At 68.3% G+C, this 56709-nt stretch carries 54 protein-coding genes and 2 pseudogenes (2 of these 56 only partly in view); 34 read left to right on the top strand and 22 right to left on the bottom strand.

Annotation, left to right across the window (positions count from 1 at the left end):
* On the top strand, positions 1 to 1182 hold the 3' portion of the coding sequence (locus AWB94_RS10890) for a helix-turn-helix domain-containing protein (RefSeq protein ID WP_109762728.1). Its footprint begins 99 nt before the window's first position; the window shows 1182 of its 1281 coding nt (coding positions 100-1281); its start codon lies off the left edge, out of view; it ends in the stop codon at positions 1180 to 1182.
* Positions 1183 to 1189: 7 nt separating this feature from the next.
* Here the strand turns inward: AWB94_RS10890 and AWB94_RS10885 are convergent.
* A pseudogene (locus tag AWB94_RS10885) lies at positions 1190 to 1968 on the bottom strand (serine hydrolase).
* A gap of 38 nt (positions 1969 to 2006) precedes the next feature.
* Positions 2007 to 2768: a 4,5-DOPA-extradiol-dioxygenase gene (gene ygiD / locus AWB94_RS10880; protein ID WP_024451799.1), complete on the bottom strand. Its 762-nt coding sequence runs from the start codon at positions 2766 to 2768 to the stop codon at positions 2007 to 2009.
* Positions 2769 to 2918: 150 nt separating this feature from the next.
* Here ygiD and AWB94_RS10875 point away from each other — a divergent pair, with 150 nt between their 5' ends.
* On the top strand, positions 2919 to 4259 hold the full coding sequence (locus AWB94_RS10875) for an FAD-dependent oxidoreductase (RefSeq protein ID WP_062660458.1): 1341 nt from the start codon (positions 2919 to 2921) through the stop codon (positions 4257 to 4259).
* Here the strand turns inward: AWB94_RS10875 and AWB94_RS10870 are convergent.
* Together AWB94_RS10870 and AWB94_RS10865 are read right to left on the bottom strand one after the other, a co-directional pair.
* Positions 4256 to 4903, bottom strand: coding sequence for a polysaccharide deacetylase family protein (locus tag AWB94_RS10870; protein WP_062660457.1), 648 nt, complete (start codon positions 4901 to 4903; stop codon positions 4256 to 4258). The genes AWB94_RS10875 and AWB94_RS10870 overlap by 4 nt on opposite strands.
* Complete coding sequence (locus tag AWB94_RS10865; RefSeq protein WP_062660496.1) at positions 4900 to 5562, bottom strand: TetR/AcrR family transcriptional regulator; 663 nt, start codon at positions 5560 to 5562, stop codon at positions 4900 to 4902. Before AWB94_RS10865 ends, AWB94_RS10870 begins: the two co-directional genes overlap by 4 nt.
* Positions 5563 to 5625: 63 nt before the next feature.
* On the opposite strand from AWB94_RS10865, the gene AWB94_RS10860 reads away from it, so the two are divergent.
* Genes AWB94_RS10860 through AWB94_RS10845 form a run of 4 tightly spaced genes read left to right on the top strand, consistent with a single transcriptional unit; the run spans position 5626 to position 8413 of the window.
* Positions 5626 to 6279: a hypothetical protein gene (locus AWB94_RS10860; RefSeq protein ID WP_062660456.1), complete on the top strand. Its 654-nt coding sequence runs from the start codon at positions 5626 to 5628 to the stop codon at positions 6277 to 6279.
* Positions 6280 to 6324: 45 nt separating this feature from the next.
* Positions 6325 to 7176: an alpha/beta hydrolase gene (locus AWB94_RS10855; protein ID WP_051561568.1), complete on the top strand. Its 852-nt coding sequence runs from the start codon at positions 6325 to 6327 to the stop codon at positions 7174 to 7176.
* A gap of 11 nt (positions 7177 to 7187) precedes the next feature.
* Positions 7188 to 8051, top strand: coding sequence for a fumarylacetoacetate hydrolase family protein (locus tag AWB94_RS10850; RefSeq protein WP_036399386.1), 864 nt, complete (start codon positions 7188 to 7190; stop codon positions 8049 to 8051).
* 32 nt (positions 8052 to 8083) lie between these two features.
* Complete coding sequence (locus AWB94_RS10845) at positions 8084 to 8413, top strand: DoxX family protein (protein WP_165576337.1); 330 nt, start codon at positions 8084 to 8086, stop codon at positions 8411 to 8413.
* Positions 8414 to 8479: 66 nt separating this feature from the next.
* Here the strand turns inward: AWB94_RS10845 and AWB94_RS10840 are convergent, their stop codons facing one another.
* On the bottom strand, positions 8480 to 9103 hold the full coding sequence (locus AWB94_RS10840) for a TetR/AcrR family transcriptional regulator (protein WP_062660495.1): 624 nt from the start codon (positions 9101 to 9103) through the stop codon (positions 8480 to 8482).
* Positions 9104 to 9213: 110 nt separating this feature from the next.
* Here AWB94_RS10840 and AWB94_RS10835 point away from each other — a divergent pair, with 110 nt between their 5' ends.
* From AWB94_RS10835 to AWB94_RS10825, 3 genes are read left to right on the top strand one after another with little or no spacing between them, the layout of a single operon-like run.
* Positions 9214 to 10044, top strand: a complete 831-nt coding sequence (locus AWB94_RS10835; RefSeq protein WP_062660455.1) for an alpha/beta fold hydrolase — start codon at positions 9214 to 9216, stop codon at positions 10042 to 10044.
* Positions 10041 to 10943 (top strand): alpha/beta fold hydrolase, encoded by a 903-nt coding sequence (locus AWB94_RS10830; RefSeq protein ID WP_024451809.1) that lies wholly within the window; start codon positions 10041 to 10043, stop codon positions 10941 to 10943. The genes AWB94_RS10835 and AWB94_RS10830 overlap by 4 nt, the downstream gene beginning before the upstream one ends.
* Positions 10940 to 12541 carry an FAD-dependent monooxygenase gene (locus tag AWB94_RS10825; RefSeq protein ID WP_062660454.1) on the top strand — a complete coding sequence of 534 codons (1602 nt, stop codon included), beginning with the start codon at positions 10940 to 10942 and terminating at the stop codon, positions 12539 to 12541. The genes AWB94_RS10830 and AWB94_RS10825 overlap by 4 nt, the downstream gene beginning before the upstream one ends.
* Before the next feature lie 98 nt (positions 12542 to 12639).
* On the opposite strand, the gene AWB94_RS10820 is transcribed toward AWB94_RS10825, so the two are convergent.
* Positions 12640 to 14073 (bottom strand): amidohydrolase family protein, encoded by a 1434-nt coding sequence (locus AWB94_RS10820; RefSeq protein WP_084395566.1) that lies wholly within the window; start codon positions 14071 to 14073, stop codon positions 12640 to 12642.
* Positions 14074 to 14211: 138 nt separating this feature from the next.
* The gene (locus AWB94_RS10815; protein WP_024451812.1) at positions 14212 to 14973 is read right to left on the bottom strand and encodes an alpha/beta hydrolase family protein; all 762 of its coding nucleotides are present in this window, start codon (positions 14971 to 14973) and stop codon (positions 14212 to 14214) included.
* 46 nt (positions 14974 to 15019) lie between these two features.
* Here AWB94_RS10815 and AWB94_RS10810 point away from each other — a divergent pair, with 46 nt between their 5' ends.
* A complete protein-coding gene (locus AWB94_RS10810; RefSeq protein WP_024451813.1) occupies positions 15020 to 15907 on the top strand; it encodes a mycobacterial-type methylenetetrahydrofolate reductase in 888 nt (295 codons plus the stop codon).
* 3 nt (positions 15908 to 15910) lie between these two features.
* Here AWB94_RS10810 and AWB94_RS10805 read toward each other — a convergent pair whose 3' ends face one another.
* Entirely contained in the window at positions 15911 to 16402 is a 492-nt protein-coding gene (locus tag AWB94_RS10805) for a hypothetical protein (RefSeq protein WP_062660453.1), read from the bottom strand.
* Positions 16403 to 16488: 86 nt separating this feature from the next.
* Between AWB94_RS10805 and hrpA the strand changes: the two genes are divergently transcribed.
* Complete coding sequence (gene hrpA, locus AWB94_RS10800) at positions 16489 to 20427, top strand: ATP-dependent RNA helicase HrpA (protein WP_109762726.1); 3939 nt, start codon at positions 16489 to 16491, stop codon at positions 20425 to 20427.
* A 10-nt stretch (positions 20428 to 20437) separates the two neighbouring features.
* On the opposite strand, the gene AWB94_RS10795 is transcribed toward hrpA, so the two are convergent.
* Complete coding sequence (locus tag AWB94_RS10795) at positions 20438 to 20881, bottom strand: DUF4383 domain-containing protein (protein ID WP_062660452.1); 444 nt, start codon at positions 20879 to 20881, stop codon at positions 20438 to 20440.
* 86 nt (positions 20882 to 20967) lie between these two features.
* Here AWB94_RS10795 and AWB94_RS10790 point away from each other — a divergent pair, with 86 nt between their 5' ends.
* On the top strand, positions 20968 to 22059 hold the full coding sequence (locus AWB94_RS10790; RefSeq protein WP_062660451.1) for an FAD-dependent oxidoreductase: 1092 nt from the start codon (positions 20968 to 20970) through the stop codon (positions 22057 to 22059).
* A gap of 3 nt (positions 22060 to 22062) precedes the next feature.
* Here the strand turns inward: AWB94_RS10790 and AWB94_RS10785 are convergent, their stop codons facing one another.
* From AWB94_RS10785 to AWB94_RS10760, 6 genes are read right to left on the bottom strand one after another with little or no spacing between them, the layout of a single operon-like run.
* On the bottom strand, positions 22063 to 22833 hold the full coding sequence (locus AWB94_RS10785; protein WP_062660450.1) for a DeoR/GlpR family DNA-binding transcription regulator: 771 nt from the start codon (positions 22831 to 22833) through the stop codon (positions 22063 to 22065).
* Positions 22834 to 22837: 4 nt separating this feature from the next.
* Positions 22838 to 23848 carry a 4-hydroxythreonine-4-phosphate dehydrogenase PdxA gene (gene pdxA / locus AWB94_RS35775; protein WP_062660449.1) on the bottom strand — a complete coding sequence of 337 codons (1011 nt, stop codon included), beginning with the start codon at positions 23846 to 23848 and terminating at the stop codon, positions 22838 to 22840.
* A complete protein-coding gene (locus AWB94_RS35770; RefSeq protein ID WP_165605442.1) occupies positions 23845 to 24954 on the bottom strand; it encodes a four-carbon acid sugar kinase family protein in 1110 nt (369 codons plus the stop codon). The genes pdxA and AWB94_RS35770 overlap by 4 nt, the downstream gene beginning before the upstream one ends.
* Positions 24951 to 25640 (bottom strand): SDR family NAD(P)-dependent oxidoreductase, encoded by a 690-nt coding sequence (locus AWB94_RS10770; RefSeq protein ID WP_062660447.1) that lies wholly within the window; start codon positions 25638 to 25640, stop codon positions 24951 to 24953. Before AWB94_RS10770 ends, AWB94_RS35770 begins: the two co-directional genes overlap by 4 nt.
* The gene (locus AWB94_RS10765; RefSeq protein WP_234811689.1) at positions 25625 to 26809 is read right to left on the bottom strand and encodes a sialidase family protein; all 1185 of its coding nucleotides are present in this window, start codon (positions 26807 to 26809) and stop codon (positions 25625 to 25627) included. Before AWB94_RS10765 ends, AWB94_RS10770 begins: the two co-directional genes overlap by 16 nt.
* A gap of 2 nt (positions 26810 to 26811) precedes the next feature.
* Positions 26812 to 28392, bottom strand: coding sequence for an ABC transporter substrate-binding protein (locus AWB94_RS10760; protein ID WP_024451823.1), 1581 nt, complete (start codon positions 28390 to 28392; stop codon positions 26812 to 26814).
* Between the two features lie 223 nt (positions 28393 to 28615).
* Between AWB94_RS10760 and AWB94_RS10755 the strand changes: the two genes are divergently transcribed.
* From AWB94_RS10755 to AWB94_RS10720, 8 genes are read left to right on the top strand one after another with little or no spacing between them, the layout of a single operon-like run.
* On the top strand, positions 28616 to 29551 hold the full coding sequence (locus AWB94_RS10755; RefSeq protein WP_024451824.1) for an ABC transporter permease: 936 nt from the start codon (positions 28616 to 28618) through the stop codon (positions 29549 to 29551).
* Positions 29548 to 30501, top strand: a complete 954-nt coding sequence (locus AWB94_RS10750) for an ABC transporter permease (RefSeq protein WP_062660445.1) — start codon at positions 29548 to 29550, stop codon at positions 30499 to 30501. Before AWB94_RS10755 ends, AWB94_RS10750 begins: the two co-directional genes overlap by 4 nt.
* 1 nt (position 30502) lies before the next feature.
* Positions 30503 to 31315, top strand: a complete 813-nt coding sequence (locus tag AWB94_RS10745; RefSeq protein WP_024451826.1) for an ABC transporter ATP-binding protein — start codon at positions 30503 to 30505, stop codon at positions 31313 to 31315.
* Positions 31312 to 32139, top strand: a complete 828-nt coding sequence (locus tag AWB94_RS10740) for an ATP-binding cassette domain-containing protein (protein ID WP_062660444.1) — start codon at positions 31312 to 31314, stop codon at positions 32137 to 32139. The genes AWB94_RS10745 and AWB94_RS10740 overlap by 4 nt, the downstream gene beginning before the upstream one ends.
* Positions 32139 to 33095, top strand: a complete 957-nt coding sequence (locus AWB94_RS10735; RefSeq protein ID WP_234811688.1) for an aldo/keto reductase — start codon at positions 32139 to 32141, stop codon at positions 33093 to 33095. The genes AWB94_RS10740 and AWB94_RS10735 overlap by 1 nt, the downstream gene beginning before the upstream one ends.
* A gap of 7 nt (positions 33096 to 33102) precedes the next feature.
* A complete protein-coding gene (locus AWB94_RS10730) occupies positions 33103 to 33867 on the top strand; it encodes an HpcH/HpaI aldolase family protein (RefSeq protein WP_036399411.1) in 765 nt (254 codons plus the stop codon).
* 46 nt (positions 33868 to 33913) lie between these two features.
* Positions 33914 to 34354: a PPOX class F420-dependent oxidoreductase gene (locus AWB94_RS10725; protein WP_036399413.1), complete on the top strand. Its 441-nt coding sequence runs from the start codon at positions 33914 to 33916 to the stop codon at positions 34352 to 34354.
* A gap of 29 nt (positions 34355 to 34383) precedes the next feature.
* A complete protein-coding gene (locus tag AWB94_RS10720) occupies positions 34384 to 34803 on the top strand; it encodes an SRPBCC family protein (protein ID WP_024451831.1) in 420 nt (139 codons plus the stop codon).
* A 35-nt stretch (positions 34804 to 34838) separates the two neighbouring features.
* Here the strand turns inward: AWB94_RS10720 and lipE are convergent, their stop codons facing one another.
* From lipE to AWB94_RS10700, 4 genes are all read right to left on the bottom strand, one after another.
* Positions 34839 to 36086, bottom strand: a complete 1248-nt coding sequence (gene lipE, locus AWB94_RS10715; protein ID WP_062660443.1) for a lipase LipE — start codon at positions 36084 to 36086, stop codon at positions 34839 to 34841.
* The gene (locus tag AWB94_RS10710) at positions 36083 to 36559 is read right to left on the bottom strand and encodes a peroxynitrite isomerase (RefSeq protein ID WP_062660442.1); all 477 of its coding nucleotides are present in this window, start codon (positions 36557 to 36559) and stop codon (positions 36083 to 36085) included. The genes lipE and AWB94_RS10710 overlap by 4 nt, the downstream gene beginning before the upstream one ends.
* Positions 36560 to 36680: 121 nt before the next feature.
* Positions 36681 to 38063 carry an aspartate aminotransferase family protein gene (locus tag AWB94_RS10705; RefSeq protein WP_062660441.1) on the bottom strand — a complete coding sequence of 461 codons (1383 nt, stop codon included), beginning with the start codon at positions 38061 to 38063 and terminating at the stop codon, positions 36681 to 36683.
* Positions 38064 to 38092: 29 nt separating this feature from the next.
* Positions 38093 to 39583, bottom strand: a complete 1491-nt coding sequence (locus tag AWB94_RS10700) for a CoA-acylating methylmalonate-semialdehyde dehydrogenase (RefSeq protein WP_062660440.1) — start codon at positions 39581 to 39583, stop codon at positions 38093 to 38095.
* Between the two features lie 107 nt (positions 39584 to 39690).
* Here AWB94_RS10700 and AWB94_RS10695 point away from each other — a divergent pair, with 107 nt between their 5' ends.
* The 4 genes from AWB94_RS10695 to AWB94_RS10685 all read left to right on the top strand — a co-directional run bounded on the left by AWB94_RS10695 (position 39691) and on the right by AWB94_RS10685 (position 42859).
* Positions 39691 to 41322: a PucR family transcriptional regulator gene (locus AWB94_RS10695; RefSeq protein WP_062660439.1), complete on the top strand. Its 1632-nt coding sequence runs from the start codon at positions 39691 to 39693 to the stop codon at positions 41320 to 41322.
* A gap of 78 nt (positions 41323 to 41400) precedes the next feature.
* Positions 41401 to 42210 carry a dienelactone hydrolase family protein gene (locus tag AWB94_RS10690; protein ID WP_062660438.1) on the top strand — a complete coding sequence of 270 codons (810 nt, stop codon included), beginning with the start codon at positions 41401 to 41403 and terminating at the stop codon, positions 42208 to 42210.
* A 174-nt stretch (positions 42211 to 42384) separates the two neighbouring features.
* Positions 42385 to 42537 carry a hypothetical protein gene (locus tag AWB94_RS35095; RefSeq protein ID WP_165605441.1) on the top strand — a complete coding sequence of 51 codons (153 nt, stop codon included), beginning with the start codon at positions 42385 to 42387 and terminating at the stop codon, positions 42535 to 42537.
* Between the two features lie 19 nt (positions 42538 to 42556).
* On the top strand, positions 42557 to 42859 hold the full coding sequence (locus AWB94_RS10685) for a hypothetical protein (RefSeq protein WP_409366006.1): 303 nt from the start codon (positions 42557 to 42559) through the stop codon (positions 42857 to 42859).
* An 8-nt stretch (positions 42860 to 42867) separates the two neighbouring features.
* Here AWB94_RS10685 and AWB94_RS10680 read toward each other — a convergent pair whose 3' ends face one another.
* Positions 42868 to 44031, bottom strand: coding sequence for a GGDEF domain-containing protein (locus tag AWB94_RS10680; RefSeq protein WP_062660436.1), 1164 nt, complete (start codon positions 44029 to 44031; stop codon positions 42868 to 42870).
* Between the two features lie 70 nt (positions 44032 to 44101).
* Here AWB94_RS10680 and AWB94_RS35765 point away from each other — a divergent pair.
* The 6 genes and pseudogenes from AWB94_RS35765 to AWB94_RS10655 form a co-directional block, all read left to right on the top strand.
* Positions 44102 to 44215, top strand: a pseudogene (locus AWB94_RS35765) (SDR family NAD(P)-dependent oxidoreductase); the annotation flags it as partial.
* Positions 44216 to 44452: 237 nt separating this feature from the next.
* Positions 44453 to 44932, top strand: a complete 480-nt coding sequence (locus AWB94_RS10675) for a GtrA family protein (RefSeq protein ID WP_062660434.1) — start codon at positions 44453 to 44455, stop codon at positions 44930 to 44932.
* Between the two features lie 83 nt (positions 44933 to 45015).
* Positions 45016 to 45498, top strand: coding sequence for a hypothetical protein (locus tag AWB94_RS10670; protein ID WP_234811687.1), 483 nt, complete (start codon positions 45016 to 45018; stop codon positions 45496 to 45498).
* Positions 45488 to 46069 (top strand): DUF6529 family protein, encoded by a 582-nt coding sequence (locus AWB94_RS10665; RefSeq protein WP_109762724.1) that lies wholly within the window; start codon positions 45488 to 45490, stop codon positions 46067 to 46069. The genes AWB94_RS10670 and AWB94_RS10665 overlap by 11 nt, the downstream gene beginning before the upstream one ends.
* A gap of 17 nt (positions 46070 to 46086) precedes the next feature.
* Positions 46087 to 46536, top strand: coding sequence for a Rieske (2Fe-2S) protein (locus AWB94_RS10660; RefSeq protein WP_062660432.1), 450 nt, complete (start codon positions 46087 to 46089; stop codon positions 46534 to 46536).
* 44 nt (positions 46537 to 46580) lie between these two features.
* Positions 46581 to 46976 (top strand): hypothetical protein, encoded by a 396-nt coding sequence (locus AWB94_RS10655; protein ID WP_062660431.1) that lies wholly within the window; start codon positions 46581 to 46583, stop codon positions 46974 to 46976.
* On the opposite strand, the gene AWB94_RS10650 is transcribed toward AWB94_RS10655, so the two are convergent.
* Together AWB94_RS10650 and AWB94_RS10645 are read right to left on the bottom strand one after the other, a co-directional pair.
* Positions 46973 to 48232, bottom strand: a complete 1260-nt coding sequence (locus AWB94_RS10650; protein WP_409366005.1) for a L,D-transpeptidase — start codon at positions 48230 to 48232, stop codon at positions 46973 to 46975. The two genes, AWB94_RS10655 and AWB94_RS10650, sit on opposite strands and share 4 nt — an antisense overlap.
* 112 nt (positions 48233 to 48344) lie before the next feature.
* Positions 48345 to 49004 (bottom strand): O-methyltransferase, encoded by a 660-nt coding sequence (locus AWB94_RS10645; RefSeq protein ID WP_062660429.1) that lies wholly within the window; start codon positions 49002 to 49004, stop codon positions 48345 to 48347.
* 210 nt (positions 49005 to 49214) lie between these two features.
* On the opposite strand from AWB94_RS10645, the gene AWB94_RS10640 reads away from it, so the two are divergent.
* From AWB94_RS10640 to car (AWB94_RS10625), 4 genes are all read left to right on the top strand, one after another.
* The gene (locus AWB94_RS10640) at positions 49215 to 50222 is read left to right on the top strand and encodes a TerC family protein (protein WP_062660490.1); all 1008 of its coding nucleotides are present in this window, start codon (positions 49215 to 49217) and stop codon (positions 50220 to 50222) included.
* 93 nt (positions 50223 to 50315) lie between these two features.
* Positions 50316 to 51209: a DMT family transporter gene (locus AWB94_RS10635; protein WP_062660428.1), complete on the top strand. Its 894-nt coding sequence runs from the start codon at positions 50316 to 50318 to the stop codon at positions 51207 to 51209.
* 208 nt (positions 51210 to 51417) lie between these two features.
* The gene (car, locus tag AWB94_RS10630) at positions 51418 to 54882 is read left to right on the top strand and encodes a carboxylic acid reductase (protein WP_062660427.1); all 3465 of its coding nucleotides are present in this window, start codon (positions 51418 to 51420) and stop codon (positions 54880 to 54882) included.
* Between the two features lie 170 nt (positions 54883 to 55052).
* Positions 55053 to 56709: the beginning of a carboxylic acid reductase gene (gene car, locus AWB94_RS10625; RefSeq protein ID WP_062660426.1), read on the top strand. 1841 nt of this gene lie beyond the right edge of the window; only the first 1657 of its 3498 coding nucleotides appear in the window; the start codon lies at positions 55053 to 55055; its stop codon lies off the right edge, out of view.

Genomic DNA, 56709 nt, shown 5'->3' with positions numbered 1-56709 from the left:
GGCGGACGGGCCCCCGCCAAGCCGCGTCTGGTGATCGAAGAGTCCTGGAACAGGTTGTTGGGGAAGGGGATCGACCCCGAACACCACAGCCCGCCGGATGTCGACCGCAGCGGGCTGGATCTGCTGCGGCAGTCGTCGGGGCTGCTGTCGGTGCTCGACGACATTTCCCGCGGGTTGGAGTCCGTGCTGGCCGACGGGAACAACATCCTGGTGGTCGCCGACGCGCGCGGTCGGGTGCTGTGGCGCTCGGGCGCCTCACGCGTGCTCATGCATGCCGACCGGCTCGGCTTCATGGAGGGCGCCAACTGGGGGGAGACCGCCGTCGGGACCAACGCCATCGGCACGGCGCTGGTGTCCCGGCGCGCGGTGCAGATCTTCTCCGCCGAGCACTTCCTGCGCAGCCACCACTCCTGGACGTGCGCCGGCGCCCCGATCCGCGACCCGCGTACCGGTCAGGTCATCGGGGCGGTCGACGTCTCGGGGCCGGCGTCCACGGTGCATCCCACCACCATCGCGCTGGTCGACCTGGTGGCTCGCCTTGCCGAATCCCAATTGCGTGAGGCGCACGACCGCACGCTGAACCAGCTGCGCGCGGTCGCGGCACCGATCCTGGCCCGCATCGCCGCGCCTGCGCTGGCCGTCGACGCGGAGGGCTGGGTGGCCGCCGTCGGCGCACTGCCGCCCCATCATCGGATTCTGTTGCCGCAGAACGTGGCACCGGGCCGGGCGTGGGTTCCGGCGCTGGGCCCCTGTGATCTGGAACCGCTGAGCGGTGGCTGGCTGGTACGCCCGGTCGACGACGAGGACACCGCACCGGCGGCGACCCGGGCCGTCCTGGATCTGCGCGACACCAACGCCCCGACGCTGGAGATGACCGGGCAATTCGGCTCGTGGCGGCGCGAGATCTCGCCCCGGCACGCCGAGATCCTCTACGTGCTGGCCACCCGGCGGTCGGGGCGCTCCGCGCCGGAGTTGGCCGAGGATCTCTACGGCGACAGGTCCCGCGTCGTCACCGTACGCGCCGAGATGTCGCGCCTCCGAAAGCAACTCGTCGGGGTGATCGCGGCGCAGCCGTACCGGTTCGCCGAATCGGTGGAACTGCAGGTGCGGTATCCGGCGGATATGCGCAACTTCCTGACGGCCTCGAACGCACCGGCCATCCGGGCGGTACGCCTCCTCTGATCGGCCCTCAGCCGAGCAGGATCTGGCTCAGCCTGGTGGTCGTCGCGACGCCGTCGTCGTAGCCGCCCTCGCCGCCGAGTGCGTTCATGATGGCCAGCGTGAACCGCTGATCGGGGCCGGCGAACCCGACCGAGTTGATCACCCAGCCGCCCTGCTCCTGGGACCAGCCGTTCTTGTTACCCGGGCTCATCGCCGGCCCGGCGCCCCACACCCCCCACTGCTGGTCGGGGGCGACCCGCTGCATCTCGCCGGCGATCGCCGCCGCGTCGGCGGAGTTCATCTGGCCCAGAATGTAATTCATCAACCGGTCCAGGTCGTTGGCCGTGGCCTTCTGGAACCCCCAGTACGGGAAGATGTCCCCGAATCCCGGTTGGGGCGCCAGCGAGGTCATGCCGTAGCGCGGGAAGTCAGCGTTGAACGCCCGGTGATCGGGTCCGCCGTAACGGGACCACAGCGTGTCGGCGGCATCGTTGTCGGAGTTGCGCAGCATGGCGACCATCAGCTGCCGGACAGCCGCAGGGCGCCGGCACGTTCTCGGGTGAGCAGGTCGACGACCATGGCGAGTTTGATGGTGGAGGCCGTCCAGATCATGCTGTCGGCGGCGGCGTTGGCATACCGCAGCCCGGTGGATCGATCGCGCAACACATAGCCGATGACACCGGGCCGCCCGATCAGGTAGCTGTCCGCGGCGGCGATACGGGCCCGCAGGTCACAGGTGGCGTCGGTGCACGCGGCGCGCGCGGACGGCGCGAGCAGACCGGTGAGCGTCACCAGTGTGGCCACCATCAGGACGAGACGGTTCACGCGCACACCGTAGCCGCCCGTCACGCCGCGTACGACGACATCGACAGCGAGCCGTAGGTGTAGCCGTCGACCAGGCGGGAAGCGGCGGTGTCCGATGCGGCGAGCAGGCCGGCGAAGTACAGCCCGGGAATGAAATGGTCCGGGGTGGGGACCGCCGCGGCGTAGTCGGGATGTTCGGACAGCCGCACCAGGTCCGCCGGTGCCGCGGCGAGCAGGTCGTGTGCCGCGTCGTCGAACCGGCGAGCCCAGTCGAATCCGGCGTCGGGGGTGCCGGGACTCATGGCTCGCAGATTGTGCACGATATTGCCGCTGCCCACGATGAGCACGCCGCGCTCGCGTAGCGGGGCCAGGCGGGTGCCCAGATCGAGGTGGTAGTCCAGTGGTTTCTCGGCGTTGATGGACAGCTGGACGACCGGGATGTCCGCATCCGGGAACGCGTGTGCCAGCACCGACCAGGTGCCGTGGTCGATACCCCAGCTGTCCACGTCGGCACCCACCCAGGTGGGCTCGACGATATCGGCGATCTCCCCGGCCAGCTCCGGCAAACCCGGTGCGGGATAATCCATTTCGTACAGTTCGTGCGGAAAACCGTAGAAGTCGTGAATGGTCCGTGGGCGCGGCATGGCCGTCACCGCCGTGGCGTTGATGTACCAGTGCGCGCTGATCACCAGGATGGCGCGCGGGCGCGGCACCGATGTCCCGAACTGCTGCCAGGCAGTGGTGTATCGGTTGCTCTCCAAGGCGTTCATCGGGCTGCCGTGCCCGAAGAACGCGACGGGCATTCTCATGGCCACCATTGTCCCCCGGCCCGCGGGATCGGGCATCAACGGTCGGGCGGTGACCGTTGTCGTGTGACGCGCATCTCCGAGGTAGGCCTTGCGGTGCCGCCGCGCCAAATTAGGCTCGCCTTACTTACTGGAGTGAGGTGCTGAGTGCGTGACATCCGTGTGGCAGTGGTCGGGGCCGGTCCGGCCGGGATCTATGCGTCGGACATCCTGGCCGGGGAACATCCCGGTGCCCGGGTCGACCTGTTCGACCGGTTGCCCGCACCGTACGGGCTGGTGCGCTACGGCGTGGCACCGGACCACCCGCGGATCAAAGAGATCATCAAGGCTCTGCGTCGTGTCCTGTCCCGCAACGAGATCCGGTTCATCGGCAACGTGCACTACGGAACCGATCTGACGCTCGCCGATTTGCGCAGGCACTACGACGCGGTGATCTTCTCGACCGGAGCCAGGGCCGATCGCCCGCTCGACATTCCAGGTATCGACCTGCCGGGTAGTTACGGCGCCGCCGATTTCGTGTCCTGGTATGACGGCCACCCCGACGTGCCGCGCACCTGGCCGCTGGAGGCGGAAAGCGTCGCCGTCCTGGGCGCGGGCAATGTCGCACTGGACATCGCCCGGATGCTGGCCAAGCCCGCCGACGAACAGCTGACCACCGAGATCTCCGGCAACGTGTATCAAGGTCTGGCCATGAACCGGGCCACCGATGTGCACGTGTTCGCCCGGCGTGGGCCGGCCCAAATCAAGTCCTCACCCATGGAGTTCCGCGAGCTGTCGCATTCGCCGAGTGTGGACGTGATCGTGCATCCCGAGGGATTCGAGATCGACGAGGCCAGTCAGAAGGCCATCAACTCCACCAAATCGGTCAAGCTCGTCGTCGACACCATGATGCGGTACATGGACAAGGAACCCACGGGGGCGCCGCACCGCATCCACCTCCACCTGTGTCAGGCCCCGGTCGCGGTGCTGGGCACCGACCGGGTCGAAGGGCTGCGGACCGAACGAACCGAATTGGTCGGTGACGGAACCGTCCGGACCACTGGGGAATTCACCGATTGGCCGGTGCAGGCCGTTTACCGCGCGGTGGGGTACCTGTCATCACACCTGGCCGATCTGCCGTTCGATCACCATGCCGGTGTGGTGCCCAACGACGCCGGCCGGGTGCTCGACGCGGACTGGATGGTGGTCGACGCCGCCTACGTCACCGGTTGGGTCAAGCGCGGTCCGATCGGGTTGATCGGGCACACCAAATCCGATGCGGCCGAGACGATCAGCAGTCTGCTGGCCGACCTGCCCGGGCTCCGCCCGCCGGAGGTCACCGATCCGGACGCCATCCTGGAACACCTGTCCGCGACCGGTGTCGATTACACCACCTGGGCCGAATGGGAACGCCTGGACGCCCACGAGATCGCGCTCGGCGCGGCACAGGGCCGGGAGCGGGTCAAAGTGGTTCCCCGGGAGGACATGATCCGCGCGGGGCGCGGCTAGTTGTCGCTCGTTGTCAGATGGTCGAGGTTGACGGTTCGGATTCCGTTGCGGATGGGCGTGCATGACTCGGGGAAGTCCTGGACGATATCGGCCCCGCGTTCGGCAAGTTCGTCGAGCAATCTCGGGAGGTGCTGCATAGCTCCGGTGGGCAGGTCGTGGATGACCACGACACTCCAATCCTGGCCGGCAATGTCATCGAGACATCGTTGTACCCAGCGGTCGGGCTGGTCCCAGTCGTGCGGCACGCTCGTCCACAGCACACAGGTGTAGTCCTGCCGTTGCAGGTAGTCGATCGCAGCAGGACTGAAGACGCGTCGGCCCAGCACGCCGCCACCGGCGTAAGGCCGGAACAATTTCACCGGTCGGGCCAATGTGCCGATGATCTTCTCCGCCTCGCCGATCTCACTGGCGACCAGATCCAGGTCTGTTGGGGCATCACCGAACTGGACGCTGTGGGTCAGGGTGTGATTGCCGATCCAGTGGCCTTCGGAGGCTGCTCGTTCCGACAGGGCACGCGCACTCGGCTCGGTGAGTTGGCCGGCGACCACGAAGAACGTGGACTTGACGTCTCGTTGATCGAGGATGTCGAGAACCTCGGCGGTCGTTTCGGTAGGGCCGTTGTCGAAGGTGAGGGTCACTTTCATGACGTCCCCCTTGCCGCGACACGCGCCCGCAGGCCTGCGATGAGCATGTCGGCGACAAACTCGGCGTGGTGCTCGATGGCGGCAGGCTCGGTCGGGTCGTCGGGATCGAGCATGAGGGCAAACGGCACCAGGCTGAACGGCGCGGTGCCCCCGTGGGCAACCAGGAAGTGCAGGCTGCGCACGTCAGCGGCGTTCAATACGTCACAGTCGACGAGCACCTTCAGGGGCTCGGTAAGGCGAGCGTAGAGCGGCTGAACATGAACCTCGTGGAGGTAGGTGAGCCGGGCGCTGGGGGTCGCGCCTTCGACGGTGACCAACCGCAGAAGCTCCGGGTGGTGGGCGTGGCTCACCAGGAACCGCACAATGGCCTGACGTGCCGCCTCCATCAGGTCCCGCTCGGCCAACTCTGTGTCGACGTTGATCTGCTCGTGCACCTCGCCGAACGCGAAGTCCACCGCGGCGTACCACAGACCCTCCTTGGATCCGAACCTCTGATGAATCAGGTTGTGGCTGACGCCCAGTTCGCGGTTGAGCGCAGCGACCGACGTCCCGTCAAAACCGTTCTCGGCGAACATCTTCAGCGCCTTGGACAAGATATCGGGCAATGCCGCCGGGGCCTCGGCGGCCGGAGGCCGGCCCTGTCGTTTGGCAGTCGTCATGTCACCCAGCATAACCGTCGATGTTGACGAACATCAACATCAGGCGATAGCCTTCGGTCCATCATGTTGATGATCATCAACAATTTGCGGGAGGATGCAATGGCGCGGAAACCAGGGACGCGTTCGTCAGTCCAGGTCTTCAATATCCTGGCCACGCTGGGCGGCGCAGGCCACAATTGGTTCGAGCGGTGGGCAGGTCTCGGGGTTTTCCTGGAGCCTTGGCTGGGCCGGCGGGTGACCAACGTCTTGTGGGCGGCCGCGCCACCGCTGCTGTTGCGCAGCGCCGCGCGGGGTCGCTCGCGCGGGGAGGACGCGGCGCTGGCATTCAACGCCGGCATCTCGCTGGCATCGGTGGTCGTGCACTTCATCGATTGGCCTTGGACACGGCGGCTCGGGCTGTTCCCGTGGCTCGACGAGGCCGAAGGCCTACCGCCGGAGTTGGTAGGCCCCTATAACGCGGTGTTGTGGGTCTGGGGCGTCGGGGGTGCCGGCAGCATCCTCTTCGAGACCCGCCGTGCCGACCTGAAATACGCCGTGATCGGACTCGTCGCCGGTCCGTTGCTGTTGGCATCGGCCCGGCACCATTTCACGTGGGCGCGCGAGCAGGCTGCCGAGGACACAAGCGGCCGGTGGAGTTCGGTGTTTTCCGCCGGTGAGTCGGCGGCGCCGTCGCGTCGGCAGAGCTCACGCGCCACTCAGAAGGCCGAAACACGTTGACCCACTGATGAATCTGCTGCCAGACACGCGACGAGGAGCTGCGAAATGCAACGCGAAGAACACATGATCGGCGACACCTTCGCCTACCGGTATGCCGGACCCGGGGCTGACCACGCCCTGTTGGTGCAGCACGGGATCGGAGGCCACGGGGGGATCTACGACAAGTTCGGGGCACACTACGCCGAACAAGGTGCCGACGTGTGGTGCATGGACGCTCCCGGCCATGGCCGATCGTGTGTCGATCGTCGTGCCGGCCAATTCACCTTGCAGGAGTGGGTGGACGCCGCGCTGGACGTGACCGAGCACATCGCCACCCACACCGGCTTGCCGGTGTTCATCAAAGGTTCGTCGTTGGGCGCAGCCGCCGCCTACTGTGCCTACGCGGCGTCCGACTCGCACGCCGGCGCCATTTTGATGGGATTCGCCATACCGTCCTCGCCACTGATTCCCGCCGACAACCCCTTTCGCTCCGAGGCGTTCGAGCAGATGACCGCCTTCTTCGGCACGGCTTTGCGGTTCGACATCGACCAATACATCAACTTCGACGAGGACTACGGGTTCCGTGGAGCGGGCGTGCAGAAACACGATGACCCCCTCAACACCTGGAGTTATGACCTCGCCGCCTGGGGGTCGATCCTGCGTTACGACCCGGCCGTCGCGCTGGCCGACAACACCAAACCGATCCTGTTCGCCGTCGGGGAGAAGGACCCCATCTTCACACCCGAGATCGCCAAGATGGTCGCCGATGCCACCGGCGGACCGGTCCGGCTACACATCCACCCTGACGCCGTCCATCAGCTGATGCTCTTCCACACCCGCGACTACGCCGACGTGGTGCGCGGCTGGTGCACCGAGCAGCTCAGCTCATCGCACCAGAACCGGACCCCTGTCGCCTGAAAAGGAATGCCATGAAACTCGCCAACCTGGCCGGCCGCGCCGTGTTGATCACCCCGGCCGGGATTGTCGATCTCGCCAAAGCGTCCGGAGGGTCTCTACCCAGTCAACCCGACGCGGCGATCGCCAATCTCGACGACATCCGGACGTTCTACGCGACCGCGCAGCCGGAACCGGACGTCACCCTCACCGAGGCTGACCTGCTCGAAGATCTCAGGCTGCTCGGGCCACCCGTGACCGCTCCCCGGCAGATCTTCGCCGTCGGCCTCAACTACGCCGACCACAGCACCGAGACCGGCCTTGCCGTTCCCGACCAACCACTGATCTTCACGAAATTCGCCTCTTCACTGGCCGGTCCCGGCTCCACCATTCCGCTGCCCGCACACACCTGTGACTGGGAGGTCGAGCTGGTGACGGTCATCGGCCGCGGCGGCCGCAACATCCCGCCAGAGGCCGCCATGAGTCATGTCGCCGGATACTGTGTTGGCCAGGATATTTCGGAGCGGGCTTCCCAGATGAAAGGCACGCCACCGCAATTCAGTCTCGCCAAAAGCCATCGGGGGTTCAGTCCAATCGGCCCGTGGATCACCACCATCGATGAACTCTCCGACCCGAGCGACCTGGCCATCATGACCACGCTCGACGACGAGGTCGTACAGCAGGCCCGCACCAGCGAGATGATCTTCACCGTCGAAGACCTCGTGAGTCACCTGTCCGGCATCTGTGAACTGATGCCCGGCGACCTCATTTTCACCGGCACCCCGTCCGGCGTCGGATACTCGCGCACCCCACCGCGTTACCTCACTCCCGGCAGCATCGTGCATTCGGCCATCGAAGGCCTGGGCCGACTCCGCAACCCCTGCACGACCGCCGGCTGAGGACGCACATGCATCTGACAACGACCATCCTGATGGGGCTGTCGGCGCTCCTGCTGATCACCACGGGCACGATGAAACTGCTCAACAACGCCACCGCGCGCGGCAACGCGGATCACCTGGGGATCAGTTCCAATCTGAGCCGCGCGATCGGCCTCGCCGAAATCGCGGCGGCGGCAGGTCTCATCCTCGGCATCATCGTCGTCCCACTCGGCATCATCACCGCGACCGCGGTCCTGATCCTCTTGATCGGCGCCATCGTCTACCACGCACGGGTGCAGGACAACTTCACCGCCATGCTGCCGGCGGTACTGACCGCTGCCGCCGCCTTGGCGATCATCGTGCTGAACACTCTCAAGCTCTGACCGCCAACGGCACACCGGGCGTTGCGCCACATCAACTCGTAAATGCATCGGACGGCCGGCGGGAACTCACCGCTTCCGGCGTGGCGGTGTCGCCGGAGCGAGGCCGGTGAGCCCGTCGAGAAGCAGACTGAGCCCGAAGGCGAATTCTTCGGCCAGCGGGATGGGAAGGTGTTCGGCGACCGCGGCGGTGTGCGGGTGAGTGTCGGGATCGATGGTTGCGGCAGCGGCCGAGGGGTCGTCGTCCGCGTGTGTGCCGCGAGCCTGGATGGCGAAGCCGAGGACGAATCTGCTCAACGTGGTGTAGGTCTTGGCCGCATCGCGAGGGCTGAAGCCGCCGGCGAGCAAAGCACCGACAAGGTGTTCGCGCGCCGCCGCGGCATGGGGCCCGGACGGGATCTGGTCGATGAGTAGCGGTGCGACATTGGGGTGCCGGTTGAAGACGGTGAACAGCGTGTGTGCGGCGCCTTCGCACGCGTGGCGCCATGAGGTGTCCGCCCAGGCGGGGGCCTCGGCAGACACCTCGCCGAGCACGGCGTCGACGACGGCGGCGACCAACTCGGCGCGGGATGCGAAGTGTCGATAGAGCGTGGCGGTGCCCGATCCCAGGGCGCTGGCCAAAGACCGCATGGACAGCGCATCGGCGCCATGTTCGTCGACGATGGCAATCGCGGTCGTGATCATCCGCTCCAGTGGCATCGGTGGGCGGCCGCGGCCCCGCGCCGGCGACGAAGTAGTGGTCACAGCCCCAGTATTACCGACACCTTGACAGCCCACAAATTAATGGTGACACTGTATCCATTATGTTGGAAGACGACGACGTGCAGCCCGACTCCCTTTTTGCTTCGGTGGACGGGATGCGGGTGCACTACAAGCGCTCGGGGCAGGGCGCCTCGTTGGTGCTGCTACACGGCAGTGCGTCCTCGTTGTGGGGCGTAGAGGATGTGGCGCGCCGCCTGGAACCCTTCTTCGATGTCATCCGCCCGGATCTGCCCGGGCATGGGGTCACCGGCCCCCGCAGCGGTGGGGACTACCGGGTGCGCACCTACGCGGGCACGGTGGACCGATTTCTCGGTGCGATCGGCGTCGACAGCGCGGTGATCGTGGGTAACTCACTGGACGGCAACATCGCCTGGAATCTGGCGGTGATCCGGCCGGAGCGGGTCGTGGCATTGGTCTTGATCAATGCCACGGGCTACCCAGAGAAGGAGCTGCCCGCGTCGATGCGGTTGGCGCGCAATCCGATCGCCGGTTACGTCTTACGACGATTCATGCCCCGGCGGGCAGTCGAACGCAGCCTACGCCAAGCCGCAGCACCGAACGTCGAGGTGATCACCGAAGCGGTGGTGGACCGAGCGCACCGGCTGTGGAACCGGCCAGGCAACCGGGCGGCGTTTGTGGATCTGGTGTGCACCGATCAGCCCGACCACAGCGCCGAGATCTGCTCCATCGCGGCGCCGACCCTGATGCTGCGCAGCGCGGGGATGGGCGGGCAATATTTCACCCGCGATATCCCTGGCGCGATCGAAGAGGTGCACCCCCGCGGCGGACACCTTCTGCCGCAAGAGGATCCGGACTGGGTGGCCGCGGCCATCACCCGGTTCGTCAGCACTAGGGTCGGCGGCATCCGATGAAGTACTTCGTCGCATCCGGGGAGGATCGGCGTCTCACCCCGGCCGCACGCGCAGAGCTACGCGGGCAGTTCATCGCACTATCGGACGGCGTCACCCACTATGAGCTGTCCGGCCCCGAAGACGGGCAGCTGGTAGTCATGGCCGGCGGGCTGACCGTCCCGTTGTTCTACTGGGACGAAATGGCGGCTCACCTGCACGGCCGAGGGCTGCAGACGTTGACCTACAGCGCCTACGGCCGCGGCTATTCCGACCGTGTCGACACCGCCTACGACCAAGAGCTGTTCGTGCGCCAGCTTGCGGAGGTCATCGACATGGTGGGCGAGGGCCGCCCCCACCACCTGGTGGGCACGTCCATGGGTGCCCTGGTGGCGATGGCCTACCTGCAGGCGGTCCCCTCGAACACCGCGTTGACCCTGACCTTGGTGGGGCCGGCAGGGTTGAGCCGACCGCCGTTGACTCAGCGCCTGCTCCTGGGCAGCGACCTGATGACCACCGTGGTGGCGCGCACGATCGGGAGCCGGGTCCTCGATCAACACCTCGGTCACAATGTGCGCGAACCTGGCCGCGCCGCCGCGCTGAGCGACATGGTCGGGCAGGCCTTCCGCTACGAGGGCTCGCTGTACGCGTTCTTTTCCACCCTGCGCAACTTCGGACTCTTCGATCGCGGCGAACTGTACCGGCGCACAGGACAGTTGGCGGTTCCCGGCCTGCTGGTGTGGGGCGATGACGATGAGGTCACGCCGATCACCGCGCTGGACCGCGTTGTCACCATGCTTCGCCCCGAAGACACCTGCATCATCGACAATTGCGGCCACATGGCCCCCTTCGAACAACCACGTGAAGTCGCCACCGTGCTGGCGGATTTCGCGGCCACACACACCGAACGGCTCACATCATGACCACCACGACTCCTTCCACGTCCTCGACGACCGACGTTCTGATCGTCGGCGCCGGCCCTACCGGCTCCGCACTGGCCATCGACCTGGCGCGCCGCGGTATTTCGGTGCGCATCATCGACAAAGCGACCCACGGTTTCGCCGGATCGCGGGCCAAGGGCCTGCAGCCGCGCACCCTGGAGGTGCTCTACGATCTCGGCGCCCTGCCCGACATCACCGCCGGCGGCTCCCTCTACCCGCCCATGGGCCTACACCTGGGCCCGGTGACCGTCCCGCTGCGCATGATGGCCAAAGGTCAACGCGGGCCGGATGTCCCGTTCCCCGACACCTGGCTCATCCCGCAGTCGCGCACCAACCAGGCCCTGCACGACCTTCTCGAAAAACACGGGGTACGCGTCGAATTGGGCAGCGAACTGGCCGACTTCAGCGACTCCGGCACCTCGGTGATCGCGCACATCGTGTCACCGCGGGGCCTCGAGGAGGTCACCGCCCGCTACGTCGTCGGAGCCGACGGGGGTAGCAGCGCCGTACGGAAACAGGCCGGCATCGAATTCACCGGATCCACCGATGACGCCGACCGGACCCTCATCATCGACGCCCCGGTAGCCGGCAAGCTGTCGCGCAAGTACTGGCACATCTGGCCGGGCCTGGGCGGACGTTTCATCGGTGCCTGTCCACTGCCCCACAGCGATCTGTTCCAGTGGATGATCCGGTTGGCGCCAGACGAAGAGGCGCCGTCGGGTATCGACGCCATCAATGCCCGTATCCAATCGCACACGCGTGACAAGCATCTCAGCATCACGAGCATCTCCTGGGAATCGGTTTTCAGGCCCAACATCCGACTGGCCGCGCGCTATCGCCACGGCCGCGTCCTGCTGGCCGGAGACGCCGCCCACGTGCATCCACCCGCCGGTGCGCAGGGCTTGAACACCGGCATCGGGGATGCCTACAACCTGGGCTGGAAACTGGCGCAGGTGTTGGCAGGTGCACCGGAATCGTTGCTGGACACCTACGAACAGGAGCGTCGCCCGATCGCGGCCGGGGTGCTGGGGCTCTCCACCAAGAAGTACGAAGGGATCGGCAAGCTCGACCCCAGCAGCTACCGTCGCGGTTCTGATGAAAAGCAACTGACTCTGACCTACCGGGGCGGTCCGCTGGCACCATCGGCTGCCGACCACACCGCGACCCTGCGGGTCGGCGACCGGGCACCCGATGCCGATCTGCTCAGCCGTGACGGCGACAGAGTCCGGTTGTTCGATGCTTACCGCGGAACACATTTCACCGCCATCGCCTATGGGCCGCACGCCGCCACGTCCTTGGCCGCTCTGCGCTGGCCCGCTACCGGAGCGCCGCTGCAGCGCCTCAACATCGACGCCGGGACGACCGGAACGTCAGTGGATCCGCGGGAAGAAGGGCCGGCGACCGACGATCTCATCGACGCCTCTGGAGGATTCCGTAAGGCCTACGGCGTCAGCGGCGACGTGCTGCTCCTGATCCGGCCCGACGGCTATATCGGCCACATCGCCCGACACGACCTCACGCGCAGCACGCAGGCCGTCATCGACTCGCTGACCCCTGCCGCCGAGGGCGCCGTCGCATAGTGTTCGTCCAGGCGTCGATTCCCCACCATGGCCGGTGGCGGTGTCGGCGCACCCCTGGAACCGAGACGGACGAACGTGCCCGTCCTCCGAGCGCATCGTCACCGGACCTGCTGGCGCAGTTGGCGATTGACGACGCGGCGGACCACACGCTGGCGCACCTTGCCGACCATGGAGGGGAACTTGAGTTGGTGGGCCAGCCGCTGCCCGCTCGCATGGAGTTCGTCTTTGACGGCGTCCAACCCGCCGTGCGTGAGCCGGCCGTCGCGCTTGCGCCACACACCGCCGACCATGACCGCTTCGATATTGCCGGGGTGGGCGTACAGCGCAGCAGCGGCCGCGTCATGCATCGGCCACAGATTGAGGGCTCGGGCATCGATGACCACCAGGTCGGCGTACATCCCGGCCGCAATCTGGCCGATGCGATCAGCCAGACCCAGCGCCCGCGCCCCTTCGACCGTGGCCCATGACAGCGCCTGCTTGGCCGTGACGGGGATGGTGGTCGCACCGAGACCGGTGGACGCCACCGCCGCGTCGTGACCGACACCGCGCTGCAACGCCAACAACATGCGCGCAACAAAGAGGACATCAGCCGGAGTGGCGGTCTCGGTGTCGGTGCCCAGCGAGGGCGCGGCCCCCAGGGCCAGCAGCCGATCGGGAAGGGTCGTGGTGTGGCCCTGTCCCAGCTCGTTTTCCGGGGTGGAGGTGAAGGTGACGCCCTGCGCGAGCAGCGCTTCGACGTGACCGGTGCCCAGCCCCGTGCCGTGCACGATGTTGACCAGCGGGCCCCACAGGCCTGCCTCGGTGATCGCCTGCCATCCCGGCCCGGGTGAACCTGCGCTCTGGTGCATCGACACGATCAGGTTGCGCTCGGCGCCGGTGCGGAAGTCGGCGACGGCAACCTCCGGCTTGGACAGCTGAGGCCCCTTGATGGCCAGACCGAGGGACACCAGGTCGGTGTTGGCGATCGGCCCCGACAGCAACCGGTCGATCTCGCGGACATCCTGGGGCCGATCGCGCAGACCGTACGGGGTGCCGTGAAGGAAGACCGCACGGATACCCGTGCCGGTGAGGCCTTCGATCGCCGCGTCGGCGTGCTCGGGGGTCAGACAGTTGTGCGACCAGTCGCCAATCGTGGTGACGCCGTGGTCCATCTGATTGAGGGCCCCGGCCAGGGTGCCGCGAAACAGGTCGTCGGGACGATAGTGGTGGCCGACGCCGCCATGGGCGTTGGCGAGGTATTCCGGCAGCGTCCAGTCCGCGCCGAGAAAGCGCAGGGCGGTCTGCCAGGTGTGCAGATGGGCGTTGACGAGTCCGGGGATGATGATGCGACCGGACATGTCCAGCACGCGAGTGTTCTCGGCCGGCAAGCTCGGGCCGATCTCGGTGATCCGCTGCCCTTCGACCAGCACGTCGAGCGTCTCCCAGTCGGGGCGGCCCGGGGTCATGGTGACCACATGGGCTCCCCGCAGCAACAGCGGCCGCTCGTCGCCGGCGACCGCTGCCGCGTTGCTTTCTGGCTGCGAGTGCGCCATCACACCACCTGTCCCGCGGAATTGTTATGGATACAGTGTGACCGTAATACGACGGTCCGTCAATGTACCCGCGCGACCAATGGCTTCACGCGTACCGAGGTACGCCCTGCCTCAGCGCGTACCGAGGTACGCCGTGCCTCAGCGCGTACCCAAGTACGCGTCGGCCCACGCGCCGATGATCCGCCCCGCCCGGTGCGCCTGACCGGGCCCGGTCAGCAGATGCTCGGAACCCTCCAGCGACACGAAACTGCGGGGGTGCCGAGCGGTGCGGAAGATGTCACTGGCGTTCTGGATGCCGACGGTGTTGTCGGTCGGGGAGTGCAGGATCAGCAGCGGCAGCTTGAGGCCCTTGATCTTGTGGTGCAGCTTCGCCTCCCGGACGTCCTCGACGAAGGCGCGCTTGAGGGTCAGCGTCTTACCGCCGACCATCCACTGGCCGCTGCCCTCGGCGAACACCTGCTCCAGGCAGGCGTCGTACTGATGCTCGACGTGCGCCGGATCGATCGGGGCACCCACGGTCACCACGGCACGCACGCCCGGGCACTCACGTGCCGCGGCCAGCACCGCCGCCCCGCCCCACGAATGGCCGGCCAGGATATCGGCGGGGGTACCGCGCTCGGCCATGAACTTGCAGGCCTCGATGATGTCGTTGACCTTGACGGTGAAGGACCCGTCACCCCAGTCGCCCTCGGAACCACCCAGCCCCAGCGCGTCGAAACGCAACATGCCGATGCCGTCGGAGGCCAGCTGCTTACAGATCCGTGCCGCGGCCGGCGAGTCCTTGCCGAGGGTGAATCCGTGCGAGAACACGCCCCAGCCCCGCGCCGGGCCGTCGGGCAGGTCGATCACGCCGGCCAGCATCGGGCCGGTTGCGCTGGGAAATGTCACCCGTTCAGCCATGGGGGAGGTTTACCACGACCAGGTGCGTGATCCGTAGGGTGTGGGGGTGCCTCTGAACACCATCGCGCTGGAACTGGTGCCGCCGAACGTCGAGCGTGGCCCGCAGTACGCCGTCGACGAGGCCCACAAGGTGCTCGAGCTGGCGGCGGCGACCGGCCTGACCGGCAGGTTCGGCCACATCATGATCCCCGGCATGATCGACGAGGACGACGATCGCCCGGTCGAGATGAAGCCCAAGATGGACGTGCTCGAATACTGGACGCTCATCCGGCCGGAACTGCCCGGCATGCGCGGCCTGTGCACCCAGGTCACGTCGTTCCTGGGGCGCGACGCCCTCGGCCGGCGGCTGACCGATCTCAGCGGCGCGGGGTTCGACGGCATCGCCTTCGTGGGTGTGCCGCGAACCATGAAGGACGGCGAAGGCGAGGGCGTGGCCCCCACCGACGCCCTGTCCATCTATGCCGACCTGGTGCCCAACCGCGGCGCCATCCTGATCCCCACCCGCGACGGCGAACAGGGCCGGTTCACCTTCAAGTGTGGGCAGGGCGCCACCTACGGCATGACGCAGCTGCTGTACTCCGATGCCATCGTGGGCTTCCTGACCGAGTTCGCCAAGACCACCGAGCACCGCCCGGAGATCCTGCTGTCCTTCGGCTTCGTCCCGAAGATGGAGTCCAAGGTCGGGCTGATCACCTGGCTCATCCAGGACCCCGGCAACGCGGCGGTCGCGGCCGAGCAGGAGTTCGTGTCCAGGTTGGCGAGCCTGGAGCCCGCGGACAAGCGCATCCTGATGCTCGATCTGTACAAGCGGGTCATCGACGGCGTCGCCGATCTCGGGTTCCCGCTCAGCGTGCACTTCGAGGTCGCCTACGGGGCGTCCAAGCCGGCCTTCGAGACGTTCGCAGAGATGCTGGCCTACTGGTCGCCGGCCTGAGCGTCAGGCCGCGAACGCTGGGGTGAGCTGCACCCGCACCACCGGATCGGTGTCCAACCGCTCGCGCAGGGCCTTCTCGAACTGCCAGATTGACGCGAGATCGTGGTCCAGCCGGCAGTCCACCGCAGCCACCGCTCCCGCCGGAGGCGGGCAGTCGGCGACGTGGTCGGCGACCGTGTCGAGCAGGCTGCGCGGCACCGCCAGGTAATACAGCGGCTGGGGTCCCGCCACCGCAGCGCCGAACAGCAACCCGTGCTCGGTGATCACCAGATGGGTGGCCACGACCTGGACCGGGCGCTCGTGCGTCTCCTCGACACCCCACTCCGCGGCCGCCAGCCGGCTTTGTAAAGCGTGCAGCCGGACGTCGTCGGTGAGGAACCGGGTGTAATCGGTGGGACCGATCCGTGGCGACGACCGTGGGTCGCAATCCAGACAGGCGCACAGCGTGGCACCCACGTAGTCGAACCACCGATCGTCGAACCACCGATCGCTCATGACGACACTCCCATCGGGTCGATTCCTCGAGCCTGCACCCGGGCGCAGCCGCGGGTCAACGGGTGCGGGCACCTATCCTTGACCAAATGTCCGGATTGTCTGCAGCGTCCGTCCCCGAGCTGCGCGCGCGCCTCGACGGCCTCACGATCCGGGATGCGTCGCGGTTGGGCCGGCGGTTGAAGAATCTGCACTCGGCTCCCGACGAGAAACTGCTGGCGCAGTTCGCCGCCGCCGAAGGCCTGATCGCCACCCGGCTGGCGGCGGTCCCGCAGATCAGTTACCCGGACCTGCCGGTCAGCGCACATCGTGACGAGCTGGCCAAGGCCATCAGCGAGCATCAGGTGGTCGTGGTGGCGGGGGCGACGGGCTCGGGCAAGACGACCCAGTTGCCCAAGATCTGCCTGGAGTTGGGCCGCGGCATCCGCGGCACCATCGGGCACACCCAGCCGCGCCGGCTGGCGGCCCGCACCGTCGCGCAGCGCATCGCCGACGAACTGCATGTGCCGCTCGGCGGGGCCGTCGGCTACACGGTTCGCTTCACCGACCAGGCCGATGACTCCACGCTGGTCAAGTTGATGACCGACGGCATTCTGCTCGCCGAGATCCAACGCGACCGCCGGCTGCTGCGCTACGACACCATCATCATCGACGAGGCCCACGAACGCAGCCTCAACATCGACTTCCTGCTCGGCTATCTGCGCGAATTGCTGCCGCGCCGGCCGGATTTGAAGGTCATCGTCACCTCGGCGACGATCGACCCGGGTCGGTTCGCGCAGCATTTCGGCGGTGCGCCCATCGTCGAGGTGTCGGGGCGCACCTACCCGGTGGAGATCCGGTACCGACCCCTGGAAGTGCCTGTCGGCAAAGATGATTCGGACGACCCCGACGATCCCGACCACGAGATCGTCCGCACCCCCGTTGCCGGTCTTCGCGCAAGCGGCTCATCCGAGCTACGCGACCCCACCGAGGCCATCGTCGACGCGGTGCGCGAACTGGCCGCCGAACCGCCCGGCGACGTGTTGGTGTTCCTGTCCGGGGAGCGCGAGATCCGCGACACCGCCGACGCGTTGCGCGGCGTGGTCGGCCCGAGCACCGAGGTGCTGCCGCTGTACGCGCGGCTGCCCACCGCCGAGCAGCAGAAGGTGTTCACCCCCAGCCGCACCGCCCGCCGGATCGTGTTGGCCACCAACGTCGCCGAGACCTCGCTGACGGTGCCCGGGATCCGGTACGTCGTCGATCCGGGCACCGCCCGCATCTCCCGCTACAGCCGGCGCACCAAGGTGCAGCGGCTGCCCATCGAACCGATCTCGCAGGCGTCGGCGGACCAACGGGCCGGCCGGTCCGGCCGCACCGCGCCCGGCGTGTGTATCCGGCTGTATTCCGAAGAGGATTTCCAGGCTCGCCCGCGCTACACCGACCCGGAGATCCTGCGCACCAACCTGGCCGCCGTCATCCTGCAGATGTCGGCCCTGGGTCTCGGTGAGATCGAACGGTTCCCGTTTCTGGATCCGCCGGACGCCCGCAGCATCCGCGACGGTATCGGCCTGCTACAGGAGCTCGGTGCCTTCGACGGCACCGGCGCGCTGACCGATATCGGGCGCCGGCTGGCACGGCTGCCGCTGGATCCGCGGATCGGCAGGATGATCCTGGCCGCCGACACCGAGGGCTGTGTCCGCGAGGTACTGGTGCTGGCCGCGGCGCTGTCCATCCCGGACCCGCGGGAGCGCCCCGCCGACCGCGAAGAGGCGGCCAGGGGCAAGCATGCCCGCTTCGCCGACGAGCACTCCGACTTCGTCTCCTACCTGAACCTCTGGAACTACTTGCGGGAGCAGCGAAAGGACCGCTCCAGCAGTGCCTTTCGCCGGATGTGCCGCGACGAATTCCTGCATTACCTACGGATCAGGGAATGGCAGGATCTGGCCGGGCAGCTGCGTAGCATCGCGCGGGATATCGGTATCCACGAATCCGATCAGCCCGCCGACCCGGCCGGCATCCACGCCGCGCTGGCAGCAGGACTGCTGTCGCACATCGGCCTGCGCGACGAGGCCAAGGCGCGCGATTCCCGGGACTACCAGGGCGCCCGGAACACGAAGTTCGTGTTGGCGCCGGGCTCGGTGCTGACCAAGCGGCCACCCCGCTGGGTCGTGGTCGCGGACCTGGTGGAGACCAGCCGGCTGTTCGGCCGCACCGCCGCTCGCATCGACCCGGAGACATTGGAACGCGTCGGCGCCCACCTGGTGCAGCGCACCTACAGCGAACCGCACTGGGATGCCGCGCGGGCGGCGGTGATGGCCTACGAACGTGTCACGCTGTACGGCCTGCCGCTGATACCGCGCCGGCGGGTGGGATACGCCGCCGTCGACCCGGTGGTGGCGCGCGAGCTGTTCATCCGGCACGCCCTGGTCGACGGCGACTGGCAGACCCGGCACCACTTCTTCCGCGACAACGCCGCCCTGCGCGCCGAACTGGCCGAGATGGAGGAGCGGTCGCGACGTCGTGATCTGCTCATCACCGACGACGAGATCTACGCGCTGTACGACGCCAGGATACCCGCGACGGCGGTGTCGGGCCGGCATTTCGACGCCTGGTGGAAGAAACAGCGGCACAAGACACCGGATCTGCTCACCTTCACCCGCGACGAGCTGATGCGGGTCGACGACTCCGCCGACCACCCGGACTCCTGGCGCACCGATGACCTGGAGCTGCCGCTGTCCTACCGGTTCCAGCCCGGCGCCGCCGACGACGGCGTCACCGTGCACGTGCCGGTGCAGGTGCTGGCCCGGCTGGGTGGTGACGGATTCGCCTGGCAGGTACCGGCTCTGCGCGAAGAACTGGTCACCGCGCTGATCAAGTCGCTGCCCAAGGATCTGCGCCGCAATTTCGTGCCGGCCCCCGACACCGCCCGCGCCGTCCTGCCCCGGCTGGAGCCGGGCGCCGGCTCGGTGCTGGAGGCGCTGCAACGAGAACTGCGGCGGATCAGCGGCATCCTGGTGCCGATCGACGCCTTCGACCTGACCAAGGTGCCCCCGCACCTGCGCGTCACCTTCGCGGTGGAGGACAACGACGGAACCGAGGTGGCGCGGGGGAAAGACCTTGGCGCGCTTCAGGAAACACTGGCCGCGCCGATCCAGCGGGCTGTCACCGCGGCGGTGGCCGGCGAATGGGAGCGGTCCGGTCTGACGGGCTGGCCCGGTGATCTCGACGAGCTGCCCCGCACGGTGGAGCGGATCACCGGTGGCCACCCGGTCCGCGGTTACCCCGCCTTCGTCGACCGCGGAACGTCGGTGGACATCCGGGTGTTTGCGTCGGCCGCCGAGCAGCAGGCCGCGATGGGCCCGGGGACCCGGCGGTTGTTGCGGCTGAGCGTGCCATCGCCGGTGAAGGCGATCGAACGCGGCCTGGACATGCGAACCCGGTTGGCGCTCAACGCGAATCCGGACGGCTCGTTGGCTGCGCTGCTGGACGACTGCACCGATGCGGCGGTCGATGCGTTGGTACGCGCACCGGTGTGGACGGCGGCGGAGTTCGGCGCGCTGCGGGACCGGGTGGCCCGCGAGCTCGGTGCGATGACGCGCGGCATCGTCGGCCGCGCGGAGAAGGTGCTGACCGTGTACCACGAGGTGCAGGTGGCCCTGCCCGACCGTCCCAGCCCGGTACAGGCGGCGGCGATCGCCGATATCCGCGCGCAGCTGGATCGGCTGCTACCCAACGGCTTCGTCGCCCATGCCGGGGCCGGCCGGCTGGCCGACCTGACCAGATACGTCACCGCCATCGGCCGCAGGCTGGAGCGGCTGCCGCACGCCCCCGCCGCCGACGCCGAGCGGATGGCCCGGGTGCATGCCGTCGAGGACGCCTATGACGCCGTGGTGCAAGCACTTTCGCCGACCCGGGCGCGGGCCGCGGATATCCGCGATATCGCCTGGCAGATCGAGGAACTGCGGGTCAGTCTGTGGGCCCAGCGGCTGGGCACGCCCCGCCCGGTGAGCGAACAGCGGATCTACAAGGCCATCGACGCGATCGGCTGACCGGCCCTGCTCAACGGTGCAGGTCGGCGAGGCTGGCGCGCAGGCCACCGTCGCGCCGGATCTGGATGCCGGCGACCGCCGCCATGACCGCGGCGGTGATGAAGTGCACGACGGCGTCGGTGATGTTGTTGGGAAAGGTGAACACGTAGGCCACCTGCTGGGAGAACAGCGCCCAGACGCCGGGCAGGCCGCCGGCGACCGCGGCTGCCAGCAGGTAGAGCACCGCCCAGGAATTGCGCAGGCAGAACACCAGCCCGGGTCCGAACAGGGCCGCGCCGGCCAGCGCGTGCCAGCCGTTGTAGTCCATGCCGAGGATCTGCACCGTCGACGCGCCGGGGCCGGTGGCGAAGCTGGGTTCGGCGATGAAGCCGATGACCGCCTGGGCCAGGTGCACGACGCAGATGATCAGCAGGCCCCACTGTGCGAAAGTCCAGCCACGACGGGGTTCGGTCATTACTACCCCCTGTAGTAGATCCGTTCTTCGACGGTACGACGACGAATTGGCCGGGTCAAGAGGCCCGCACCGGTTAGCGTGTCGGGGTGCAGCGCGTCGTCATCGCCGGTCTCGGGGATACCGGCGTGCTGACCGCGCTGCGGCTGGCGCGGCGTTTCGAGGTGGTGGGCATCTCGGCCAAACCCGGCCTGCTCAGCGGTCAGGAGCTGGGCGTGCGGGTGGCCCGACCGCAGGACTGGTCCCGCGACTACTGGACCACCTTCGACCGGTTCCGCGGCCTGGACCGGGTACGCACCGTGCACGGCACCATCACCGGTGTCGACCTGGCCGCCCGCTCCGTCGATGTCGACACCGGCCCGGAACCCTATGACGTGCTGGTGATCTCCACCGGCGTGACGAACGGTTTCTGGCGCCGGCCGGACCGCCAGACCGCCGAGCAGATCGACGCGCAGCTGGTGGCGGTACACGCCCGGCTCGCGGCAGCATCGACCATCGCGGTCATCGGCGGCGGGGCGGCAGCGGTCAGCGCCGCGGCCAACCTGGCGTCGGCGCTGCCGAGGGCGGCGGTCGACTTGTACTACCCGCGCGAACACGCGCTGCCCCAACATCATCGACGGGTGTGGCGCCGGGTCGAGCGCCGGTTGGCCGCGGCCGGGGTGGGGTTGCACGGCGGCCATCGGGCGGTGGTGCCCGACCACGCCGACGAGATCACCACCGGCCCGGTCGAATTCAGCACCGGACAACCCTCCGTGCACGCCGATGCGGTGCTCTGGGCGGTGGGGCGGGTGCGGCCCAACACCGGCTGGCTGCCCGCCGAGCTGCTGGACGAGCACGGTTTCGTGCGGGTCACCCGGCATCTGCAGGTTCCCGGCCACCCGGAGGTCTTCGCGATCGGTGATGTCGCGGCCACCGATCCGCTGCGCGCCTCGGCCCGCAGCCGAGCCGACGCCCTAGTGGCCCGTAACATCGCAGCATTCGTCGACGGGACACCGCTGCGCGAGTACCGTCCGCCGACCCGGCGCTGGGGTTCGGTGCTCGGCGCGCAACGCGACGGCCTGGAGGTGTTCACTCCCGGCGGCCAGGCCGTCCGATTCCCGGCCTGGGCCGTCCGGAACGTGTTGCAGCCCTTGATCGTCAAGCGGGGGATCTACCGCGGGGTGCGCACACCCGGCGAGTGACCGTCACGGGGCGCGCTGGGTGAGCACACCCGCGGCCTGGAAGGGCTTGAGTTGAGACTCGGTGGCCGACTCGTCGGTGACCAGGACGGCGCCGGGCGGGATCGGGGCCCAGGCATGGAACTGCCGTTGGCCCAATTTGGCGGCGTGCGCCAGGATGTAGACCGTGCCGGCCCGCTCGATCATGAGCTCCTTGAGCCGGGTCTGGTCCAGTTCGGCCTCGCAGATGCCCAGCTCGGCATGCACCGAGTCGGCACCGAGGAACGCCCGGTCGAAGGTCAGCCGGGCCAACGTCGCCTCCGCCAGCGGCCCGACGAACCCCTGGCTGAGGTGGCGCAGCGTGCCGCCGATGCATTCGACCCGGACATCGTCGGCGTCGGCGAGCTCCTCGAGCGCGCTCAGTCCGGCGGTGACCACCGTCAAACCGGGGATATCGCAGAGGAATTCCCCCATCGCACCGACCGTGGTGCCGGCGTCGAGCAGGATGGTTTCGCCGGGGCGCACCTGCGCGGCGGCCCATTGGGCGATCTGCCGTTTGGCGGCGTAGCCCTCCTGGGCGCGCTGCCGGAACGATGATTCGGGATGCGGATCCAGCGCGATGGCGCCGCCGTAGGTGCGCGCGATCAACCCCTGTTCGGTGAGCTGGCCCAGATCGCGGCGGATGGTGGACGCGGTGACGCCGAACTGTGTGGACAGTTCCTCCACGCTGGCCAGCCCGCTGGACCGCGCGAGCCGCACGATCTCGGCCCGGCGTGCCTGCGACCCGCGTACCGGCAAATCCCTATCCTTTGACAGTCGTTGTGCTGCTTGCCAATTCGGCGGCCTGCCGAAGAGCTTCGACCATACTACCGGCCTCGGCGATACCCTTGCCCGCGATATCGAAAGCCGTGCCGTGATCCACCGAGGTGCGGATCACGGGCAGACCGACGGTGATGTTGACCCCGGCCTCGATGCCGAGCACCTTCACCGGGCCGTGCCCCTGGTCGTGGTACATCGCCACGATCAGGTCGTAATCGCCACGTCCGGCCAGGAAGAACGCCGTGTCGGCGGGCAGCGGACCGTGCACGTCGATCCCGTCGGCGACCAATTTCTCGACGGCGGGGATGATCTTCTCCTCCTCCTCGCCGTACCCGAACAGGCCGTTTTCCCCGGCATGCGGGTTGATGCCGCACACCCCGATCTTGGGGTCCGGGTTGCCGGCGCGCACCAGGGCGTCGTGGCCGCGGCGCACGGTGCGCTCGACCAGTCCCGGCTCGATCCGCCGGACGGCGTCGATCAGGCCGATATGGGTGGTGACGTGGATGACCTTGAGCTTGGGCGTGGACAGCATCATCGACACCTCCTCGGTGCCGGTGAGATGCGCGAGCAGTTCGGTGTGCCCGGGGAACACGTGCCCGGCCGCGTGCAGCGCCTCCTTGTTCAACGGTGCCGTGCAGATCGCCTGGACCTCGCCACGCACCGCCAATTCGCTGGCCACCCGGATGTACTCATAGGCGGCGTGCCCGGCCGCCGCCGACAACTGTCCCCACGGCAGGTCGTCGGGCAGCAGGTCCAGGTCGATGACGTTGATGCGGCCGGGCACCTGCCGGGCGTCCGCCACGGTGGCGACGGTGACGATCTCGGCCGTGCTGCCCAGCAGGGCGGCCGCCTGCGCCAGCCGCTTGGCATCGCCGATCACGACGGGATTGCAGCGGGCCTGGGTGGCCGGCTCCAGCAGCGCGGGCACGATCACCTCCGGGCCGATACCGGCACCGTCGCCCATGGTGACGGCGACAACGGGAAGTCCTGTCATGAATTGTCCTTCAATTGGGGGTGGACATGCTGGGGACTGGCCAGATAGTCGGCGATGGCGACCAGACTGTCGCCGTCGCCGAAACTGCCAGGACGGGTGGCGACGCTGCGCCCGTCGGATGCGACCGACACCACCGCACCGTGGTGCACCTGGTGGATGGGCCGCAGATCGGTGAGACCGAGGGCATCGACGACCGCGCGGGCGGTCTCCCCACCGGTCAGAATCAGGTCGGGCCGCCGAGCGCCGAGGGCGGGCAGGGCAGAGGCCACCAAACGCCCGATGACGCAGGATAATTCGCTGGCGTGTTCGGGCCGGACTTCGCCGTCCACCGTGACCACCGCCGGTCCCGCCTCGAGGGCGCGGCACACATCGGCGGGATCGGCGGCACCGCTGAGCAAGTCACCGGCAGCCAGCGGCACGTGCCGCACACCGGTGCCGACCAGCCGGCGAACCTGTTCGGCCGCGTGCGGATGCGCCGTGCCGATCACGGCGAGCAGGCCGGCCGACGGCGCCCGGCACGCGAGGGCAGGTGCCTGCTCCGGCAGGGTGCGGGCCAGCGCGGCGGCCAGCGCCGACGTTCCGACCAACTGGGTGCCCGGTGCGACCGAGCGCACGATGGTGTCGAGGTCGGCGTCACTGGTGGCGTCGCGGACGGTGACATGGGGCCCGAGCAGCTCGGCCAGGGAGCGCGGCGGTGCACCGGATTCGGCCGCCCACGCGTCGGTGCGGTGCAACGGCACCCCGTCGACGTGCAACACCCCGCCGATCACGCTGCGGCGCAGCGCGGGCAGGGCGGCCGCGACCACAACCGGGCCGCGCTCGGCCAGCACGTCGACCTCGGCGCGTACATTGCCGCGCAACAACGAGTCGATCTTCTTGACCACCAACACATCCGGTGCCAGCCGGGTCAGGGTCGCGCGGTGTACCCGCCGGGCGTCCTGCGCCGTCATGGTGCGGGTGTTCAGGTCGAACACGGTGACCCCGGTGGCCGGGACAGCCCCGGCCGCGAGGCACAAGGTGACCGGGATGCCGCGGTCGAGGAACGCCGCGGCGGTTTCGGCCGCCCCGGAGAGGTCGTCGGCCAGCACGGCGATGGTGCCGGTCACAGCGACGCCCCCGCGCACTGCACGATGGTCTGGCCGGTGATGCTGCGGGCGTCCGGGCCGAGCAGGAACGCGACCAGTCCGGCCACCTCGGCCGGATCGATGAACCGGCCCAGCGGCGGCAGTTTCGGTGGGGTGTGCGAGCGGGCCGGGTCGGCCAGCATCGGGGTGTCGGTGGGACCCGGGGCGACGACGTTGACGGTGATGCCGCGGCCGGCGAGTTCGGCCGCCCAGGACCGCGCCATCCCCGCCAGCGCGGCCTTGGTTGCGGCGTACTGACTCTTGCCGGGATTCCCGGTCATGGTGCGGCTGCCGATCAGGACCACCCGGGCGCCGTCGGGCAACATCGGTGCCAGCGCGTCGACGAGCGCCTCGGCCGCACCGACGTGGATGCGCCACATCCGCAGCCCGTGGTCGGGATCCAGTGCACCGAGCGGCGCCGAGTACTGCAACCCCGCCGCGTGGACGACGGCGTCGACCGCGCCGAGGTCGCGCGCCCACCCGCGCAGCGCATCGAGATCACCGAGATCCGTTGTGAAGGAATCGAAACCGGTGTGCCGGATATCCGGCACCCGACGGCTCAGCCCGATGACGTGCCAGCCGTCGTCGAGTAGGCGGCGCGACACGGCGGCGCCGATACCGGAACTGGCGCCGGTGACCACCGCCATGCCGGTCATGTCGGCATCCATGCCGGGCCGACCTCGACGTACTCGATGGCCTGGCGGAACCGGGTGAACGCGATGTGCAGGGTGTCGCCGGCGGTGGTGATGCTCGGGTAGGAGTACTCCCGGTTCAGGCCGTCCCGGGAATTGTTGGACAGGCAGTACCCGTCACCGACTTCCAGATTGCGACGTACCGGCCAGGTCAGTCCACCGTCGTCGGACAGCGCCAGCGTCATCGGGGCGCGCGGTGCACCCCAGAACGCGGCGCGGGAGTCGCCGTCGACAGGTACCTGCGCCGCGGGGGCGGGCCCGTCGGCGGCCAGGCCGTCGTCGTCGATCTCGTCGTAGAGCGATGTGCGCCGTGCGGTGGCATCGGCGGCGCTGGATTCGTTGCACACCAGGGCCAGCCGGTCATCGGACAGCACCACGAACTGGATGGACGAATTGTTGTTCGGCAGTTCGGTGGGCTGCGGTGCCGACCACGTCTGGCCGTCGTCGGTGGAGATGCTGCGGTAGACGAAATCGGCCCAGCGGCTGCGATACAGCGCGACCAGACTGCCGTCGGAGCGCCGCCCGATGTTCATGTGCACCGCCCCGGTGCTGTCGGGCACCACCACCTCGCGCCAGGTGCCGCCGTCGTCGTCGGAGATCATCACGCCGCTGTAGTCCCGGTCCCCCACCCAGCGCTGTCCCGGGACGCGCACGCAGTGGAAGATCGGCAGCAGCAGCCGTCCGCTGGGCAACCGGACCAGGGGTTGGCGGACGAACACCCCGCCCTCCTCGGTCTCCGGCAGCAGCACATGCGGTTCGCCCCAGCTGTGCCCGCCGTCGGAGGAGATACGGCGCAGCACCCGCGCGGTGTCCTGGTTACCGGCGTGCTGTGAGGTCCACAGCAGCCAAACGTGGCGCGAATCATGCACGTAAAGAAGCGGATTCTGCTCCGACCGGGTCGGGTCGTCCGACAGTGCGACGGGTGGTGACCACACCCCGTCGGCGAGCCGGGAGAACCACACCCCGATATCCGGGACACCCTCCTGGGTGCCGGCGAACCACACGCAACCCAGCGTGCCGTCGGGCAGAACCGCCAGATTGGCGGCATGGTTCTGCACCCGCGGCGCGGGCAGCAGGGCGTCACGGCGGCCGGGCTCGGCGGTCGCGCGGACGATCCCGTCGGTGCGCAGCGATACGGTGTCCACGGTCAGTCACCCTTCAGTGACACGGTGGCCAGGTTGTAGGAGTTGGTGGGGCGCAGCGCAATCCCGTCGATGCGCGATCGCCTGCCGAGCACCGCCTTCGGCACGAACGACCACAGCATCGGGCAGGTTTTCCAGATGTCGTGCTGCGCCGTGGCCAGCAGTTCGGCGCGGCGCTTCGCATCCGGTTCCTCCGAGGCTCTGGTGATCTGGGCGGTGATCTCCGGGAACAGGTAACCGTGGTAGGTATCGCGGGTCTTCTCCTTCTCCTGCGTGCCCGCGTACATGCCCTGCATGATGGTCAGTGCCAACCCGGTGGGGCTGGGGAAGCCGTTTCCGAGGACGTCCCAGTCACCGGCACGGCCCTGGCGCCACTGGGCGATATCGCCGCCGGGTTCGAACTGGCGCAGGGTGGCGCGCACACCCACGGCCGACAGCATCTGCACCACCGATTCCATGATGTCGGTGTCGGCCGCGAATTCCCCGCTCTCCCAGATGATCTTGAGCGACAAGTCACGCAGGCCGAGCGCGTCCAGCTCGTGCCGGGCCCGGTCCGGGTCGTAGGTGTACTCGCCGGTCTCTACGGCGCCGTCCAGGCTCAGCGGGATGACACTCTTGGAGGCGGTGGCCGATTTCTGCAGCACGTTGTCGATCAGTGACGTGCCGTCGATGGCGTAGGTGAGCGCACGGCGCACCCGGACATCGGCGGTCGGCGCGCCGGGCGGCTTGCGGAAGTTGTAGAACAGCTGATTGAGCCGCACCCCGTCGGCATGATCCACCGCGACACCGGTCAATCCGGCCAGCTGATCGGTGGAGTCCGGCGTGATGGAGTCGATGACGTCCACCTCGCCGCTGCGCAGCGCCACCACGCGGCTGGATTCGTCGGGCATGAACCGCACCCGGACCGACTCGACCGACGGGCGCGGACCCCAGTAGTTGACGTTGCGTTCCAGGCTGTAGTTGCCCAGCCCGCGGTCGGCCGCGGTGACGATGAACGGCCCGGTGCCCACGCCACCCTGCAGATCCTCCGGCCGGTTGGCCGCAGCGGGGGTGACGAGGATGTTGGACATCAGGTAGTCGAGCACCGGAACCGGGCGTTGGGTGTTCAAGGTGAAACTGGTGGCGTCGATTTTCGCGACGGTCGGCCATTCGGGGAAGAAGCCGCCGACGAACCCGCCGTGCACCTGGCTGTACATCTGCAGGGCGGTCGCGACGTCTTCGACCTGGACCGGCGATCCGTCGGAGTAGCGGATACCGCGGCGCAGCCGGACGAACCACTGAGTGGGTGTGGTGAGCCGGAACTCCTCGGCGAGCACCAGCCGCGGGCGCAGGTTCTCGTCGATCTCGGTGAGCGCCTGGCGCACGGCGCGCTGCACGGTCAGCGCGGCGTCGTACTGCAGGAGCTTGTTGTCCAGGGTGGTCATGGACCGGTTCATGGCGAGGCTGATCGTGGTGGGACCCGGCCGGCCGGTGGGGGTGGCGCACCCGGCGGCGGCCGAACCGACGGCCAGGCCCGCACCCAGCAACACCCCGGACCGGAGCAGGTTGCGGCGCGAAAACTGCCGTTGGAGAACGGGTTTGGTCATCATCGACCCTCCGGGCGAGACTCTGCTGTGACGGCTGACACAACCGAACTCTACGCCCTAATGCGCACAACGCGCAATCGACTGCGCATACTTGCGCAAAACACGCAGGCGTGACATTGTGAGCTGAGTAACAGCACCTCCTCGTTCGACGAAGGACGTCTCGATGACCCAACAGCTCGACGCACCGGCCCGCCGGCCCGCGCGCCGCTGGTTCACCGCCGCCATGCCGAGATACATCATCCGGCGGCTGGGGCAGAGCTTGCTCACCGTATTCCTCACCCTCACCACGGTGTTCGTCCTGATCCGGTTGGCGCCGGGGGACCCGGCCGACGCCATCGCCGGGCCGCTGGCCACCACCGAAGACCTGGCCCGCATCCGCACCGATCTGGGGCTCGACGAATCGGTGTTCATCCAGTACCTGCGCTACCTGCAGGGACTGCTGCACCTGGACCTGGGCACCTCGTACTCGTTCCAGGCCCCCGCCTTCGACGTGGTGCTGGGCCGGCTGCCGTACACCATCACGCTGTCGGTCGCGGCCATCCTGCTGACCACCGCGGTGGCGGTGCCACTGGGGGTGTGGATGGCCCGGCGGGCCGACACCCGTCGCGAATTGGCCGCCAACGCCGTCACGATCACCGGGCAGTCCATGCCGGACTTCTGGACCGGGCTGATGCTCATCACGCTGTTCGCCGTGCTCATCCCGGTGTTCCCGGCCGCCGGTTTCACCACCTGGTCCAGCCTGGTGCTGCCGACGGTCACCATCGCGGTGCTGCAGGTCGCGCTGATCTCGCGGATGGTGCGCCGTGAGATGGTCGGCGCGTTCAACTCGCCCTACATCATCGTGGGCCGGGCCCGAGGGGTCTCCGAGCGCGAACTGATCTGGCGGTACGCCATGCGTAACTCGGCCATCCCGGTGCTCACCGCGCTCGGCACCAGATTCGCGTCGATGCTCAACGGCGTCGTCGTGGTGGAGGTCGTCTTCGCCTGGCCCGGTGTCGGCTCGCTGGTGGTCCGCGCGCTGGAGACCCGGGACTATCCGCTGATCCAGGCCACCGTGCTGGTGACCGCCGTGCTGGCGGTGCTGGTGCAGCTGGTGGTCGACCTCTGCTATCCGGTGCTCGATCCGCGGGTACGGCTCGGGAAGGGAACCACCACATGACCGCATCGCCGGCCACCACCGTCTATCCGGCCCCGGCCCAGGAGCGCCCGTCGGCCGTCACCGCCCGTGACATCGCCCGCGCCGGTGCCACCCGCCGGGCCAGGGACAGCCGGGTCAAGATCTGGATCGGCGGCATCGCCGCCCTGATCGTGATTCTGCCGGTGGCGTTCGCCCGCATCCTGCCGGTGCCCTCGCCGGACGCCACCGACCTGGCCGCCCGCCGGCTGCCGCCCCTGACCGGCGGGCACCTGTTCGGCACCGACCAGCTGGGCCGCGACGTGCTCGCCCGGGTGCTCTACGGCGGGCAGGTGTCCCTGGCCATCGGCATCCTGGCCGTGGTGGTGTCCGGCCTCATCGGCTTGACGCTCGGCGCCATCGCGGGCTATCGCGGTGGCTGGGTCGACACCGTGGTCAGCCGCCTGCTGGAAGCCCAGCTGTCGCTGCCACTGCTGATGATGCTGCTCCTGGTGGTGGCCCTGTTCGGGCCGTCCATCCCGGTCATCACCTTCGTCATCGCCATTGCGCAGTGGCCCGAGATCGCGCGCCTGACAAGGTCCTTGACGTTGGTGGAGCGGGAGAAACCCTATGTGGCGGCCGCGCACGTACTGGGCCTCGGGCGCACCGCGATCCTGCTGCGCCACATCATCCCGAACATCGTCAAGCAGGTCTCCCTGGTGGTACTGCTGCTGCTCGCGCAGGCGGTGCTGCTGGAAAGCGCGCTGAGCTACCTCGGTGCCGGCCCGCAGCGCCCGTTTGCCACCTGGGGCCGCATCATCTCCGACGGCCAGGATTACGTCACCACCTCGTGGTGGCTGGTCACCCTGCCGGGGTTGGCCATCGCGCTGTTGGTGGTCGGGGTGAATCTGCTCGGCGACGGTCTGCGAGATCACGCCGGCTTCCCCAAAACCGGTCTGCTGAGCCGGTTCTCGCTCCGAAAGAAGGCGGCCTGAGATGGCGAAACTGCTCTGCGTCGAGGAACTCCAGATCGAGCTGATCACCGCGGCGGGCGTGATCCGCGCCGTGGACGGCGTGTCCTTCGACATCGAGGCCGGTGAAACCGTCACCATCATCGGCGAGTCCGGATCGGGGAAGTCCACCACCGCGATGGGCATCCTCGGGCTGTTGCCGGCGGACCTGGCCGTGTTGTCCGGGTCGGCGACCTTCGGGGGCCGGCCCATCCTGGGGGACGACAGGGCGCTGTGTGCCGTTCGCGGTCGGCACATCGCCCTGATTCCGCAGGATCCGATGACGGCGCTGAGCCCCGTGCACACCATCGGCGCACAGCTGCGCGACGCCATCCGGCACAGCGGTGTCAGCGGCCGGGCGCGGCAGCGCGAGCGCGCGGTGGAACTGCTCGAACAGGTGAAGATCCCGCGGCCCGCCGAACAACTCGGCAAGTACCCGCATCAGCTCTCCGGCGGTCAGCTGCAGAGGGTGCTGATCGCGGCCGCGCTCGCCGCCGGGCCCGAGTTGATCGTCGCCGACGAACCCACCAGTGCACTCGATGTCACCGTGCAGGCCAGCATCCTGGACCTGTTACTGGAACTGCAGGAGCGCACGGGTATCGGCATGCTGCTGATCACCCACGACCTCGGGGTGGCGCGGTTGATGTCGGACCGTATCTTCGTGATGCGCAACGGGCGGTTCGTCGAGGGCGGAGCCGCCGAGGAACTGCTGCGCGCCCCCCAAACCGAGTACACCCAGCGGCTGCTGGCCGCGGTACCGCGGCTGGACAATGCGGCCACGATCGGAGTTCCGGCATGAGCGAGCTCTTGACGGTGACGGACCTCGTCGTCGAATACCCCAACGGCAACGGCGTGTTCCGCGCGCTCGACGCCGTCAGCTTCACCGTGCAGCGCGGCACCACCCTGGCCGTCGTCGGGGAGTCGGGGTGCGGCAAGTCCACCCTGGCAAAGGCCATCGTCCGCCTGCTCACCCCGACGTCGGGCCGGATCGTGTTCGACGGCACCGATATCGCCGCGCTGTCCGAGCGCGCCCTGCGGCCGCTGCGCTCCCGCATCCAGATGGTGTTCCAGGACCCGTACGGATCGCTGGACCCGCACCTGGATGCCGTCGACATCGTCGCCGAACCCCTACGCCTGCAGGGCATCAGCAGCCGGGCCGCGCGCCGGCAGCGGGCCGCCGAACTGATCGACCGGGTGGGGTTGCCCTCGACGGCGCTGCACCGCAAGCCCGCCGAGTTCTCCGGCGGACAGCGGCAACGCATCGGGATCGCCCGCGCCCTGGCAAGTGGACCCGACCTGCTGGTCTGCGACGAGGCGACCAGCGCGCTGGACGTGTCGGTTCAGGCGCAGGTGCTCGGCCTGCTGCGCGAGATCAAACGCGACACCGGCCTGACCTACCTGTTCATCACGCACAATCTCGGGGTGGTGCGCGAAATCAGTGACAGCATCATCGTGATGCGGGGCGGCGCCATCGTCGAGCAAGGCGCGAGCGCCGAAGTGCTCGCGCATCCGCAGCAGTCCTACACCCGCGCTTTGCGCGCGGCGGCGCTGGACCCGACCGCCATGGTCGGCGTCAAACCACGAAACGTATTGCGTATCAACCAGGAACAGGGAGTCGCATAGTGTCCGACCTGCAGTTGTCCCCGCTCGTCCTGGGCACCATGACCTTCGGCGACACCGTCGATACCGTGGGCGCCCAACGGATGTTCGACGCGGCATTGGATGCGGGTATCACCCACGTCGACACCGCCAACGGGTACGCGGGCGGCGAGACCGAACGCATCCTGTCCGGGCTGCTCAAGGAGCGGCGGGACCGGGTCACCCTGGCCACCAAGGCCGGGATGCCGCACCCGGATGCGGGCGGGCACGCGCCGCTGTCGGCCGCCGGATTGCGTGCCAGCATCGAAGGCAGCCTGTCCCGTCTGGGCACCGACCACGTCGAGTTGTTCTACCTGCATCAACCCGACCGCGACACACCGCTGGCCGAAACCCTGTCCACCGTCGCCGAATTGGTGAAGGAAGGCAAGATCGGCGCGTTGGGGGTGTCCAACTACGCGGCGTGGCAGATCGGCGAGATCAACCACCTCGCCGACGAGGTGGGGGCGCCGCGGCCGCTGGTCGCCCAACAGCTCTACAACCTGCTGGCGCGCCGGATCGAGGACGAGTACGCGGAGTTCGCCGCGGTCACCGGGTTGACCACCATGGTGTACAACCCGCTCGGAGGTGGATTGCTGACCGGGCGGCACACGTTCGACGCCGACCCCGCCGACGGACGGTTCGGAACGTCCCGGTTGGCCCAGATGTACAAGCAGCGCTACTGGAACACTGCGATTTTCGAGGCGATCGAGGCACTGTCGGTGATCGCCGAGAAGGCCGGTGTGCCGCTGACCGAACTGGCGCTGCGCTGGCTGCTGTCCAAGCCGGTGACCGGGCCGATCCTGCTCGGCGGCTCGAAAGTCGGCCATCTGCAAGCCAATATCGCGGTGCTGGCGAAGGGACCGCTGCCCGCCGACGTGGTGGAAGCCTGTGATGATGTGGGTGCGGCACTGCGCGGCCCGATGCCGAACTACAACCGATAGGTCGACGATGAGCGCACACGAATTCGCCGCCCGGCTGCGCCGCCGGGAACGCATCCTGGGTTACTGGTCGGTGCTGGACTGTCCCGTCGCGCACGAGTGGCTGGCGCACGTCGGCTGGGACTACCTGGCCCTGGACCTGCAGCACGGGCTGATCGGCTACTCCGGCATGCTGGCCGGCCTGACGGCCATCGACGCAGCGGGCGGGCCGGTGGGGCTGGTCCGCGTCGAAGCCAACGATCCGACCCCGATCGGGCGGGCGCTGGATGCCGGGGCCGCCGGGGTGATCGTCCCGCTCGTCAACACCGCCGACGAGGCCGCGGCCGCCGTGGCCGCGGCGACCTACCCGCCCAACGGAATCCGCTCCTACGGTCCGATGCGCTCCCAACTGCGGATCGGGCCGCTGCCCGCCGACGCCGACCGGGACACCGTCGTGCTGGCGATGATCGAGACCCCGCGCGGCCTGGCCGAGGTGGCCGAGATCTGCGCCGTGCCCGGCCTGGACGGCGTCTACGTCGGCCCGTCGGATCTGCGGCTGGCCGTCGGTGGTGCGCACTCCAACGACCCCGCCGTCGCCGACGAGTTCGAGGCCGCCCTGCAGAAGGTGCGCGAGGCCGCCGCGGCGGCCGGTATCGCCGCGGGCATCCACACCCCCGACGGGGCGACCGCGGCACGACGGCTGGCCCAGGGCTTCACCTTCGCCTCGGTCGCCTCGGACGTCACCCACCTCAAGGCGGTCTCGGCCGGGCATCTCAAGGACGCGCTGGGCGGGTAGCCCCGACCCGGAATACGGGACACGGGCGGCACGGTTGCGCTCCGATGTGACCGCTTCCACACCCGAGACCTTCGATCCGCATGCCCTGCTCGCCGAAGCCCGGCTCGGCGTGCTGGCCACCATCAAGGCCAACGGCCTCCCACAGCTGTCCCCGGTGACGCCGTTCTACGACCGAGCGGCCGGCGTCATCTACGTCTCGATGACCGACGGCCGGGCCAAGACCGCCAACCTGCGCCGGGACCCTCGGGCGGCGCTGGAGGTGACCAGTGCCGACGGCTGGGCCTGGGCCACCGCCGAGGGCGCGGTGACGCTGACCGGCCCGGGCACCGATCCGGACGGACCGGAGGTGGCCGCGCTGGTCGACTACTACCGTGCCGCGGCCGGGGAACACCCGGACTGGGACGAGTACCGGTCGGTGATGGTGTCCGACCGGCGCGTGCTGATGGCGCTGCGGGTGCAGCGCGTGTACGGCGAGAAGCTGCGCTGACCGGCCGCCCGGGGCGATAGCCTGGGCCCATGCATGTGACATCGCAGGCGACCGTGGCCGCACCGATCGACACGGTGTGGGCCACCCTCACCGATCACGTCGGGATGGCGTCCTGGGTGCCGGGCCTCAGCGTCAGTTTGGGCCGACCCGGCTCGCCCGAACCCAACGGGGTCGGCGCCGTCCGGAGGATCAAGACGCCGGGGCCGGGGCCCGACATCGTCGAGGAGGTCGTCACCTTCGAGGCGCCGCACGTGTTCGGTTACAAGGCGCTGTCCGGGACGCCGTTTCCCGGCTACACCGGCGAGGTGCGGTTGACGCCGGTGGGCACCGGCACCCGCATCGACTACACCGTCGCCTCCACGGCCTCGTTCCCGTTGGTCAAGGCGCCCCTCGCGGTGATCGCGCAGGTGCTGCTGCGGTTGCTGGTGCGGGCAGCGTCGCGCGCCTGATCCCAGATGTCTCGGCCGCTCGAGGCGGTGGCCGCCTAGATCCGCGGCATCTCGGCGTTGATGGTGTCGAGTAGCGCGGGGTAGCGCTTGGCCTCGGGGTGTCCGCTGGGCTTTCCGCTGCTGACCACCGCCACCGACAAGGCGCGCTCCGGGTCGGCCCACACCGCGATATCGGTGAGCCCGGTGTGTCCGAACGCGCCGGCCGCGTCCCGCCCGAAGGGGCCGAACCGCTTGGACCCGAGCATGTACCCGGTGCCCCACCGCATCGGCGCCAAACCGGTCGCCAGATCGGGGCGTAGCCGGCGTGCCTGCCGGGTCGTGTCGCGCAGGGTCTCCGGTCGCATGATCCGTACCCCGTCGAGTTCACCTCCGCGGCAAAGGATCTCGGCGAACCGGGACAACTCGTCGGCGGTGGACACGGTGTTCGACGACGGGACGATCCCGGTCAGGAACTCGGGGGTATTCGACAGCGGGATGATCTGCTGCGGTGTCCCGCCGACGGCGAGCTTGAACGCCTTGGCGATCGGCGGGGGCAGCGGCTTGCCGGTCACGTGACTGGGCGCAACCAGCGGAACATCTTCTGGCGCAACGCCATAGTTGGTCCACCGGAACTGCAGCGGGGCCAAGATCTCGTCGCGCAGGATGTCGCGGATGCTGCGACCGGTGGCCGCCGAGATGATCTCGCGCATCAGCGGGCCCCACGTCAACCCGTGGTAGATGTGCACCAAACCCGGCCGGTACACCGGCTTCATCTGGCCCAGCATCTCGCGGGCGTAGTCGCTGTCGTCCATCCGCCGTAGGTCGGGTTTCGGCCCGGTCGCGAATGGAATGCCCGCGCTGTGGGTGAGCACGTGCCTGATGGTGGTGCGGTCCTTACCGTGGCTGGTGTAGCTGGGCAGGTAGTCGCACACCCGGTCCTCCAGCGCGAACGTACCCCGCTCGACCAGCATGTGGGCGACGGTGGTGGTGATCGCCTTGGCTGCCGAGTACACGCAGAACGGAGTGTCGGTGCGGACCGGGATCTTCTCGGCATCAACGGGATCGGCGGGACCGTTGCCCCAGCCGTGGCCGATGGCGCGGTTGAGCACCACCTTACCGCGGTGGCGCAGGCAGACCTGGATCGCCGGCTGCATCCCGGCTTGATACCAGTGCCGGGCCTTGTCCCAGATCCGTTCCACCGCTCGGGGATCGATATCGGAGTGGTCTTCGGGCGCGCGGTCGGTCACCTCGTCGAGATCGGCGGGCACCCGGATCCGGCCGTCGAGTGGGGTGGTGGTCGTCATGACTGCCTCCGCAAGGTCGCCGACAGGTGATGCTGCAGTGGTTGCCCCACGGCTCCCATCCGCACGGTGTAGGTGAGCTCGTCACCGGTCAGTGCGAACGAACGAGCCAGTGCCGTCACCTCTTTGGCGGAGGCCGACCGACCGATGGTGGTGGCGGTGACGTCGATACGCAGCGGCTCGACGTCCAGCGAACCCTCCAGGACCTCCACGATGCCGGTCGGATGCGCGATCAGGAACTCCACCCGGCCCGGTGCGGGCACCCGCACGTACCCGGACTCGGCGTGCAGCGGCCGGCCGTCGTCGGCGGCCTTGGTGCGCTGCGAGTACGCCAGGAACGGCTTGCCGACATGGTCGAACGTGACGGACTCCAGATAGCCGAACGGTTCGATGGTCGGGTATTCACCCGCGCCGGGTCCGGTCCAGGTGCCGAGCAGGGGAGCCAGAACGGCGACTGCGGGATGAAGGTCGGGCACGCTCGCCAGCCTACGGCGTGGTGAACTGGTGCCGAGATGACGCAGGCCCGCGAGCGTGCATGGAGAGCGTGTTTTCTGCCTAGTTCACGATCTGTGTGCACGCTCGCGGGCCTGCGGGAGATCAGAGCGCCTGATCCGCCACGTCCAGCGCGGAATCCAGGATCGCCAGGCCTTCACGCACCTCGTCCGCGGACACGTTGCACGGCGGCACGACGTGGATGCGGTTGAAGTTCGCGAACGGCAGCAGGCCGCCGGCCTTGCACGCGGCGATGACGGCGTTCATCGCCGGGCTGGAACCGCCGTACGGTGCCAGCGGCTCGCGGGTCTGCTGATCCTTGACCAGTTCGACGGCCCAGAACACCCCGGCGCCGCGGACCTCGCCGACGCTGCGGTGCTTGGCGGCCAGTTCGGCCAGGCCGGGGCCGATGACCTCGGCGCCGATCCGGGCCGCGTTCTCGACCATGCCCTCGTCGGCCATCGCGTTGATGGTGGCGACGGCGGCCGCGGTGGCCAGCGGGTGCCCGGAGTAGGTCAACCCGCCCGGGTAGGGGCGGTGCGCGAACGTCTCGTAGATGGCGGGGCTGATCGCCACGCCACCGAGCGGCACATAGCCGGAGTTGACGCCCTTGGCGAAGGTCAGCAGATCCGGCACCACGTCGAAGTGGTTGATCGAGAACCACTTTCCGCTGCGCCCGAAGCCGGCCATCACCTCGTCGGCGATGAACACGATGCCGTGGCGGTCGCAGATCTCCCGCACCCCGGCGATGTAGCCGGGCGGTGGCACCATGATGCCCGCGGTGCCCGGGATGGACTCCAGGATGATCGCGGCGATGGTGGACGGACCCTCCAGTGCGATCAGCTGCTCCAGGTAGGCCAGCGCGCGCTCGGATTCCTCGGCCTCGGTGGTGGCGTGGAACTGCGAGCGGTACAGGAACGGCCCGAAGAAGTGCACCACCCCGGCGTTGCCGTGGTCGTTGGGCCAGCGGCGCGGGTCACCGGTCAGGTTGATCGCCGTCTCGGTGCCGCCGTGGTAGGCCCGGTACCGGGACAGCACCTTGTACCGGCCGGTGTGCAACCGCGCCATCCGCACCGCGTGCTCGACGGCGTCGGCGCCACCGTTGGTGAAGAAGATCTTGTCCAGTTCACCGGGGGTGCGCTCGGCGATCAGCCGGGCGGCCTCCGAGCGCGCCGCGTTGGCGTGCTGCGGCGCGACCGTACAGAGCTTGGCGGCCTGTTCGGCAATGGCGGCAACCACTTTCGGGTGCTGATGCCCGATGTTGGTGTTCACCAGCTGTGAGGAGAAGTCGAGCAGGCGATTGCCGTCGCCGTCCCACACGTAGGACCCCTGCGAGGCGGTGATCGTCATCGGGGCGATCTCGGCCTGGGCGGACCAGGAGTGGAACACATGCTTGCGATCCAGCTCGAACGCGCGGGCCGCCTCGGCCTGCGCATCGGCAACGGTCAGCCCGTTGGGCAGCGTCGTGGACTCTTGGGTGAGCGTCATGATGTCGATGTTCTCATTTACCCGATCGATTAGTTGGTGGGGAAGCCGAGGTTGATGCCGCCGTGGGAGGGGTCGAGCCAGCGGCTGGTGATGGCCTTGGCCCGGGTGAAGAAGTTGACGCCTTCGGTGCCGTGGGCGTGGCTGTCGCCGAAGAGGGAGGCTTTCCAGCCGCCGAAGCTGTAGTAGGCCATGGGGACGGGGATGGGGACGTTGATGCCGACCATGCCGACCTCGACTTCGTTCTGGAAGCGTCGGGCGGCGCCGCCGTCGTTGGTGAAGATGGCGGTGCCGTTGCCGTAGGGGTTGTTGTTGATGAGCTCGAGTGCTTGGTCGTAGGTGTCCACGCGCAGGACCGAGAGCACGGGGCCGAAGATCTCGTCGGTGTAGACGCTCATCTCGGGAGTGACGTTGTCCAGCAGGGTGGGGCCCAGCCAGAATCCGTCCGCTCCACCATCGGCCTGCACGGTGCGACCGTCGATGACGACCTTGGCGCCGTCGGCTTCGCCGGCGTCGATGTAGGAGGCGACCTTGTCGCGATGGGCCTTGGTGACCAGGGGGCCCATGTCGGAGTCCTTGGTGCCGTCGCCGATCTTGAGGCCGACGGTGCGCTCGGCGATCTTGGCGACCAGGTCGTCGGCGATCGGGCCGACGGCCACGGCGGCGGAGATCGCCATACAGCGTTCCCCGGCGGAGCCGAATCCGGCGTTGACCATGGCGTCGGCGGCCAGGTCGAGGTCGGCGTCGGGCAGGATGACGGCGTGGTTCTTGGCCCCGCCCAGGGCTTGGACGCGTTTGCCGCTCGCGGTGCCGGTGGCGTAGACGTACTGGGCGATCGGGGTGGACCCCACGAACGAGACGGACTTGATCTTGGGGTTGGTGAGCAGTTCGTCGACGGCGGTCTTGTCACCCTGCAGGACGTTGAAGACGCCGTCGGGCAGCCCGGCCTCGGCCCACAGTCGGGCCAGCCACAGGGACGCCGAGGGGTCCTTCTCCGACGGCTTCAACACGACGGTGTTACCCGTGGCAATCGCGATGGGGAAGAACCACATCGGGACCATGGCGGGGAAGTTGAACGGGGAGATGATGGCCACCGGTCCCAGGGGCTGGCGGATCGAGTAGACGTCGACCTTGGTGGAGGCGTTCTCGGTGAACCCGCCCTTGAGCAGGTGGGGGATGCCGCAGGCGAATTCGACGACCTCCAGGCCGCGGGAGACTTCGCCGAGGGCGTCGGAGACGACCTTGCCGTGCTCAGAGGTGATGATCTCGGCCAGTTCACCCTTGCGGGCGTTGAGGAGTTCGCGGAAGTTGAACAGCACCTGGGTGCGTTTGGCCAGCGAGGTGTCGCGCCAGGCGGGGAACGCGGCGGCGGCTGAGTCGATGACCGCGCGGGCGTCCTCGACGCTGGCCAGGGCCACCTGACCGGTGACCTGCCCGGTCGCCGGATTCGTCACCGGCGCCGTCGCACCCGAGTCGCCTTCGAAGAACTTGCCGTCACGCCAGTGCTGAACGGTGGCTTGCATCGCGATGTGCTCACTTTCTGTCGGATTGCCCTCAGTCTGTGGCCGCCGACACCCGACCGACCATTACGAACCGTCTCCGATATCGGTCATCTCGTTACGATGTGTAAATGATCATCACGGTGGCCGACGTTCTCCGGCTGCCGGTGCTGCACCACGGCGAGCCTGAGATCCTCAGTTCACGGCGATTCGACGAGCCGATCCGCTGGGTGCACGTCAGCGATATGGCTGACCTGTCCACCCTGGTCCAGGGTGGGGAACTGGTGCTCACCACCGGCGCGGCGCTACGCGCCGACCCGGCCCGCTACCTGCGCGGCATGGCCCAGGCCGGGGTCCTGGGTGTGGTCGTCGAACTCGGCGGGCAGGAGCTGCCGGCCGGCACCGGCACGATCGCCGAGCAGTTCGACCTGGCGCTGGTGGCGCTGCACCGGCAGGTCCGCTTCGTCGAGGTGACCGAGGCGGTGCACCGGATGATCGTCACCGATCAGTTCGACCGGGTGGACTTCGACCGCCGCGTGCACCAGACGTTCACCGATCTCAGCATGAAGCGCGCCTCGGTGAGCGGCATCGTCGACGCCGCCGCGGGCATGCTCGACGAGCCCGTGGTGCTGGAGGACCTGGCGCACCGGGTGCTGGCCGTGTCGGCGGGTGGTCACACCGCCGACCTGCTGCACGACTGGGAGCGCCGATCCCGGCGCAGCGCGGGCACCGAGCATTGGGCGGTGACCGCGGTGGGGCCGCGCACCGAGGAATGGGGTCGACTCATCGTGCCGCGGCGGCCCGCCGACGCGGCCCGCACCCAGATGGTCCTGGAACGGGCCGGGGTGGCGCTGGCCCTGCACCGGATGATCGAGCGGGATCGCTCCGGACTGGCGCACCAGGCCCAGACCGGGTTGTTCGACGATGTACTGCGCAGCCGGATCACCGACGAACGCGAGGCCGCCGCCCGTGCGCATGCGCTCGGGCTGCGCTCGTCGGCCCGATACGTGCCGGCCACGGTTCGGGTGGAGCGTCCGGCCGGCGTCCGCGGAATGAGCGATCCCGTTGCCGGGCAACGCCGCAACGTGTCGTTGCTGGACACCGTCACCCACACCGTCAACGCGTCCGGGCATACCGGCCTGTTCTCGGTGCGGCGCGACGGCGAGATCGGGATGGTGTTGTCGCTCGGCGTCGCTCGCTCGGCAGACACCGCGCTGGCGGCGCTCGGCACCGATCTGCGGCGCGAAATCCGACGCGTGGAAGGCATTTCCGGCGCGGCGCTGGCGGTCGCCGAGCCCGTGGAGCGGGTGATCGACGCCATCCACGGCCTGGCCGAGGCGTCGCACATCGCGGAGGTGGCGTTGTCCATGGCCGAGGCGGCGCGCCCGTACTACCGCGCAGCCGATGTGCGACTGCGCGGACTGATCTCGTTGCTGCGCAGCGATCACCGCGTGCAGGCCTTCGCCGAAACCGAACTCGGGGCACTGCTGTCCGGCGATCCCTCGAACATCGAGGTGCTGCGGGAGTATCTGCGGTCGTCCGGCAACAAAGCGGCGGTGGCCCAACGGCTGCACATGAGCCGGCCGGCGCTCTACAAACGGCTGGCCGCGATCGGGCAAGCCCTGGGGGTCGAACTCGACGACGGTGAATCGCAGACGTCGCTGCACGTGGCGCTGATGGTGCTGGACGCGCAGAAGCTCAGTCGCGCGCCCGGTTCCGCCGTCGAACCGATGCGTGCCGAGATCATCGATCCATACACGTGAGCCGGGGCGCCCCGATGCGTCGCCACGACGGTATGGTGGCCGCTATTGCTGTGTTTGGTACGGGAGAGGACCACTGCGGTGCCCAATGACGACCTCGCCGATTTCGAGCACACCGAGTTCACCTACGAGGGCACCACGCGGTCGATCTTCCGGAAGGGCAATGGGCCCGCGGTCATCGTGATCGCCGAGATCCCGGGGATCACCCCCAAGGTGCTCGACTTCGCCAGGAAAATCGCCGATATGGGATGCACCGCGGTGCTTCCGCAGCTGTTCGGTGAACCCGGCTTCGATCCGAATCGCAGCACGCTGACAGCACTCGGTAGTTTCGCCAGGACCATGGTGCCGGCGTGCGTCAGCAAGGAATTCGTCACGCTGGCCACCGGGCGGACGTCGCCGGTCATCAGCTGGCTGCGGGCACTGGCCCGGGCCGAACACGAACGGTGCGGCGGCCCGGGCGTCGGTGCGGTCGGAATGTGCTTCACCGGCGGGTACGCCCTGGCGATGGCTGCCGACGATGTGTTGTTGGCGCCGGTGCTCTCGCAGCCGTCGATGCCGATGGCCTTGACCGCGCGGCAGAAACGTTCGATCGACATTTCGCCGGAGGACCTGGCCACGGTGAAACAACGCTGCGCCGCTGGGCTCACCGTGCTGGGTCTGCGGTTCAAATCCGACCGCATGGTTCCCGCCGAACGGTTCGACTTCCTGCGCGAGCAACTCGGTGACGCGTTCGTCGCCGTCGAGCTCGAGGATGCCGACGCCAATCCGGATGCGCTGCTGCCCCCGCATTCGGTGTTGACCGAACACCTCATCGACGAACCCGGCCAGGCCACCAGGGCCGCACTCGACCAGGTTCTCGACCTGTTCCGCAGCCGACTGCTGACTGCCTGAGCGCGCCGCCGTTCCCACCGCCGGCGTGCCGGCAGGAATGACCGGCCCGGCAACTGGCGTTGGCAGGTATATGAATCACCGCGCCGGTGTGACAAGGAACCCGAGATCGGGTGACGGAGTGTCCTCACTCACAAATGCCTTGTCGGGCGCGTTGCTTAGGAGGACTATCTAGTCATGCTAACCATAAAGCGCTACGTGGAAGCGGCGTTGCTGTCCGTGGTCGCGCTGGTGGCGATTGCCACCCCGACCGTGATGTTGCTGCAGGACGGGCCACATGTCCCCGTGCAGATCGTCGTCAACGAACCGCTGCCCGGTTCCATCCGCTGAGTTCGAGAGTGGGTGCAATATGTCCGGTGGTGTTTTCTCGTCGCCCAGGTGGCTGACGGTAACCCTTTGCGCCGCAGCGGCATTCGCCATGCCGGCGGCGGCGCTCAGTGCCGCGGCCATCGCGCCGGCGCCGGTGACATCGGTGGTGGCCCAGCCCACCGGTAGCGGTGGCCCGGATGGTCACGGCGGTGGTGGTGGCTGCGGAAGCGGCCCCGGCTGGCACGGATGCGGTGGGTGGAACCCGCAGCAGGGTGGCTTCGGCAGCGGATGCTTCAACGGCATCTGCGGCGGGTGGGACGGCGCGCGCGGCTGGAGCGGCTGATCCTGGGCCTACGCCGACCGGCCGATATCAGGCTGGTCTTCCGGATCGTCATGCACGGTGGCCAGTTTCGGCGACTCGAGCAGACTGGCTTGATTACCCCCGGCTTTGCGCGCCTCGTACATGGCAGTCGTCGCGATGGTGACCAACTCGTCGAGCACGTCGTGGGAAGTGTGCCGGGCCAGCGGCTGCAACGGCGTGCTGACCACGCCCAGGCTGGCCGTCAACTGGAACGGCGCGGATTTTATGGTGCTCAGGATGCGGTCGGCCAGCGGTGACGGGTCGGCGTGGGTGAACACATCGGCGATCAGGTACTCGCAGTCGCCGAGGTGACCGATCACCGCGTCGCCGCGCACGGTCTCGCGCAGGCGCTGCCCGATGGCCACGCGGGCCCGGTTGCCACCGGTCTTCCCCGTCATGGCCGTCAGTAGCGAGAAGCTGTCCAGATTCGCGACGATCAGCACGAAATACCGGTCGTCGCGCCGGCTACGCGAACCGATCAGGGTGGCGACCTCGTCGTAGAACGTCTGCCGATTCAGCAATCCGGTCAGCGGTTCGATGCCGCCGTGGTTCATCTCCGACCCGGCGATCTTGAGCGCCAGTTCGCAGGCGAACGCCACCGTCGCGTTGATCGTCATCACCAGCGCGACCGACGACAGCGCCATCACCGGGTCGACGGCGAACAGCCGCCACGCCAGGCTGGCCAGCGTCGCCGCTTGGATGCCTCCGATGAGCAGCAGCAGCCGGCGGGAATGGAAGAAGACCGTGTACGCGGTCGTCACGACGAATGCCGTCGAACCCACCACTGCCAGGATCGGGTTGGGCAGCAGCACGCACGACGCGGCGATCAGCAGGGTGCCGAGCACGATGCAGAACACCGACTGCCGCCACGTCGGCCACTCCGAGCGAAGCCAGACACCGGCCATCGCGCCGGTACACAGAAGGACGATCGCCACCCCGACTGGTCCGGAAACCCCGGTGTACGGCGACGTGGACACCGCGATGGGCAGGCTGATCACGCCCAACCCGATGATGCTCCACGCCACCACACGGCACGTCAGGGTTTGCAGATCTCGCGCCGCCAGAAACGACGTCAGCCACTGGTAGTGGTCCCCGTGGTGCCGCCAGCGTCCCGGGGTAAGCATCAGATGCCCGATCGCGACGGGCCACAACACTGAGGCATACCGAACGGTACCAGTTACGGGCGCGGCCGCGAGGGCCGAAATGGGCGGTTGGCCTCGGCCTATGACATCGCCGTGGACGCCGGGACGACTGGGCGACCTGACCGGTAAACGCGCCGTTGTGACGGGTGCGACCAATGGGGTGGGATTGGCCACGGCGACGGCGCCCGCCCGTGCCTCTTGCGGGACGCCGGGTCGCCGGTCGTCTCCCAGTTGACCCACCCGGGGCGGGTCGATTCGAACCTGCCGCAGGTGACGGGTGGCCCCGTGCAGGGCTGCGATTACCCGAGCGCCGCGCGTATCGTCCAATTCGCCGGACACGAAACGGGCACAGAACTTTCAGTGACCGAGACCGCGCGCTGATTGTTTGCTCGGGTATAACGGGACGGTCATCTGAGGATGGCAGGGTAGCGCGGTGACCGTCGAATCGGCGCCAGCAACGGCCCCGGGCCGATTCGTCGACCGGTTTCACCGCTGGTGTGAACGCGTCACCGCACGCCTGCCGCTGCGTCTCGACCGAGTCGTCGCGCCCACCTTCCTGGGTTTCGCGCTGATCAACGGCTTCACCTTCGGGCTGGATCTGCTGATACTGACCTTGCTGCACAGCGGTTTTGGTGCGCCCCTGCCGGTCGCCCTGACGGTGGGCTACGTGTGCGCGTTCGCGCTCAGTTACGTGCTGAACCGGACGCTGAACTTCCGCTCGCACGCGGTGGTCGGACCGCAACTGACCATCTACGTCGTGGTCGTGGCCGTCAACTACCTGGCTTTCATCGTTGCCCTGCCCACCGCGCTGACTTCGTTCGGGCTGGAGTATCACCTGGCGCGCATCATCGCCGGCGGTGGTGAGGCCGTCTTCATGTACAGCGCCATGCGATGGGTGGTGTTCCGGCGCTGAGCGCGTGGGCCCGCCACCAATCTCCTGCCGATCTCCACCTCGTCTCCACGCAACCGGGCCTGCCGATGGCCATGCTCGAACATATGAAAAGCAAAGGCCCATTGGTGACACTGGCCGCGGTGGCCGCCCTCGGTGGCGGGTTGTGGGCAGTGAACGTGCAGCACACACCCCCGGAACCCGCAGCAGCGTCGACAGCCCGGCCGGCGGCCGCGACGAGCCCGGTCCCGACGCCGGCACCACCGCCGCCCCCGGCGCCCGACCCGTTCGCCGCCAAGGCCGACTTCGCCGGCAAGATCCCCACGGCGGCCGGCACGATCACCTTGGAGATCACCGTGCGCGGGACCGAGGCCGTCGCCTACGCCTGCGACGGCCGGGCCATCGAGGCGTGGCTGCGGGGCAGCGCCCGGGGCGGTGCGTTGGCGCTGAGCAGCAAGGGTGCCACCAGTAGCCTCACCGGCGAACATCACGGCAACACGGTCACCGGGATCTTGAAGATCGGCGAAAAGAGTTGGGATTTCACCACTTCGGCGGTGGACCGGGTGCAGGGAACCTCCAATGCCCCGTGACTACGCCGAGGCCGATACCCGCCTGCTGGCCGCGCCGCGGGCCGCCGATGCAGCGCTGCTGGGCGCGCTCGGGATCGGCGCCGCGGTGGCCGTCGCGCTCGGTGTGTACGGCCGCCTGCACACCCCGCAGTTCTTCGCCGTCAACATCGCCGGTTTCTCCGGGCCGGGCTCGGTGAAGTCGTGGCTGGCAACCGTGGCCGTCGCACTGGCCGTCTTCCAGTTCGTCTCCGCGCTGGTGATGTACCGGGTACTGCCGGGCGGTCGGGCCCCGGCCTGGATCGGCTCCGCCCACGTCTGGTCCGGCCGGTTGGCGGTGCTGGCCAGCGTGCCCGTCGCGGTGCACTGCCTGTACGCGCTCGGATTCCAGGCCACCGACAGCCGGGTGCTCTGGCATTCGTTGTTCGGCTGCCTCTTCTACGGCGCCTTCGTCGCCAAGATGATTCTGCTGACTCGGAAAAACCTGCGAGCGTGGGTGATCCCGGTGCTCGGCGGGCTGGTGTTCTTTACTCTCGTCAACATCTGGCTGACCTCAGCCCTGTGGTTCTTCCAGATCAACGGACTTACCAACTGAAGCCGAGGAGATCAGCCATGACCAACCACGAGAACACCGTCGGGCGCCGCCGGGTACTGGCCGGTGCCGGAATCGGCCTGGGTGCCACCGCAATCGCGGCCTGCTCCGGCTACGGGGGTGAGCGCAGCGACGGGGCCGCGGGCAACAAGGACGCCGCGACAGCCTCGTCGACGGGCGCGCCGGCAGCCCCGGGCGTGCTCGCCACGACATCGCAGGTACCCGTCGGGTCCGGTGTGATCGTCGACGACGTGGTGCTCACCCAGCCCACCGCCGGTGTCTTCAAGGGACTCTCGACGGTGTGCACGCACGCCGGATGCGCGGTGTCCTCCGTCGCCGACGGCAAGATCACCTGCCCGTGCCACGGCAGTGCCTTCGGTCTGGACGGGGCCGTACTCAAGGGCCCGGCCACCAAACCATTGGCCGCCGTCCCGGTGAGAGTGCAAGGCCAGGACATCGTGAAGGGCTAGACACCGGGAGGGACGGCGCCGGCCGGTGGTTACGATCACCGCCTGTGGGAGACGACGAGGCTGACAACCCGCCACCGTGGTACGAGGAAACCTGGGCGGTCTACGCTGCCGGTGCCGGCGTGGTCGCGGTGCTCGTCGTCCTGGTGTTCGCCGTGATGCAGACCTCGCGCAGCTCGATGAATCCCGGCCACCAGCCGATTCCGGCGACCGTCGACGCAACGACCACGACCACGACCACCACTACCACCACGACGACCACCCGCACCACCACGACGACACCGTCCACCGCCGATGTCAACCCGTCGGGATCCAGCACCACCACGACGACCACCGACGACTGGGTGCCCGGCTTCCCCGAACTGACCGGCGGCACCACCACCACGACCACTACCGACCCGTACGCGACGAGCACGTCGGCCCCCAGGGCCGGAGCGATCTAAGCGGCCAGCGCGCTGCCCTTGCGCCACTGGTCCCAGGGCACGCTCCAATCGCCGTTCTGCGACAGCAGCTCCTGCGGTGGGCCACCGGTGTGCCGGATTTCGACGACGTCGCCGGGCACCGAGAAATTGAAGAACCACTCGGCGTTCTCGGAGTTCAGGTTCAGGCACCCGTGCGAGGTGTTGGTGTTGCCCTGCGCCCACACCGTGGCGTTGAGCTGATGAAGATAGATGCCGTCACCGCTGATCCGGGTGGCCCACGGGATCGTCTCGCGGTAGCCGAGCCGCGAATTGACCGGCAGTCCGTAGGACGACGAGTCCATGATCACCGGGTTCGCCTTGTCCAGCACCGTGTACACCCCGGGCGGGGTCCAGAAGCTCAGCGTCGTCCCGCCGATGGTTTCGGTGCCGCCACGGCCCATCGAGGTGGGCATGGTGCGCACCAGTTTCCCGTTGTCGTACACGCTGACCTGTTTGGTGTTGTCATCGGCGATCGACACGTGTGCGTCGCCGATCTTGAACGACACCTTCTCGTCGTCCTCGCCGTAAACCCCGTTGCCGAGCGGGACACCGTAGATGTTCGCGGCCACCGTCACCGTGGTGTCAGGCGCGTAGTAGCGCTCGGGCCGCCAATGCGCGGTCTGATCGTCGACCCAGTACCAGGAACCCTGCACCGGTGGTGAGGTGGTCACCGACAGTTGCCGCTCGGCCCGGGCCCGGTCGGCGATCGGTTCGTCGAACCGGGCCACCACGACCGTCCCAACACCGTAGGTGCCGCCGTCTTTGAGCAGTGCGTAACCGGTGGTGGTCAGTGAGACCGACGCCTGATAGCTGGGGGACACCGTGGTGAAACTGGAGGTCTCGGCGGCCGGCATGCCGCCCGGCCCCTGCGACCGCACGGTGAGCGTGTACTCCCGGCCGTACCCGAGCGGAACGGCCGGCTTCCACACCGTGCGGTCCGGCGTCAGCACGCCGGGTATCACGGTGCCGTTCTCGTTCACCATCGTCACGTCGGTGAGCGTGCCGGTGAACGCGGTCACCCGGACCGGTCCGCGCGGCAGTACCCCCTGTGCGCCGGGCTGGGGCAGCACTCGGACCGTCGCCGGCATCGGCGCCGGCGGCGCGGCTTCGGCCGCGGCCAGGTCGGTGCTCGCGGCCAGCGTGCGGCAGCCGTCCTGGCACTGCGCGATACGCGAACTCTGTGTGACGCCGAAGCCGGTGGTGACGAGGAGCAACGCTGCCAGGCACGCGACGCGCACGCGGTAACGATCAGGACGCACGGGCACTCCGGGGCAGAAGGTGGGATCGCCCGGAGTGCGTCACTGCACTGGCCGGACAGAAGCTCTCATAGTAGAGGGCCCCGGCCCCAGTTCACACGCGACCGCTGATCTCCATGCTGTCCGTGTCGCGGGCGGCGAAGTTGACGCTCGTGTAGCCGTTCGCGGGATCGCGTACGTAGTCCAGATATGGCTTGGTGTCGGACATTTCGGTGTTGTCGGCGACCACCAGCGCGCCGGGTGACAGCTTCGGTTCCAGCACCCGCAGCACCGGGAGATACAGCTCTTTCCACCCGTCGAGCAGCACGAGTTCGATCGGGCCCGGCACCTCCGCCAGAGTGCTGACCGCATCGCCCTCCATGACGGTGATGAGATCCGAGAGTCCGGTCTCGGCGAAGGTCCGCGACGCGGCCGCGATCTTGGCCTTGCTGAGCTCCGTGGTGATCACGCGGCCGGCCCCGTTGTCGCGCACCCCGGCGGCCAGGTGCACCGCCGACAGGCCGAACGACATCCCGAACTCGACGATCGTGGTCGGCCGGGCAGCCCGCACCAACATGTAGAGCAGTCGGCCGGCGGCCGGGGTGACCGGCATATAGACATCGCTGAGCGCGTCCGCGCGTTCCTGCGCGGTGGCGTTGTGGAGACGGGCCCGTTCGGCGGGCCCGCGCTCGCGCAGTTGGGCCATCTGTCGGTCGGATTCGGCGTACATCCGCGCCAGCGCCGCCGCGACGCGGGCATCGTTCAGTGTCGTCATGCCCGCGAAGCTACGCCGCCGGGCTGTGCGATCGATTAGACCGATTACGGATTCTTCTGCCACAATTGCCGGTGAGGGGAGTACTCCTACCGCTGCGGTGTCGTCATCACGTGATCCAACGTCGGATTACCGGTGCCGCAGGCCGCGCTCGTCATCGGCGCGGCGGAAGAGACCTCGGCCGTTGAACGACGACCGGAGGCTCTTGATTTCATGAATGTGTCTGCACTCGAGTGGGGGATCACCCTCAGCGTCACGATCGCGATTCTGCTGTTCGACGTGATCGTGATCGGGCGGCGCCCGCACGAACCGTCCCGACGCGAGACGGCTACCTACCTGACGATCTACGTCAGCCTGGCCGTGGCGTTCGGTCTGTGGACCTGGTTCTTCCACGGCAGCCAGTACGGGGTGGAGTTCTTCGCCGGGTGGCTCACCGAGTACAGCCTGTCGGTGGACAACTTGTTCATCTTCTTGATCATCATGGCCAGCTTCAAGGTGCCGCGGATCTACCAGCAACAGGCGTTGCTGGTCGGCATCATCCTGGCGCTGATCTTCCGCGGCATCTTCATCGCGCTGGGCGCGGTGGCCATCGAGCAGTTCTCCTGGGTGTTCTACCTGTTCGGCGCCTTCCTGGTGTACACCGCGATCAAACTGGTCCGTGACACCGAGCATGACGACGACGCCGACAACGGCGTGGTGCGGTTCGCGCAGAAGCACCTGAAGTTCACCGACAAGTGGGACGGCCTGCGGCTGTGGGTGAAAGATCACGCCTCCGGTGGCAAGCGGCTGATGACGCCGATGTTCCTCGTCATCGTCGCATTGGGCACGACCGACCTGCTGTTCGCACTCGACTCCATCCCGGCCATCTATGGCCTGACCCGCGAGCCCTACCTGGTGTTCACCGCCAACGTGTTCGCGCTGATGGGTCTGCGGCAGCTGTACTTCCTGCTGGGTGACCTGCTCAAGAGGCTGGTCTACCTGTCCCAGGGGCTGGCGTTCATCCTGGGCTTCATCGGCGTGAAACTGCTGCTGCACGCGCTGCACGAGAACGAGGTGCCGTTCATCAACGGCGGCGAGTCGGTGCACGTACCCGAGATTCCGACCCTGGCCAGCCTCGGCGTCATCGTGGTGACCCTGGTGATCACCACGGCAGCGAGCCTCTACAAGACCCGGTCCGACGCGAAGAAGGCGGTCCCGGCCGCCGCCGACACGGTCGAATAGGGCGGGCCCGGCGCGCACCAGACCGACGCCGCCTGACCAGCGTCCTGACCGCACCCTTAGGCGCGCGGCCCCTCGAACCCCTAGGGTTGTGGCGTGCTAGGTCCCGCCTTGGTGGTGCTGTTCGCCTTGTGCGCTGCGATCTTCGCCGCCGTCGGCATCGTGGTGCGCCAGCGCGCCACCCTCGACGTTCCCCCGGAGCACGGGGTGAGCACCGTCATGGTCGCCACCCTGTTGCGCCGGCCGCTGTGGTGGGCCGGGACCGCCGCCGCCGTGGCCGGGTTCGTCTTCCAGGCGCTGGCGCTGGCGCACGGCTCGCTGCTGGTGGTCCAGCCGCTGCTGGTGTCGGCGCTGCTGTTCGCGCTGCCGCTGAGTGCCCGCATGGCGCATCGCAAGGTCACCCGCGGCGAATGGTCGTGGGCCATCCTGCTCACCGTCGCGCTCGCGGTGTTCATCCTGCTGGCCCACCCCCGGGCCAATGAACACATCGCGTCGGCCCGCCAGATCACCGTCGTCGTGGTGATCAGCTTCCTGCTCGTGATCGGCTGTGTGGTGATCGCGGTGCGCAGGCCGGGCTGGCAACGGGCCGTGCTGCTGGCCGTCGGGGTCGGGGTGCTGTTCGGCATGGTGGCGGTGATGACCAAGGTGCTGACCCACCTGCTCGCCCGCGACACCGTGGCGCAGGTGCTGGCCACCCCGGTGCCCTACGTGTTGGTGGCCCTCGGTGTGGTGGCCACGCTGTTACAGCAGTCGGCTTTTCACGCCGGGTCGTTGCAGACCTCGGTACCGACCATGCTCGTGATCGAACCGCTGGCCGCGGTGCTGCTGGGGGCCTTCGTCCTCGGGGAGCAGCTGGATGCCAACGGCTGGGAGGCCATCGTGCTGACGCTGGCGGTGGTCGCGATGACGGCCGCCACCATCGCGCTCGGGCGCGACGAAGGGGCCTATGAGGCCCAGTTGGAAGCCCGTAAGGAACCCGCCCCCCGTTAGCTGGGCATTCGCGACACGTTGTCTGTGAAGTTGCTGAAGGCCAGGCCGGCGTGCCAATTGTCGGTGTTCTTGCTCACAGCACCCTGGTAGCCGCACGCGCGGGGGCATATCTTTAGTTTTGCTAACGTTGTTTCGGGTGCCGGCCACTGAGGCCGGCGGATAGCACCAAAAATTCCGCACTGATCGCAAGAGTTATCGGGGGTTTCACATGACCAACGACGTGAGCGTCGAGCGTCTCCAACGCCGCCTCAACCACCTGTACGACACCGACCCGCAGTTCGCCGCCGCCGCCCCGAGCGACGATGTCATCGCCGCCGTCGACCAGCCCGGGCTGCGCCTGCCCGCCGTCGTCAAGACCGTGCTGCAGGGCTACGGCGACCGGCCCGCCCTCGGTCAGCGGGCCGTCGAATTCGTCACCGACCCGGCAACCGGCCGGACCACCACCGCGCTGCTGCCCCGCTTCGAGACCATCAGCCACAAGCAACTGTGGGACCGCGTCCAAGCCATCGCCAACGCCTGGCACGACCACCCGGTGCGCATCGGCGATCGGGTCGCCATCCTCGGCTTCACCAGCGTCGACTACACCACCGTCGACACCGCCCTGACCCAACTCGGCGCCGTCTCCGTGCCGCTGCAGACCAGCGCGACCGTCGCCGCGCTGCAGCCGATCGTCGCCGAGACCGAACCCGTGCTGATCGCCACCAGCATCGACTACCTCGACGACGCCGTCGCCCTCGCCGAGAGCGCGCAGACCGCACATCTCGTCGTCTTCGACTATCACCCCGAGGTCGACGACCAGCGTGAGGCCGTCGCGGCCGCGCAGGCCCGGCTCGGCTCCGGCGTCAGCGTCGAACCGCTCGCCGACGTCCTCGAACGCGGCGCCGCACTTCCCGACATCGACGGGGTCGTCGGCCCCGACGACGACCCGCTGGCCCTGCTCATCTACACCTCCGGCAGCACCGGCGCACCCAAGGGCGCGATGTACCTGGAGAGCAAGGTCACCAACATCTGGCGCCCGGCCGCCAACGCGCACTGGGACGACAGCCAAGGCAAGGTGCCCTCGATCGTGCTGAGCTTCATGCCGATGAGCCACGTGATGGGGCGCGGCATCCTGTACGGCGCGCTCGCGTCCGGTGGCACCGTCAACTTCGCCGCCCGTGCCGACCTGTCCACCTTCCTGGACGATCTGGCACTGACCCGGCCGACGCAGCTCAACTTCGTCCCCCGCATCTGGGACATGCTCTTTCAGGAATTCCAGAGCCGCACCAGTCATGGCGCCGACGAGGACACGGTGCTCGCCGACATGCGGGAGAACCTGCTCGGTGGGCGCTACGTCAGCGCACTCACCGGGTCCGCGCCCATCTCGCCCGAGCTGAAGGCCTGGGTCGAGCGGCTGCTGGAGCAGCACCTGCTGGAGGGCTACGGATCCACCGAGGCCGGCTCGGTCTTCGTCGACGGCCGGATCACCCGGCCGCCGGTGCTGGAGTACAAGCTGGTCGACGTGCCCGAGCTCGGCTACCGGCTGACCGACGTCCCGCACCCGCGCGGCGAGCTGCTGGTGAAGTCCACCCAGCTGTTCCCCGGCTACTACAAGCGCCCCGAGATCACCGCGCAGATGTTCGACGAGGATGGCTTCTACCGCACCGGTGACATTGTCGCCGAGCTCGGGCCCGACGAGGTGCGCTATGTGGACCGGCGCAACAACGTGCTCAAGCTGGCCCAGGGCGAGTTCGTGACCGTCTCCAAACTGGAGGCCGCCTTCACCAACAGCCCGCTGATCCGGCAGATCTACATCTACGGCAACAGCGCCCGGCCCTACCTGCTGGCCGTCGTGGTACCCACCGACCCGACGGTGAGCAAGGCCGACATCGCCCAGTCGCTCAAGGACACCGCCCGCGCCGCCGACCTGCAGTCCTACGAGATCCCCCGTGATTTTCTCATCGAGACAACGCCTTTCACCGTGGAGAACGGCCTGCTGACCGGTATCCGCAAGCTGGCCTGGCCCAAGCTCAAGGAACGCTACGGAGCCGAGCTGGAGGGGCTGTACGCCGAACTCGCCGACGGGCAGGCCAACGAGTTGCAGGCCCTGCGTCAGCACGGTGCCGACGCGCCGGTGTTGCAGACCGTCAGCCGTGCGACCGTCGCACTGCTGGGCGCGGCGAGCAGTGACGTGGCGCCCGATGCGCACTTCACCGATCTGGGTGGGGATTCGTTGTCCGCGTTGACCTTCGGGAATCTGCTGCAGGAGATCTTCGGCGTCGAGGTGCCGGTGTCGGTGATCGTCAGCCCCACCTCCGACCTGGCGACCATCGCAGCGCACATCGAGACGCAGCGCGCCGGCGGTGACAAGCGCCCGACCTTCAGTTCGGTCCACGGCGCCGGCGCCACCGAGGTCCACGCCGCCGATCTGACGCTGGACAAGTTCATCGACGCCGCCACACTGGCTGCGGCACCGGCACTTCCGGGTCCGGATGCCGAGATTCGTACGGTTCTGCTGACCGGTGCCACCGGGTTCCTGGGTCGCTACCTGGCGCTGGAGTGGCTGGAGCGGATGGACCTGGTGGACGGCAAGCTGATCTGCCTGGTCCGGGCGCGCAGCAACGAAGAGGCCCGGGCGCGTCTCGACAAGACCTTCGACTCGGGAGACCCGAAACTCCTTGCGCATTACCGGGAACTGGCCGCCGATCACCTGGAGGTCATCGCCGGGGACAAGGGCGAAGCCGACCTCGGGCTGGACAAGGCCACCTGGCAGCGGCTCGCCGATACCGTCGACTTCATCGTCGACCCGGCGGCGCTGGTGAATCACGTGCTGCCCTACAGCGAGCTGTTCGGGCCCAACGCCCTCGGCACCGCCGAACTGATCCGGATTGCCTTGACCACCAAGATCAAGCGATTCGCCTACGTGTCCACCATCGGCGTCGGTTGGGGCATCGAGCCCGGCAAGTTCGTCGAGGACGCCGACATCCGCACCATCAGCGCCACCCGGGTGGTCGACGAGAGTTACGCCAACGGGTACGGCACCAGCAAGTGGGCCGGTGAGGTGCTGTTGCGGGAAGCCCACGACCTGGCCGGGCTGCCGGTCTCGGTGTTCCGTTGCGACATGATCCTGGCCGACACCAGCTACGCCGGCCAGCTCAACCTGCCGGACATGTTCACCCGGATGATGTTCAGCCTGGTGGCCACCGGTGTGGCGCCGAAGTCGTTCAATCAGCTTGACGCCCAAGGCAACCGGCAGCGGGCCCACTACGACGGGTTGCCGGTGGAGTTCATCGCCGAGGCGATCGCGACCCTCGGTGCGCATGTCGACGACGGATTCGAGACCTACCACGTGATGAACCCGTACGACGACGGCATCGGCATGGACACCTTCGTCGACTGGCTCGTCGAGGCCGGCTACAAGATCGAACGCGTCGACGACTATGCCGAGTGGCTGGATCGCTTCGAGACGACACTGCGCGCGTTGCCGGACAAGCAGCGGCAGGCGTCGCTGCTCCCGCTGCTGCACAACTACCAGCAGCCGGGTGTCCCGGTGAACGGGGCGATGGCGCCGACCGACGTGTTCCGCGCGGCGGTGCAAGAGGCGAAAATCGGTCCCGACAAGGACATTCCGCATGTCGGCGCACCGGTGATCGTGAAGTACATCACCGATCTGCAACTGCTCGGCCTGCTCTGAGATCGGAAAGCCTGGTCACCGCCCCGCGATGACGGTGGCCGGGCTTTTCTCAGCGCATTGACAGCTCAGACGGGAATTCGCCCGTCCGCCCACTCGTCGTCTATATAGAGCCCAATGGCGCGCTCACCCCAGATTTGCCTTGAAATACCAAACGTTTTAGAGGTTCCGTGATGCCGAACGATATCCAAGACGAACGGCTCGAACGCCGCATCGCCGACTTGACCGCCAATGATCCCGAGTTCGCCGCGGCGCGGCCCGATCCGGCCGTAGCGAAGGCCGCCGAGGCCCCGGGCATCAGGTTGCCGCAGATCGTCCAGACCGTGCTGCAGGGCTATGCGCAGCGCCCCGCGCTGGGCCAGCGCGCCGTCGAATTCGTCACCGATCCGGCGACCGGCCGAACCACCGCCGCGCTGCTGCCTCGATTCGAGACCATCACCTACGCGCAGCTGTGGGACCGGGTCCGGGCGGCCGCCGCGGCCCTGCACGCCGCCGGCCTGCAAGCCGGCGACCGGGTCGCCATTCTCGGCTTCACCAGCGCCGACTACACCGTCATCGACACCGCGCTCGGTCAGGTGGGTGCGGTGTCGGTTCCGCTGCAATCCAGTTCGACGGCGTCGGCGCTGGCCCCGATCCTCACCGAGACCGAGCCGCGGGTCATCGCCGCCAGCGTCGACTACATCGGCGAGGCCGTCGAACTCGCGCGCACCGGCCACGCCCCCGAGCGCATCGTCGTCTTCGACTACCACCCGCAGGTCGACGATCACCGCGAAGCCCTGGTCGCCGCCGCCGCGGCGCTGCCGGCCGGCGTCACCGTGGAAACCCTGGCCGAGGTGCTGGCCCGCGGAGCCGACCTGCCGCAGGCTCCCGCCCCGAGCACCGACGACCCGAACCCGCTGTCGTTGCTCATCTACACCTCGGGCAGCACCGGCGCGCCCAAGGGCGCGATGTACCTGGAAAGCCAGGTCACTTCGTTCTGGCAGCGTTCCAGCGAGTCGTGGTTTGGGCCGAGCGTCGCGTCGATCAACCTCAACTTCATGCCGATGAGCCACGTGATGGGGCGCGGCATCCTGTACCTCACGCTGGCCGCCGGCGGCACCTGCTACTTCGCCGCCCGTGCCGATCTGTCCACGCTGCTCGAAGACCTGGCGCTGTCCCGCCCCACCGAGCTGAACTTCGTGCCCCGCGTCTGGGAGATGCTCTACCAGGAATTCCAGAGCCGCACCGCGCACGGCGCGGACGAGGACGAGGTGCTCGCCGACATGCGGGAGAACCTCCTCGGCGGTCGCTACGTCGACGCGATGACGGGTTCGGCCCCGATCACCGATGCCCTGAAGGCGTGGGTCGAGCACTTCCTCGGCATCCATCTGCGCGAGGGCTACGGCTCCACCGAGGCCGGCATGGTGTTCTTCGACGGCCGGGTGCAGCGCCCGCCCACCATCGACTACAAGTTGGTGGACGTGCCCGAGCTCGGCTACTACGGGACCGATCAACCGTATCCACGCGGCGAGCTGCTGGTGAAGACCGTCAACCTGTTCCCCGGCTACTACAAGCGCCCGGAGGTCACCGCCGGGGTGTTCGACGAGGACGGGTTCTACCGGACCGGTGATATCGTCGCCGAGCTCGGGCCCGACGAGATCCGCTACGTGGACCGGCGCAACAACGTGCTCAAGCTCGCCCAGGGCGAATTCGTCACGCTGGCCAAGCTGGAAGCCGCCTTCAGCAACAACAGCCCGTTGATCCGGCAGATCTACGTCTACGGCAACAGCGCCCAGCCCTACCTGCTGGCGGTGGTGGTGCCCACCGAGGATGCCCTGGTGAAGTTCACCG

Origin of the sequence: Mycolicibacterium canariasense, from assembly GCF_002101555.1 — a bacterium.
Taxonomy (GTDB): domain Bacteria; phylum Actinomycetota; class Actinomycetes; order Mycobacteriales; family Mycobacteriaceae; genus Mycobacterium; species Mycobacterium canariasense.
The sequence above is the reverse complement of the archived record's forward strand: the minus strand, read 5'-3'. Positions and strand labels throughout refer to the sequence as shown.

Excerpts from the sequence above, each read along its gene's own strand:
- AWB94_RS10740 (WP_062660444.1), top strand. The coding sequence starts at position 31,312 with ATGAGCGAGCTCTTGACGGTGACGGACCTCGTCGTCGAATACCCCAAC.
- AWB94_RS10805 (WP_062660453.1), bottom strand. The coding sequence starts at position 16,402 with ATGAGCGATCGGTGGTTCGACGATCGGTGGTTCGACTACGTGGGTGCC.
- AWB94_RS10660 (WP_062660432.1), top strand. The coding sequence starts at position 46,087 with ATGACCAACCACGAGAACACCGTCGGGCGCCGCCGGGTACTGGCCGGT.
- AWB94_RS10640 (WP_062660490.1), top strand. The coding sequence starts at position 49,215 with ATGAATGTGTCTGCACTCGAGTGGGGGATCACCCTCAGCGTCACGATC.
- AWB94_RS10670 (WP_234811687.1), top strand. The coding sequence starts at position 45,016 with ATGAAAAGCAAAGGCCCATTGGTGACACTGGCCGCGGTGGCCGCCCTC.
- AWB94_RS10850 (WP_036399386.1), top strand. The coding sequence starts at position 7,188 with ATGAAACTCGCCAACCTGGCCGGCCGCGCCGTGTTGATCACCCCGGCC.
- AWB94_RS10750 (WP_062660445.1), top strand. The coding sequence starts at position 29,548 with ATGACCGCATCGCCGGCCACCACCGTCTATCCGGCCCCGGCCCAGGAG.
- AWB94_RS10685 (WP_409366006.1), top strand. The coding sequence starts at position 42,557 with ATGTCCGGTGGTGTTTTCTCGTCGCCCAGGTGGCTGACGGTAACCCTT.
- AWB94_RS10860 (WP_062660456.1), top strand. The coding sequence starts at position 5,626 with ATGTTGATGATCATCAACAATTTGCGGGAGGATGCAATGGCGCGGAAA.
- AWB94_RS10815 (WP_024451812.1), bottom strand. The coding sequence starts at position 14,973 with ATGGCTGAACGGGTGACATTTCCCAGCGCAACCGGCCCGATGCTGGCC.
- AWB94_RS10695 (WP_062660439.1), top strand. The coding sequence starts at position 39,691 with ATGATCATCACGGTGGCCGACGTTCTCCGGCTGCCGGTGCTGCACCAC.
- AWB94_RS10835 (WP_062660455.1), top strand. The coding sequence starts at position 9,214 with ATGTTGGAAGACGACGACGTGCAGCCCGACTCCCTTTTTGCTTCGGTG.
- AWB94_RS35095 (WP_165605441.1), top strand. The coding sequence starts at position 42,385 with ATGCTAACCATAAAGCGCTACGTGGAAGCGGCGTTGCTGTCCGTGGTC.
- AWB94_RS10770 (WP_062660447.1), bottom strand. The coding sequence starts at position 25,640 with ATGGATGCCGACATGACCGGCATGGCGGTGGTCACCGGCGCCAGTTCC.
- AWB94_RS10795 (WP_062660452.1), bottom strand. The coding sequence starts at position 20,881 with ATGACCGAACCCCGTCGTGGCTGGACTTTCGCACAGTGGGGCCTGCTG.
- ygiD (WP_024451799.1), bottom strand. The coding sequence starts at position 2,768 with ATGCCCGTCGCGTTCTTCGGGCACGGCAGCCCGATGAACGCCTTGGAG.
- AWB94_RS10730 (WP_036399411.1), top strand. The coding sequence starts at position 33,103 with ATGAGCGCACACGAATTCGCCGCCCGGCTGCGCCGCCGGGAACGCATC.
- AWB94_RS10865 (WP_062660496.1), bottom strand. The coding sequence starts at position 5,562 with ATGACGACTGCCAAACGACAGGGCCGGCCTCCGGCCGCCGAGGCCCCG.
- AWB94_RS10700 (WP_062660440.1), bottom strand. The coding sequence starts at position 39,583 with ATGCAAGCCACCGTTCAGCACTGGCGTGACGGCAAGTTCTTCGAAGGC.
- AWB94_RS10645 (WP_062660429.1), bottom strand. The coding sequence starts at position 49,004 with ATGACGACACTGAACGATGCCCGCGTCGCGGCGGCGCTGGCGCGGATG.
- AWB94_RS10665 (WP_109762724.1), top strand. The coding sequence starts at position 45,488 with ATGCCCCGTGACTACGCCGAGGCCGATACCCGCCTGCTGGCCGCGCCG.
- AWB94_RS10720 (WP_024451831.1), top strand. The coding sequence starts at position 34,384 with ATGCATGTGACATCGCAGGCGACCGTGGCCGCACCGATCGACACGGTG.
- lipE (WP_062660443.1), bottom strand. The coding sequence starts at position 36,086 with ATGACGACCACCACCCCACTCGACGGCCGGATCCGGGTGCCCGCCGAT.
- AWB94_RS10760 (WP_024451823.1), bottom strand. The coding sequence starts at position 28,392 with ATGACCAAACCCGTTCTCCAACGGCAGTTTTCGCGCCGCAACCTGCTC.
- AWB94_RS10825 (WP_062660454.1), top strand. The coding sequence starts at position 10,940 with ATGACCACCACGACTCCTTCCACGTCCTCGACGACCGACGTTCTGATC.
- car (WP_062660427.1), top strand. The coding sequence starts at position 51,418 with ATGACCAACGACGTGAGCGTCGAGCGTCTCCAACGCCGCCTCAACCAC.
- AWB94_RS10820 (WP_084395566.1), bottom strand. The coding sequence starts at position 14,073 with ATGGCGCACTCGCAGCCAGAAAGCAACGCGGCAGCGGTCGCCGGCGAC.
- pdxA (WP_062660449.1), bottom strand. The coding sequence starts at position 23,848 with ATGACAGGACTTCCCGTTGTCGCCGTCACCATGGGCGACGGTGCCGGT.
- AWB94_RS10845 (WP_165576337.1), top strand. The coding sequence starts at position 8,084 with ATGGGGCTGTCGGCGCTCCTGCTGATCACCACGGGCACGATGAAACTG.
- AWB94_RS10855 (WP_051561568.1), top strand. The coding sequence starts at position 6,325 with ATGCAACGCGAAGAACACATGATCGGCGACACCTTCGCCTACCGGTAT.
- AWB94_RS10755 (WP_024451824.1), top strand. The coding sequence starts at position 28,616 with ATGCCGAGATACATCATCCGGCGGCTGGGGCAGAGCTTGCTCACCGTA.
- AWB94_RS10745 (WP_024451826.1), top strand. The coding sequence starts at position 30,503 with ATGGCGAAACTGCTCTGCGTCGAGGAACTCCAGATCGAGCTGATCACC.
- AWB94_RS10870 (WP_062660457.1), bottom strand. The coding sequence starts at position 4,903 with ATGAAAGTGACCCTCACCTTCGACAACGGCCCTACCGAAACGACCGCC.
- AWB94_RS10705 (WP_062660441.1), bottom strand. The coding sequence starts at position 38,063 with ATGACGCTCACCCAAGAGTCCACGACGCTGCCCAACGGGCTGACCGTT.
- AWB94_RS10830 (WP_024451809.1), top strand. The coding sequence starts at position 10,041 with ATGAAGTACTTCGTCGCATCCGGGGAGGATCGGCGTCTCACCCCGGCC.
- hrpA (WP_109762726.1), top strand. The coding sequence starts at position 16,489 with ATGTCCGGATTGTCTGCAGCGTCCGTCCCCGAGCTGCGCGCGCGCCTC.